The organism is Streptomyces sp. NPDC090108 (assembly GCF_044747185.1).
GTDB lineage: Bacteria > Actinomycetota > Actinomycetes > Streptomycetales > Streptomycetaceae > Streptomyces.
Genome location: NZ_JBIVDQ010000004.1, coordinates 603,985 through 660,825, shown reverse-complemented (window position 1 = coordinate 660,825; position 56,841 = coordinate 603,985). Strand labels below are relative to the sequence as shown.

Sequence of the window (56,841 nt, the reverse complement as noted above, 5' to 3'; positions counted from 1 at the left end):
GTCGGTGCCGAAGTGCCGGATCGCCCAGTCCTTGACGGGGGCGGGCGTCATGTCGATGGCCGCCCCGCCCACCGCGACGACCGGGCCGGCCTGCGGACGGACCGCCGCCGCCACCGGTTCGGCCACCGCCAGCGACGCGAAACCGGCCAGCGCACCGCTCAGCGCACCGCACGCGACGCGCGGCAGGCTCCGGTACGGCCGCGGGTCCTTCTCTTCTTCCCTCACGGGGAGAATCCGGTTCTGCGGCCGCACCGGATGGGTGAAGTCCCCCGATCAGGTGAAAAGTGACGCAGCGCCAATCCGGCGCGCGTTCAGCGACGGATTACGGGGTTGCCGGTCGGCCTCCACGCCGGTTCCGGGTGCAGTGGAGACCGGACGCATCACGGGGTTGCCGGTCGGCCTCGACGCCGGTTCCGGGTGCAGTGGAGACCGGAATGGGGACCGGACCCGGCACGAGCACGAGCACGAGCACGGGGACGGGAGCAGGGCGCGGGGCATGGGGCATGGGGCGGAGGCCAGGCGGTCCCGGCGTCCGTCAGCGCTCGGCGATCCGGTGGACCGTCCAGCCGTCGGGGGCGGGGCGGCCGTGCCAGGCGGCGAACAGCATGCCGCTCGCCGGGAACAGCGGCGCCGGCGGCTCCTCAGGGCCGACCCAGCGCCATTCGCCGAAGACGTCCGGCTCCGTGACGACGGCCTCCACGGTCCCGTCCGGGCCCTGTGGACGCACCCGGGCGACCACGCACGCGGTGACCGCGACGTGCGGCACGTCGGTGCGCAGGGCGACGGCGAAGGCCCGGGGCTCGCACACCCGCCCCGCGGCGATGCCGGTCTCCTCCTCGACCTCCCGCAGGGCGGCCTGTACGAAGGTCTCCCCCGGCTCCACGTGGCCACCGGGCAGACACCAGGTCGGCGGCTCGCCCCGTTTGATCCGGTGGCCGATCAGGATCCTGCCGTCGGGAGCGAACAGCAGGGCCCCGACACCGACGACGGCTGTCACCCCGTCACCTCCGCTCTCCCCCACCCGGCACGGGCCGGCGCCACCGGTGCCGGGAAGGCCAGGACCGTGCGGTGGCCGCCGGCGGACGCGGCGACGATACCCGCGACGGCCGGCACCCGGCACCGGCTTCCCGGAACAGGACCCCGCACCCTGGACCTTCCGGGACGAAGTGCGTGAAGTGGCTGGTGCCACGGGTGCGTGAGATGGTGAAGCCGCGTGTCCCGGGGAGCCCGAGGACACGCATGCCCCCGTAACGCCGAGCGTCTGCCCGTCCATGGCGAGGAGCGACCGCATGCGAAAGCTGATCGAAGACGTCATCGACGACATCGGGAAGACGTCCTCACTCGACGGCGTGTGCGGCAAGACCGCCGGGCTGGTGTCGCGCGCGACGAGCGGTGACCTCGTCAAGAACGCGCTGTCGGGCACCTGGTTCGGACATCCTCTGCACCCCGCGCTCTCCGATCTGCCCATCGGCGCCTGGGTGATGGCCAGCGCCGTGGACGTGACGATGGGCAGGTCCGGGGCCGGGGCGGCGCGCCGTCTCGTCGCTCTCGGGCTGCTCTCGGCGGTGCCGACCGCGTGGTCGGGATGGTCCGACTGGGCCGACACCTACGGCCCCACGCAGCGGGTCGGCTACGTGCACGCCGTGGGCAACGCCACCGGCGCGGCCCTGCAGGCGGCGTCCTGGGTGGCGCGTGCGCGAGGACGGCGGGGCGCCGGCATGGCGCTCAGCGGGCTGGGACTCGGCATCACGGCCTGCGCCGCCTATCTCGGCGGCCACCTGTCGTTCGTGAAGGGTGTCGGGGTCAACCACACCGCGTTCGAGGAACCCGCCACGGAGTGGACGGACGTCGAGTCGCTGTCGGTCCTCGGCGAGAACGAGCTGCGCCGGGTCACGGTGAAGGGTGTGCCCGTGGTGCTCGTACGGCACGACGGAGAGGTGTACGCGCTCTCGGCGACCTGCACGCACGCGGGCGGCCCGCTGGACGAGGGCAAGGTCCTGCCGAACGGCTGCGTCCAGTGCCCGTGGCACGGCAGTGAGTTCCGGCTGTCCGACGGCGAGGCGGTGCGCGGGCCGGCCTCGGTCGACGAGCCGCGCTGGGACGTGAAGATCGACAGCGGCCGGGTCCTCGTACGCGCCGCGGCCTCCTGACCCGCACCGCACCGACACCCGGCCCGGACGGGCCGCCGTACCCGCGTGTGCCGGTCCGTCAGCCGAGCTGCCGGGCGAAGGCCTCGTACGCCGGCTCGTCGAAGAGCACGAACCGCACCTCTTCGACGGCGGTCGGGGTGGTGCGTACCGTCTCCACCGCGATGCGGGCCGCGTCGTCCATCGGCCACCGGTAGACGCCGGTGGAGACGGCCGGGAACGCGACCGTGCGGGCGCCCAGTTCGTCGGCGACGCGGAGCGACTCCCGGTAGCAGGAGGCGAGCAGCTCGGGATCGCCCCCTGAGGCCTGGTACACCGGCCCGACGGTGTGGATCACCCAGCGGGCGTCCAGGTCGCCGGCCGTGGTCGCGACGGCCTGACCGGTGGGCAGGCCCTTGCCGTACCGGGAGGCGCGCAGGGCGCGGCACTCCGCGAGGACGGCGGGACCGCCGCGCCGGTGGATCGCGCCGTCGACGCCTCCGCCGCCCAGCAGGGAGGAGTTGGCCGCGTTCACGATGGCGTCGGCGCTCTCGCGGGTGATGTCGCCCTGGACGAGGGTGATGGTGGTCATGCCTGCCTCAGTCTCCGCCAGACGGCCCTGGCCGCGTTGTGTCCGGACATCCCGTGCACACCGGGTCCCGGCGGGGTGGCGGAGGAGCACAGGAACACCGCCGGGTGCGGGGTGCGGTACGGGTGCAGGGACAGTCTGGGGCGCAGCAGCAGCTGGAGCCCGGAGGCGGCGCCGCAGGCGATGTCGCCGCCGACGTAGTTGGCGTTGCCGGCGGCCATCTCGGGCGGTCCGGCCGTGGCACGGGCCAGGACCCGGTCCCGGAAGCCGGGCGCGAAACGCTCCAGCTGACGCTCGACGGCATCGGTGAGGTCACCCGTCCAGCCGTTGGGGACGTGACCGTAGGCCCAGAAGACGTGCTTGCCCTCCGGGGCACGGGTGGGATCGGTCACGCTGGGCTGCACGGTGATCAGGAACGGCTTCTCCGGGGCGCGGTTCTCCCGGGACGCCTCGCGCAGGGCCCGGCCGATCTCCGCGCGGCTCGCGCCGATCTGCACGGTGCCGGCGACGCGCGCCTCGGGCGCCGTCCACGGGACGGGACCGTCCAGCGCGTAGTCGATCTTGAAGACGCCGGGGCCGTACCGGTAGCGGTCGTAGTGGGCGCCGAAGCCGGCGATGCGGGCGAGCGCGGTGGGCGAGGTGTCGAAGACGTAGGCGCGCGCGGGCGGCAGATCGTCCAGGCGCTTGATCTCGTAGTCGGTGTGCACGGCGCCGCCGAGGTCCACAAGGTGGGCGGCGAGCGCGTCGGAGATCGCCTGGGAGCCGCCCTTGGCCACCGGCCAGCCGCGGGCGTGCGCGGCGAGGGCGAAGACCAGGCCGACGGCTCCGGTGGCGAGGCCGCCGAGCGGGGCCATCACATGGGCGACCAGGCCGGAGAAGAGGGCCTTGAACCGCTCGTCGTGGAAGCGGCTCATCAGCGCGGTGGAGGGCGGCAGCCCGGCCAGGCCGAAGCGGGCGAGGGTGACCGGGTCGCGCGGCAGCGCGGTCGACGGCAGGGACATGAAGTCCCGGACGAGGGTGTCCCACCGGGGCAGGAACGGGGCGACCAGTCTGCGGTAGGTGCCCGCGTCGCGCGGGCCGAAGGAGGCGGCCGTCTCCGCGACGGAACGGGCCAGCACGGCCGCGCTGCCGTCCGGGAACGGGTGCGCCATCGGCAGCTCGGCGTGCAGCCACTCCAGGCCGTAGCGGTCCAGGGGCAGGTCGCGGAACGCGGGCGAGTTGATCCCGAGGGGGTGCGCGGCGGAGCACGGGTCGTGCCGGAAGCCCGGCAGCGTCAGCTCCTCGGTGCGGGCCCCGCCGCCGACGGTGGGGCGCGCCTCGAACAGAGCCACGGAGAAGCCGCGGCGGGCCAGTTCGACGGCGGCGGTCAGACCGTTCGGTCCCGCACCCACCACGACCGCGTCGAGCATCGTCGGCACCTTCGGACCCCCTCGTCAGCCGGTGGCAACCCGGCTTCAGGATAGGCCCGGGGGCCGTCGGCGACCGGGCCGGGTGTCCGGGCGACGCCCTCCGCACCGCCCGGCGGGACGGCGGGTACGGACAGAACGGACGGCCCGCACCCGGACCGCGTGCCCGGACCCCGCACCCCGACCGCGTGCCGGGACCCCGGACTCCGCGCCCCGACCGCGTGCCGGACCCCGGACTCCGCGCCCGGACCGCGTGCCCCGGCTACGCGCCGGTGCGCAGCAGTTCCGTGACGCGGCGGGCGGTGGCGGCGTCGCGGGCGGCGGTGAAGGGCAGCGCGTTGCCGCCGGTCACGCGGAACGGCTCACCGGACGTGGTGAGGTGGGTGCCGCCCGCCTCCTCGACCAGCAGCAGGCCCGCCGCGTGGTCCCAGGCCGCTTCCCAGTTGAAGGCGACGGCGTCCAACTCGCCCCTGGCGATGGCGAGATACTCCAGGCCGGCCGCTCCGCAGGGGCGCGGGGCCACTCCGTCGGTCCACAGCGGGCGCAGCGCGCGCTTCTGCTCGTCGGTGGTGAAGTCCGGGTGGGAGGTGGCCACTCGGAGGTCCTGGCCGGGCGCGGGCACGCCGGCGAACAGCCGCTCGCCGTCCAGGAAGGCACCCTGTCCGCGTACGGCGGTGGCGAGCTGGTCGCGGGCGGGGGCGTAGGTCCAGGAGGCGAGGACGGTACCCCGGTGGGCGAGGGCGACGAGCGTGCCGAAACCGTCGTCGCCGTGCACGAACTGCCGTGTGCCGTCCACCGGGTCGACGATCCAGACCGGGGCGTCGCCCTGGAGCGCCTCGTACATCGCCGGGTTGGCGTGCACGGCCTCCTCGCCCACGACGACCGAACCGGGCAGCAGGGCGCCGAGGGTCGCGGTGAGCTGGCGCTCGGCGAGGCGGTCGGCGTCCGTCACCAGGTCGTGGGGTCCGCTCTTCTCGTCCACCTCGTGCTCGGCGAGCCTGCGGAAGCGGGGCAGGATCTCGGTCGCGGCCGCCTTGCGGATCGCTTCCTCCACATCGCCGGAGTGACGGGCGAGGAACTCTCCCCCGAGGACTTCGTCCAGGGGGGACCTCCAGGTTTCCGTGTCGTCGATCATGCCTCCATGAGACCACGCCGCTGTGACAAAGCCCCCCGGGAAAATGGCCGGAGGGTGGAATCCGCGGGAAGAACGGGTGCCGGAGCCGGTGCCCCGGCCGAGCCCCGGCGCACCTCCCGTCCCGCCCGTCCCTCAGCGCCTCCCAGCGGCCCTCACCGCCCCACCGCGTACCCCTGCATCCCGCGCGGGTTGGCCGCGGCGGACAGCACGCCGGTGCGGGGGTCACGGGCCACCGCGCAGAGGCGGCCCTCGGACCAGGCGGGGCCGACGGTGACGTCGTGGCCGCGGCGGCGCAGCCCCTCGACGACGGCGTCCGGCATGCCGCTCTCCACCGTGACACTGCCGGGGCGGCGGCCGCGCGGGTAGAACGAGCTGGGAAAGCTGTCGTTGTGCCAGTTCGGCGCGTCGACGGCCCCCTGGAGGTCGAGGCCGCCGCGGACGGGTGCGCGCAGGACCGCGGCCAGGAAGAAGTGCAGCTGCCACTGGTCCTGCTGGTCGCCGCCGGGGGTGCCGAACGCCAGCACCGGCACCCCGTCGCGCAGCGCGAGCGACGGGGTGAGGGTGGTACGGGGGCGGCGGCCGGGGGTGAGGGAGTTCGGCAGGCCCTCCGCGAGCCACGTCATCTGGAGCCGGGTGCCGAGCGGGAAGCCGAGTCCGGGCACGACGGGGTTGGACTGGAGCCAGCCGCCGCTGGGCGTGGCCGCGATCATGTTGCCCCAGCGGTCGACGACGTCGAGGTGGCAGGTGTCGCCGCGGGTGGTGCCGTCGGGGGCCACCGCGGGTTCGCCGGGCGCCCGCGCGACCGTGGGCTCGCCCGCGCCCATCGGATCGAACCCGGCACCGGCGCCCGTGTCCACGCACGCGTGGGCCTGCTCGGGAAGGAGCGGGATCCGGCCGCCGGGGCTGCCGGGGCGCAGCTCGTACGAGGCCTTGTCGCCGACGAGTTCGCGCCGCCCGGCGTTGTAGGCCTCCGACAGCAGCTCGGGCAGCGGTACTTCGGCGGCGTCGCCGTACCAGGCCTCGCGGTCGGCCATGGCGAGCTTGCAGCCCTCGATCAGCAGGTGGACGTACTCGGGCGAGCCGTAGGCGGGCAGTTCGGGCGGGAGCAGGGCCAGTTGCTGGAGGAAGGCGGGACCCTGGCTCCAGGGGCCGGCCTTGCACAGCGTCCAGCCGTTCCAGTCGTACGTCGCCGGTGTCTCGTACGAGGCCGACCAGCCCGCCAGGTCGGCCTCGGTGAGCGTGCCGGTGTGGCGTTCGCCGCTGGTGTCCATGGTGGGCCGGCGGGACTGCCGCAGCAGGGCCTCGGCGATGAAGCCGGAACGCCACACCTCGCGGGCGGCGTCGATGCGTGCCTCGCGGTCGCCCGCGCCGGCGGTCTCGGCGAGGAGCCGCTTCCAGGTGGCGGCGAGCGCGGGGTTGCGCAGCAGTTCCCCGGGCCGGGGTGCCCGGCCGCCCGGCAGGTACACCTCGGCCGAGGAGGTCCACTCCGTCTCGAACAGCGCCCGCACGCTCTCCACGGTCGTGCCCACGTTCTCCACGGGGGCGTGCCCGTGTTCGGCGTAGCCGATGGCGTACTTCAGGACGTCGTCGAGGGAGCGGGTGCCATGGTCGCGCAGGAGCAGCAGCCACGCGTCGAAGGCGCCGGGCACGGCGGCCGCGAGCGGTCCGGTGCCGGGGACGAGGTCCAGCCCGAGGCCGCGGTAGTGCGCGACGGTGGCACCGGCCGGGGCGACGCCCTGCCCGCACAGCACGCGCACCTCGCCGCGGGCCGGGGCGAGCAGGATCGGCACCTCGCCCGCGGGCCCGTTGAGATGCGGCTCGACGACGTGCAGGACGAACGCGCCCGCCACGGCCGCGTCGAAGGCGTTGCCGCCGGTCTCCAGGACCGCCATAGCGGACTGGGAGGCCAGCCAGTGCGTGGAGGACACCATGCCGAAGGTGCCTTGGAGGGTGGGTCGGGTCGTGAACACAGGCCTCTCACCTCGCTGTTTACGTGTATCGGGTCGGATGACGGGCGTTCGGGACGGGGCCTGGGCTGAATCTGGGGAGTGTGCGCCGGCGGTCCCCTTCCCCGCTCCCCGGGGAGGCTATAGGTCGCCCCGCGCCCCTTCTTCCGACCGACTCCCCTGCCGTCTCTCGCCGACGCGGAGCGGGTGGCGGGTACAAGGAGATGAGTCACCCGGCCGGAGGTCGTGCCGCAGGATCCACTGGGGCGGATGGACGAGTCCTTCGCCGTTCCGTCACACTCGCCAAGCGGCCGGGGCACTCGTCGCCCGCCATCACCCGTCGACCGCTGTCCCGACTTCGTGCCGGAGCCGCGGAGGGTACGGGCTTCGTGTGCGGTTGCGCACGCGGACACGGCACGCGGCGCTCAGGCGCCATGCGGGTACCGGCTCAGGCGTCGTGCGGGTACCAGCGCAACTCGACGGTGTTGCCGTCGGGGTCGCGCACGTAGAGCGAGGTCGCGGTGCCCCGGGCGCCGAAGCGCTCGCCGGGACCGTCCAGCACGGTGAACACACCGGAATCGATGACCTGCTGCCAGTCGAGCGGCTCGACGACCAGGCAGATGTGGTCGACGTTGGAGCCCTCGGGCCCCGGCTCGCCGGTCCCCTTGATCAGGTCGATGAGGGTGGTGGGGCTCACCCGTACGGACGGGAAGGGCACCTGGCCCGCCCGCCACTCCTGTACCCGTACCGGCTCCAGCCCGAGCGGCCCGGTGTAGAAGGCGAGCGAGCGTTCGATGTCGGCGACGTTGAGGACGAGATGGTCGAAAGCGATCACGCGCATGGGTGGCTCCTTGAGGTGGGACCGCAGGCGGCAGGAGGGCGGGGTGACGGCTGTTCACCGGCTGCCGCCGCTTCAGCATCGCCGGGGCACCGTCCATGGGTCCAACACATGCTTGTCATCCGATCCATCGCATTCAAGGATGGATCGATGGATCTCCAGCAGATGCGTTACGTCCTCGCGGTGGCGGACACGGCGAACTTCACCCGCGCCGCCGAACGGTGCCATGTCGTCCAGTCGGCGCTCAGCCATCAGGTGGCCCGGCTGGAGAAGGAACTGGGAGCCCGTCTCTTCGAGCGGACCAGTCGCCGGGTACGGCTGACCAAGGCCGGTGAGGCGTTCATGCCCGCCGCCCGACAGGCACTGGAAGCGGCGGAACGGGCGCGAGCGGAGGTGGCGGCGGCCACCGGGGAGATACGGGGCAGGCTGACCGTCGGCTCGATCCCCACGGTGGCGGCCGTCGATCTTCCGGCCGTGCTCCGCGATTTCCATTCCAGCTATCCCCAGGTGCAGATCGTTCTGCGGGCCGGCTCCAGCGAACGGCTCGTGGAACAGGTACGCGACGGCGAGCTGGACGCGGCCTTCCTCGGGGTGCAGCCGGGATACCGGCCGCAGGGCGTCCGCAACCGGGAATTCGCCGAGAGTCCGCACGTCGCTGTCCTCGCCCTGGGGCACCACCTGGCCGACGAGGACGAGGTGGACCTGCGCCTCCTCGCCGGAGAGGTGTTCGTGGACTTCGCCGAAGGGAGCGCCGCACGCGCCCAGTCGGACCAGGCGTTCGCGTCGGCCGGCCTGCGACGGGACGTGGCCTTCGAGGTGTCCGGCGTCGAACTCATGGTCCGTATGGTCCGCAACGGACTGGGCATCGCGCTGCTGCCCGCGTCGTTCGACGCCGAGTTGCACGGCCTGCGGCGCGTGCCGATCAGCAACGGCCCCGTACGGGTGGAGCATCTGGTCTGGAGCCGCTCCACCCCGTCCCCGGCAGCCTCGGCCTTTCTCGGCCTGCTGGGTGTCGGAACAGCCGCCTGACACAAGCGTCTCCGCGCCACCGCAGGCCGCCGCTCGGGGCCGTACGGCCGACGCACTCGGCATGGAGACACCCTGGAGGTTCAGAGACGTGTGACCAGCCCCCGTACACCCAGCGCAGCCAGTCCCGACAGGGCCAGTGGCGCAGCGGAGACAAGCGCGGCAGGACGGTGTGGTTCGAACTCCCGCTCCCCGCAGCCAAGACGGGCCTGAACCGACCGGCAGAGGCCTTGCTCAGCCTCTTCTGGCGCTCGCACCGGTCGGAATACATACGCGCGGGCGCCGGTTGCAGCGGGACATGCACCCTCCTCAGGAGCGTCCCAGCGGCATGCACCCACTGCTTGCCGGGCGTTTCAGCCCTTACCGGTTCGATCCGTCGGCGGTTGTCGACGACCACGCACTCGGGCTGCTGCTGGAGGCCGCGCGGTGGGCGCCGTCGGCGGGCAACTCCCAGCCGTGGGGCTTCTTCACCGCCAGGCCCGGTGAGCCGGAGCACGAGCGGGTGCTCCCTCACCTCGCGCCCAGCTCGGCCCGCTGGGCGACGGACGCGGGGCTGCTCGTCGTCACGCTGACGCGCCGGCACATCGATGACACCGAGATCCTCTACTCCGAGTTCGCGGACTACGACCTCGGCCAGGCCGTCGCCCACCTGACGCTTCAGGCCCAGGCCCTGGGGCTGGCCACGCACCAGTTCCGGGCCTTCGACCTGGAAGGGCTCACCAAGGAACTGGACCCGAACCCGGGCTGGGCGATCGTCTCCATGGTCGCGGTGGGCAAGGCGGTCGGCGGGCCCCGGGAGGACCGCACCCGGCACAGCGTCACGCACGTGCGCTCCGCTCCCTGGTCACCGGCGGTCTGACCCCGACGTCTCGTGACGGTCCGCCGACCCAGGTCGCGGCCGCGTACTCCGTGTCGGAGTAGGCGATCACGAGCACGCCGTCGAGGTCTGCCGTGACCTGTCCACCCGGCGTGCGGCGAGGGTTCTGATGTCCTGCGCCGTCGTTCCCCCGCCGCGCCCGTCTGGCCCCGTCCCCCGTTCCGAATGACATCGCCCTCCCGCCTTCCGCGAAGGCGGGCTCACCTGAGAGCCCCACAGGACGGCATTCTCGAACTACTCGGCAGCCCCACAGATCGCAGACGCTCCACCCGCCGACTCGATTGAGATCGGATCGACAAGACACTCCCCGGCCCCCGCCTCAGGGCCCTCACCCGTCAGTCCCCGAGGAGTCCCGCGCCCCCTCGAAGAGCCGGTCGAGGTGGTACCGCAGCACCGCGACGGCCGATTCCGGCTTCCGCTGGCCCACGAGGATGGCGGTCCCCAGGCCCGCCGACATCGCCAGCAGGCCGATCGCCTCCGCGCGCGGGTCGGCGCCGCGGGCGAGCAGCCCCGCCTCCCGCGCCTGCTCCAGCAGACGGGTCACGGCGTCCTCGGCCGCGTCGGGATTCTCGACGAACGGCTCGGCGGCCAGGGCCCCGTCGGTCACGGACAGGACCGCGTACGAGGTGTAGAGCAGATGGAAGGTGCGGCTCTCCTCGTCGTCCGGGAGGGCGGCGAGCAGCAGCGCCTCCACGGTCGCACGCGGGCCGGGGTCGTCGCCCACGTCCCGGAGACGGGCGCCCACGCGCGCGGTGAAGCGGTCCGTCAGGTGCTTGAGGCCGTAGAAGAGCAGCTTCTCCTTGGTCTGGAAGTAGTACTGCACCAGCCGCAGGGAGACGCCCGCCTCCGCGGCCACGTCCCGCATGCCGACGGCGTGCAGTCCGCGCCGTCCGGCGACCCGGATGAGCGCCTCGGCGATCCCGGCTCGCCGCTCCTCGTGGTCCACGAGCTTCGGCATGGTTCACATCTCCCGCCCGACAGAGGTCAGTCACCGGTCCGAACCGTCCCGGCCTCGTTCATGGTACCGCCGTACCATCATCATGGTACGGTCGTATCACGAAAATCCGAGAGCCCCGGAGGCGCCCCGTGTCCCCGTCCGTGCACCGCACCCGTCCCCGCCGCGACATCGGCCACTACGTCGACGACGCCCTGCGCGACCGGTACTTCGCCGCGTGCGACGCCGTCTACGCCCTGGGCGCGCCCGCCGTCGCGGAGACGGACGTCGAGACGAGCTTCGGCACCACCCACGTCTACCGCTACGGCCAGGGCGACCCGGCCCACGCGTCCCGGACGCCGGTCGTGCTGATCCATGGCTCCGGCGGCTGCTCCGCCCAGTGGTACCCCAACACCCGCGGGCTCGGCGCCGAACGGCCCGTCTACGCCCTCGACACCCCGGGCGACCCCGGGCGCAGCGTGCAGCGCGAGGCGATGTGGCAGCCGGAGCGGGCGGCCCAGTGGCTCGACGAGGCGCTCGCGGGGCTCGGCCTCGACCGCGTCCACCTCGTGGGCTCCTCCTACGGCGGCTGGCTCGTCCTCAACCAGGCGCACCGCCGTCCCGGCCGTGTCGCCTCGGCCACCCTCCTCGACCCGGGCGGCCTGGAGAAGGTGGGCCTGCGCTTCTTCGTCTGGATCTTCGTGAGCCTCTTCGCGACGCTCGCCCCGAAGCCGCTGCGCCCGCGCCTCGCCGCGTGGCTGGAGCAACCGGTCGTCGTGGTGCCCGAGTTGCGCGCATGGGTTCTGGCGGGCGTCCGGGCCTTCCGGATACGCCGCCCGGCGCCGCTGCCGCTGACCGACGACGAACTGCGCACCATCGGCACCCCGCTCTACGCCGCCCTGGGCCGGCGGAGCCTCCTGGTGCACCCCGCGCGGCAGGTGGAACGCGTACCGCGCCTGATCCCCGGCGCCCGCGCCGAGATCATCGCCAACACCGGCCACGGCCCGGCGATCGACCACCCCGACCTGCTCAACGCCAAGATGCTGGACTTCATGCGGGACGTCGACGCCTCCGGCCCGGCAGCACCGCAGACCTGACGACAGGCGCGAGGTCCGGGCCCCACCGCCTGATCGGCAGGACACCCTTTCAAGGGTGTCGCGGAAGGTTGGTTCCGGGTGGGTCTCGGTGAGGATCGACCCTGGGTATTCCCGCTCGCGCGTCGAGGCGCTGTCGCCGAATGCCGGCCGTGTCGATCAATGGCATGGCACGCGAGATGCGCTCCCTGACCGCGTCAAGCCGCAGCGACGCCTGGTGAGCCGCCTCGGACTCCCGGATCTCGGTCGCCCACACGCCATCGGGATCGGTCTCGTCGACCGAGATCACATGGAGCCGGCAACCCGGCATGGTCTCCGACCGGTCGTTCCCGGTCAGGATGTCCCCTAACGCGTCCCGCTCGCCCGGCTCGGCGCCGAGCCGACCGTGGATCGTTTACATGCGCCAAACGCTACAGCCGCACGTTTGTAGGCCGATCGGGCGAATCCTGGCTCTACGGGCAATCCAGGGGCGAGGCCGTGGCGGATCAACGGTGCCTGGCCACACCTGGGCCGGCTCGGCGCTTGCCGCCGAGAGTGACGACGAGAGGAAGACGAGCATGGCTCACCTGACATCCCGCATGGTGCGGAGCACGGCACTGCTGGCTTCGGCCGGCGCGATGGTGTTCGCCGGCGCGACGGTCGCGGCGGCCGACAGCGGCGCAACGGGGGCAGCGGTCGGCTCCCCGGGCGTGCTGTCCGGCAATGTGCTCCAGATCCCCGTGCACGTGCCGATCAACCTCTGCGGCAACACCGTGAACGTGATCGGTGCTCTGAACCCCGCCTTCGGCAACGCCTGCGTGAATGACTGATCAGGTGCTCTGAACCCTGGTTCCGCCTTTGCCGGCAGGGTGTTGTGCGGGCGCTCCGGTCTCGCACGACACCCTGCGCCGAGCGTCAGCCCGAGCAGCCGGGACAGATTTTCACCCGGAGCAGGGATCTGACCAATCCGCTCCGGCCGCAGATACGGATTCCCCCTGCGAGGGAAGACCGGACCAGCCGACGACCCCACCAGGTCGTGCCGGTCGCCGAGTGCACCGAACTGCACCGTCGCTTCCGGCAGCGCGGCACGCGTACAGCGTCTTCCCTCCGTGTTGCTTCTGAACGGCAGCATCATGCTGCAACGTCGGACTGGAGATTTCGATGAACACCCGTACCCGTCGTACCGCCGGTATTCTCGCCGCCGCCGCTGTGCTGCCCCTGGCCCTGAGCGCCTGTTCCGGCAGTGACTCCGGCAAGTCCGGCTCCAAGGACAAGGCATCGGCGTCGGCCACCCGGAGTGGCGGCATGAGCGGCTCTTCGGCGAGCAAGGCGAGCAACATGGACCAGCCGTTCGGCCCGGCCTGTTCCTCCGTGCCGAAGAACGGCGCCGGTTCCTTCGACGGCATGGCCAAGGACCCGGTGGCCACCGCCGCCTCCAACAACCCGGCCCTGTCCACGCTGGTGACCGCGGTGAAGAAGGCCGGTCTGGTCGACACCCTCAACAACGCCCAGAACATCACCGTGTTCGCGCCGACCAACGACGCGTTCGCCAAGCTCCCGAAGGCCACCCTCGACAAGGTCCTCAACGACAAGGCCCAGCTGACGAAGATCCTCACCTACCACGTCGTCGGCCAGAAGCTGACGCCCAAGGACCTGGAGAACGGGACCTTCCCCACCCTGGAGAAGTCCAAGCTCATGACCTCGGGCATGGGCGAGTCCTACACGGTGAACAACTCCTCGGAGGTGGTCTGCGGCAACGTGAAGACGTCCAACGCCAACGTCTACATCGTCGACTCCGTCCTCATGCCCAAGAGCTGACCCAGCAGCCGCCGGCCCACGTGCCCGCCGAGACGCCAGGAGAGTTGCGCGTCACGGCGGGCGGCACCCCTTGCAGCGCCTGCCGGCCACCGCGCTGGAGAACGGCAGCCCTATGGACGACAAGTCTTCCCCGACCACGCCCCCGGACAATGCCTTCGTCCCCGTCCCCGGCTGCTGGATCTGCGACCTGCTGGCATCAGTCGCCCGCGAGGCGTGGTGCGGTGAACATGGCCTGACGCCCCGCGACTGGCTCTCCGTCACCGCCAGCGGCATGCTGCACCACATGACAGCCCACGCGGGTCACTGAACGCACAGGTGCTGCGTGAGAAACCGGTCGCGACGAGCGCGTCGAATCCCCACCGAGCCGGCGGCGGCCCTCATGGGATTGCCCCCCGGGGCCACTCCTCGGCACCTCGAAGCTACAGGCGAGCGGCCCTCTGCCTGGACCCTCCCAGCCTCTCGCCGTGGGGAGCGGCTGGGGAGTCTCTCATCACCAAGGGCGAGACCCTGGGGAGAGGCCAGCGACCCGACCCGGGAGTCTCTATGCCGAAGGTGCCTTGGAGCGTGGGCCGAGTCGTGAACTGCATCTCTCACCTCGATGTCGGCAGGCGCCCGTCGTCCCCTCCATCCAACATCACACGGCCCGCGGGGAGATCACGGAGAACGGCATCGTTCCCCGCGACCGCCGCCACGAGTACGCTCCGCGCTGTGCCTCTGCTCACGACGGACACGCTCCGGTGTGCCGCCTCCTCCCTGGTGCCGGACATGGACGCGCTGACCGGCGCGGTCGCGTCGTCGATCACGGCGGAACTGCCGGAGCTCGTCCGGGACGCGCGGACCGAGGAGTTCTTCCGGAGCACGGTGCTCGACAACGTGGTGACGGCACTGCGGGTGCTGAGCACCGGCCGTGACGACGAGGAGTTCGAAGCGCCCCCGGTGACACTGGAGTTCGCCCGGCGGCTCGCGCAACAGGGTGTCCCGATCACGGTCCTGCTGCGCGCCTACCGCATCGGCCAGGCGGTCTTCCAGCAGCGGGTCATCGCCCGGATAGCCGCCGGGGACGTCACCGCGGAACAGGTCGCGGGCGCGACCATGGCGCTGGCCTCGCTCGTCTTCTCCTTCATCGACCGGGTCTCCGAACAGGTCGTCGCCGCGTACGTGCGGGAGCGCGACACCTGGATGCGGCACCACAACACCCTGCGGCTGGCCCGGGTCCAGGCCCTCCTCGACGGCAGGAGCTCCGGCACGGACGAACTCGACGCCGTACTCGGGTTCTCCTCTTCGCGGCCGATGGCGGGCGTGGTCGTGTGGTGCGGCCGGGAGACCGCCGAGGCGGACCGGCCGGGCCGGCTGGAGAAGCATCTGGACCGGCTGGCGGCCCTGTCGGGAGCGGTCCCGCGCCCGGTCCTGTCCGTCGCCCCCGACAGCTCGACGCTGTGGGCGTGGATCCCGTGCACACGGGCCGGCCTCGCCGCCGTGACCGCGCACCCGCCCGAAGCGCCGGGGGACGTACGGGCGGCCGTGGGGGAACCGGCCTCGGGGCTCGACGGGTTCCGCGTCAGCCACCGGCAGGCGTGCCAGGCGCAGACGATCGCCCTCGCCGCCGGTCCCGGTCACACCCGTCCCTTCCTGACGTCGTCGCAGCTCGGCCCGCTCGCGCTGGTGGCGGCGGAGGTGCGGGACCTGCGCGCGTGGGTGGGTACGGTGCTCGGCGGGCTCGCCGACGACGACGAGAACTGCGCCCGCATGCGGGAGACCGTCTGGTCGTACCTGTCCAGCGGCAGCAGTCTGAACGCGGCGGCGGCCGAACTGCACCTGCACAAGAACACCATCCAGTACCGGATCCGGAAGGCGGAGGAGACGCGCGGCCGGCCGTTCTCCGAGGGCCGGGTCGACGTGGAGGTCGCCCTTCTGGCCTGCCGGCTGCTCGGAGACACGGTCCTGCGCCCGGTGCCACCGGCACCGCCCCGGCGCTGAACGGCGCGGCCCGAGGCCGCAGTTCCGACAGCACCGGGAGCGGCCCGTTGTGCCGTGGACCAGTCGCGCGGGGGAGCGTCCGTTCCACGGACCGATGACCGCGCGCGGGTGGCGGCGAAGACTTGCGGTCGCGGGTGGGCAGAGCCCGCTCATCCAGGCCTTCTTCGCGACGACGCCCCCGGAGGACCGCATGCCCGACGCCGAACACGCCTCAGGTGTCTCGGACACCCCTCGCCTCCGCGGACCCGTCCCGGAGCGGGGACCGGCGTCGTGAGGAAAGCGGGACTGGTGGTCGTGGGCGCGTCGCTCGCGGGGCTGCGGGCCGTGGAGGCCGCGCGGGCGAGCGGCTACGCGGGACCGGTCACGCTGATCGGGGCCGAGCCGCATCCGCCGTACGACCGGCCGCCGTTGTCGAAGGCGTTCCTCCAGGGCGGGGAGGGGGACGAGTACGGGGACGGGGACGCCCCCGCCGTTCCCACGCTCGCGGGCGCGTCCGCGCTCGCCGCGCTGGGCGTCGACGTCCGGCTCGGCGAACCGGCCACCGGTCTGTGCCTGGAGGCGCGCGAGGTCGTGGCCGGCGGCCGCGCCGTGCCCTTCGACTCCCTGGTCGTCGCCACCGGCTGCACGCCGGTCACGCTGTCGGACATCGGCGTCGCCCTGGACGACGCGGGCGGCCCGGTCGACGTGGGCGGCGCGGGCGTCCCTGACGACACGGCCGGCCCGGTCGGCGGGGCCGGCGGGATCGGCGGGATCGGCCATGTCCCCGCGGTCGGCCCGGTCGGAGCCCGGGGTGCCGCTCGTATGGATGGCGTGCACACCCTGCGGACCGTAGAGGACGCCCGCGCGGTACGGCGTCATGTGCTCGCCGGAGCCCGGACCGTGCTGGTCGGCGGCGGCTTCGTCGGCGCCGAGGTCGCCACCGCTCTCCGCGCGCGGGGCGCGGTGGTGACGATCGTCGAGGCGGCCGACGTGCCCCTCGTGCGGGCCGCGGGACCGGTCGTCGCGCCCCTGCTCGCGGACCTGCACGCCCGTGCCGGGGTCGACCTGCGCCTCGGTGTGTCGGTCCGGCGGGTGAGCCGGGGCCCGGACGGCAAGCGGGTCGTGCTGTCCGACGGTTCGGTGCTCGACGCGGACCTCGTGCTCGCCGGCGTCGGGGCCCGGCCGGCCACCGGGTGGCTGGCGGACTCCGGGCTGCCCGTGGGCGACGGCGTCCTCTGCGACGAGACGCTCCGCGCGGCGCCGGGCGTCCACGCCGCCGGGGACGTGGCCCGCTGGCACAACCCGCTGTTCGGTACGGCGATGCGGCTGGAGAACCGCACGGCGGCCGCCGAGCTGGGCACCGCCGCGGGACGCAACGCGGTCGGCCCGGCTGCCGCGGTGCCGGTGGTGCCCTACTTCTGGTCGGACTGGTACGGCTCGCCCATCCGGATGGCGGGCGTCGCGGCGGCCGACGAGGTCAGGGTCACCGGCGCCCCGGAGAGCGGCTCGTGGACGGCCCTGTACCGGTCGGGCGACCGCGTCGCCGGAGCCCTCACCGTGGGCCTGTCCCGCCAGGTCATGAAGTACCGGGCCATGATCGCGCGTCGCGCGCCCTGGGAGACCGCGTGCGCGTTCGCCGGAGCCGCCCGCACGGCCCGGCACCTCTGACGGCTCCCCCCTGCTCCGACGGCTCCCCCACCCAGATCCACCGGTCCCGCTGCCCAGGAGGCGCGTCATGAAGACCTATCCGCTCGCCACCCCGATCGACGGGAAGGAGGTCTGGTACGACCGGAAGCGCCATCTGTGGCTCCTCGGCCTGGTCGTCCCGTCGCTGCCCTTCCTCGCCGGCCTGCTCCGGACGCTCACGGGACACGATCTGTTCCTCTGGCTCGGACCCGTCGTGCTGCTCACCGTCGTACCGCTGATCGACCTGGTCGCCGGGAACGACCCGGGCAACCCGCCCGACTCGGTCATCGAGGCCCTTGAGGAGGACCGCTACTACCGCTGGGTGACGTACCTGTATCTGCCGCTGCAGTACGGCGGTTTCGTGTGGGGCATGTGGTTCGTCGCGGCCGGCGGCGTCTCCGCCGGAGGGCGGGCCGGCATGGCGCTCACGCTCGGCACGGTGTCCGGCGTCGCCATCAACACCGCGCACGAACTGGGGCACAAGCGCGACGAACTGGAGCGGTGGCTCGGCAAGATCGCCCTCGCCCAGTGCTTCTACGGCCACTTCTACATCGAGCACAACCGCGGCCACCACGTCCGGGTCGCGACGCCCGAGGACCCGGCGTCCAGCCGCATGGGAGAGAGCTTCTACCGCTTCTGGCCGCGCACGGTGTACGGCTCGCTGCGCAGCGCCTGGCGGGTCGAGCGCAGGCGCTACGCGCGACGGGACACGCACCCGTTCCGGCCCGGCAACGACGTCCTCAACGCGTGGCTGATGTCGGCCGTCCTGTGGGGCGCGCTGATCGCGTGGCTGGGTGTGGGGATCGTGCCCCTGCTGGTGCTCCAGGCGGTGTTCGGGTTCTCGCTGCTGGAGGTCGTCAACTACATGGAGCACTACGGGATGCTGCGGCAGAAGGTCACGCACGGCAGCAAGCAGCGCTACGAGCGGGTCACTCCCTCGCACTCCTGGAACTCCAACAACATCGCCACCAACGTGCTGCTCTACCACCTCCAGCGGCACAGCGACCACCACGCCAACCCGACCCGGCGCTTCCAGACCCTGCGGGACTTCGCGGAGAGCCCGGTGCTGCCGACCGGGTACACGGGGATGATGGTCGTGGCGCTGTTCCCGCCGCTGTTCCGGCGGCTCATGGATCCGCGCGTGGTGGCCCACTTCGACGGCGACGTCCGCCGCGCCAACGTCCGGCCCGGCAAGCTGGAGAAGCTGCTCGCGAGGTATCCCGTGCCGTCGCGGGCGCCCGCCGTCGTCGACGGTGTCGACCGCTCGGCCCGTACCTTCGCCGACGGTGTCGAGGCCGCCCGCTGCCCGGGCTGCGGCCACACCTACGTCGTCGCGGAGGGCAACGAGCTGGAGGGATTCGCCGCCGGCACGCCGTGGTCCCGTGTCCCCGACGACTGGACCTGCCCGGACTGCGGCGTCCGCGAGAAGGTCGACTTCGTCCCCCTGACCCGAGAGGCACTCTGACATGCGCGTGATCGCCGATCTCCACCGCTGCGAGGGCCTCGGTATGTGCGAGGCCATGGCCGACCGCTACTTCGAGGTCGGGGACGACGACGTGGTGCGCGTGCTCGACGAACGGCCGGGGGACGACGACCGGCAGCTCGTCGACGCCGCGGTGAAGTCCTGCCCGGTCTCGGCTCTGCGCCTGGAGAATTGAGCCCGGAGACCGGGGCGGGGTACGGAGACCGGGGCACGCCCCGAAGCCCGGAGGCGGGGCACGCGGGGGGGCGGACGGCCCGCGGACAAGGCGGGCACACCGGACGGCGGGAGCCGGGCCCGCGTGACCGTACGGGCACGCTGCGAGTTTTCCCTTCCGCCTCACAGTCAGTCATGTGAGACTGTCGTCCGCGTCCACCCCGCGGATCCCCCCGTCCGCACCCCCTCCCCCACGAGAAGTGAGCCGTGCGTTCCCTTCCTCTGCCGCTCGCCCTGTCCGCGCGTCTCTCGCCGGTCGTCGTGCTCGCCTGTGTGGGCTGGACGATGGCCGGGGACCCGGCCCCGCCGGCCGACGCCGCTCACCAGTCGGCCGGACAGAACCCGGCCGGATCCTCCGGCGCCTCGTCCTCGGACTCCGCCGGCTCCCCGGGCTCCTCCGGCTCCGGGGACGCCTCGTCGGCGCCCGCGACGAAGACGTACGCCTCCGCTCCCGCCCCGTGCACCGGGGTGCCGGTGGCGAGTGTCAAGTCCCTGGTGCCCGGGGCGAAGACGGCGGGCAAGGAGATCCCGTCGACCGACCCGTCCCTGCGCCGGACCTGTTCCTGGAACGCCCTGGACGGCTACAACTACCGCTGGCTGGACGTCTCGTACGAGATCTCCGCCTCGGACCAGGCGGCGACGAAGCAGTTCCAGCAGCGTGTCGGCGAGAAGAGCGGCGGCGGCGCGGTCCCGGGGATCGGCGACTCGGGCTACTCCGTCGTGAACCTCACCACGGAGGACAAGCAGCAGACCCGTGAGGGTGTGGTGATGGCCCGCGTCTCCAACGCCCTGGTGGTGGTCACCTACAGCGGCAGCGACTTCGAGTCCAAGAAGGCCCCGGCCACGGACGAGATCAACAAGGGTGCCATCAAGGCCGCGAAGGCCGCGGTGGCCGCCCTCCAGAACTCCAAGTCCGGCTGATCCGCACCGCGTCGGGCCACCGCCCCCGTCTCTCTCCTCCCCCTCCCCCTCACCGCCTCGCCCGGCACCCCGACCCCACGACCAGGCATCTTCACGGGAACAAATCTTCGATCAAGGCGCCTGGGGCGGTCTTACCATGGGCCGAGCACAAATGATCTACACATGAGGGGGACTCATGACCGGGACCATCGCGGTGTACGCGCATCCACCGCGGTTCCGCCGGGGCGGGGTGTTCGCGGTGGCGGTCGACGGGGTGACGGCCGGCCATGTCAGGCAGGGCGAGGCGGCGCGGTTCCCGGTGACACCCGGCACGCACACGGTCCGGATCCTCGCGAAGGACCGCACCCGCTCCAACACGGTGACCGTCGACGTCGTCGAGGGCCGGGACTTCCTGGTCACGACCCGGAGCACCGGGCTGATCGCCGGCTTTCTGATCCCGCTCGTCCTGGGCTTCTCGTTCCCCTACGCCTACACGCTCGGCGCCCTCCTTCTCCTCGGCGCGGCGTGCTGGGCCGTCCCCGGCCTGCTCTTCCGCGTGCGGGCCGAAGGCGTCCACGAGCGGCGGACCGCGCGGTCGGACACCGGAACCGGGACGCCGGCCGGCAACGACGCGCCTGCCGGAAACGGCCTGTGGTGGGAGTCGGACCCGGTCCTCGCCAAACGTATCCGCGACCGATCCGGCTCCTGACATCCCCGCCGCTCCGCGGGGCTCGCCGCCGGCCTCAGCCGCCGGACCGCCGCGTCCGCGGTAGCGCCGCCCCCACGATGGGAAGTGTCAGCCCGGCGAAGAGGAGAAGCACCGCGAGGCCGCTGAGGACCGGACTCAGCTTCTCCTCGACGGAAAGGGGCCACGGGCTGCCGAGGAGGCGGCACAGGACGTAGGAGCCCTTGGACACGGCGTACGCGACGCCCAGCGCCGCGGCCAGGCCCGACAACGCGAAGCCCGCGCCGCTCCAGGGGTGGGCACCCCGGTCGCGCCGGGCGGTCCGCGTACACAGGACGGCGAGCTCGGCACAGGTGAGCAGCACGTACGCGAGGTAGACGAGCAGGTAGACGGCGATCCGGGTGTCCCCGGAGCAGGCGGTGGTGAACTCGATGCCGGGGCGGTCGGCCGAGAGGAACAGCGTCACCAGGAGCGCGAGTTCCACCCCGGCGGCGCCCGCCCGCACACGGATGCCGGCACGTGGGTGCACGGGCCGGTGAGCGAGATCGACCATCGCGATCTGGAGCGCCGCGCACCAGAGGACGGCGCACACATGAGCCACCAGCTTGCCCACGTTGGAGACACCGGTGAGGCTTTCGGCCGCATTCGCGACCACGGGGACGGCGAACAGGACCCCCAGCGTGCAGACTCCGAACGCGACGGCGATGGACCAGTTCGACACCCGCGGGTCTCTCAGGGCCCTTCCGGTGCGCAGAGCGGTGACGAGCACGCCCGCCGCCGCGCAGGTCCCGAAGACTATGCCGTCCAAGTCCAGCCCCTCCCCCGAGGAGGCCGCGCGCCCGGCGGCCTCACGTTCGCGTGGCCGCCGTTCCGGCACGCACGGCCCCTGGAGCCCGCGCGTAGCGGCACGGGCGCCAGGCGGAGATCATCGCACCGCAGCCCCCTGCTCCGCGATCTTCGCGTAGGGATCGAAGGACGCGCGAGGCGCGTGCACGACCTGCTGTGCACGCGCCTCGGGTGGCGGTCGGTCGGGGTGGGGGTCAGGCGTCCTCGTCGTGTCCTTGGCCGAGGCTGAGCAGGGTGTAGAGGAGGACGGCGGAGGCCAGGCCCACCGCCCAGCCGTAGTCGGCGAGCGGCTTGAGGAACGGGATCACGCCGTCGGCGGGGAACGGGCCCTGCTTCACTCCGCCGACGACCGTCGAGTACGAGCCGCCGACGGCCAGGACACCGCCGACCACGAACGCCGCCACCGCGCGCAGGTTCCAGCCGCCGGTGTACCAGTACCGGCCGTCGGAGCGGTACAGCTCACCGAGGGCCAGCCGGGTGCCGCGCACGATCCAGTAGTCGGCGACGAGGATGCCGGCCACCGTGCCGAGCAGGCCGCCGACGAACCCGAGCCACGTGAAGATGTACACGTGCGGGTTGGCGATCAGCTTCCACGGCATGATCAGGATCCCGACCACGCCGGTGATCAGCGCCCCGGTGCGGAAACTGACCAGCTTGGGCAGCAGGTTGGACAGGTCGTAGGCCGGGGAGACGACGTTGGCGGCGATGTTCACCGACAGGGTCGCCACCATCACGATCAGCAGGGCGAACAGCGCGCCGACGGTGTTGCTCATCTTCGCGCTGAGCGCGATCGGGTCCCAGACCGGCACCCCGTAGACGGCCTGTGAGCCGGACGTGACCAGCACGGACAGAACGGCGAAGAGCGTCATCGTGGTCGGCAGGCCGAGGGCCTGGCCCCACAGCTGGGCGCGCTGACTGCCGCCGAAGCGGGTGAAGTCGGGGATGTTCAGCGACAGCGTGGACCAGAAGCCGATCATGCCCATGAGCGAGGGGAAGAAGACCTTCGCGAAGTCGCTGCCCCAGCCCAGACGCGACGGCTGGTCCAGCAGCGGGCCGAAGCCGCCCGCCTTGGCGGCCATGAAGCCGAGCAGCACCAGCGCGCCGACGATCACCAGCGGTGCCGCCCAGTTCTCGACCCGGCGCAGGGTCTCCATGCCGCGGGTGATGATGGCCACCTCGACCAGCCAGAACACCAGGAACGACAGCCACTGGGTCCATGGAGTGCCCGCTGTCGAACCGGCGTTCAGCCAGTCGTCGCCGAACAGTTTGCCCGCCAGCAGGAAGATGCCCTCGCCGCCGATCCAGGTCTGGATGCCGAACCAGCAGCAGGCCACCGCGGCCCGGACCATCGCGGGCAGGTTCGCGCCGCGCACCCCGAACGAGGCCCGTGCGAACACCGGGAACGGGATCCCGTACTTGGTTCCCGCGTGACCGCTGAGCAGCATCGGACCGAGCACGATGACGTTCGCCAGCGCGATCGTCAGCACCGCCTGCTTCCAGTCCATGCCCAGCGCGACCAGCCCCGAGGCCAGCGTCCACGAAGGGATGCAGTGCGCCATCCCGACCCAGAGGGCCAGGTAGTTGTACGTTCCCCAGGTCCGGCGCTCGATCGCGACCGGGACCAGGTCCGCGTTGGCGAAACGCGAGTCGTCCAGCACCGCCGGATCGGTCAGGGCGACCCGGCCGTCCGGGTACACCTGCTGTGCCACGGCCGGCTCGGCCAGGGTTCTCTCACTGGAGGACAACGGAGACCACCTCGTATCTCGGAGATCCGTGCAGGGACATGAACCCGGGGCGCCGTGGAGTGATCCAGGAGAGCGCCCCGGCCCCCTTCCCGGCGGGCGGGAAGGGGGACGGTCGACCGGTGGGGCGGGCGGCCCGGTGAGGCGGCGCGGACCGGTGGGGCGCGGTCGGCCGGGGGCGGAGTGAGCCGGTGGGGCGGAGTGAGCCGGTGGGGCGGGGTCGGCCGATGAGGGGCGGGTCGGCCGGTGAGGGGGGGGTCAGCCGTTGACGGCCGGGATGACCTTCGAGCCGTAGGCGTCGATGGTGGCCTCCTGGGCGTCGTGCATGTCGTAGACGGCGAACTGGTCGACGCCCAGCGCGCGCAGGGCGTTCAGCTTCTCGATGTGCTTCTCGGCCGGGCCGATCAGGCAGAACCGGTCCACGATCTCGTCGGGCACGAACTGGGTGTCGGGATTGCCGCTGCGCCCGTGGTGGGCGTAGTCGTAGCCCTCACGGGACCTGATGTACTCGGTGAGTTCCTCGGGGACCCGGCCGGAGTGCTCGCCGTACTTGGCGACCAGGTCGGCGACGTGGTTGCCGACCATGCCGCCGAACCAGCGGCACTGCTCGCGGGCGTGGGCGAGGGCCTCGGGCGAGTCGTCCTCGGTGACATAGGCCGGGGCGGCCACGCAGACGGTCACCTCGTCCGGATCGCGGCCGGCGGCGACGGCGGCCTCCTTGACGGCCTTCACCATGTACTCGGTCAGATAGAGGTCGGCGAGCTGGAGGATGAACCCGTCGGCCTCCTCGCCGGTCATCTTCAGCGCCTTCGGCCCGTACGCGGCCATCCAGACGGGCAGTTCGGCGCCCTCCGCGACCCACGGGAACCGGATCTTCGTGCCGCCGAGGTCGGCCTCGTCGCCCCGGCCGAGCGCGCGGATCACCTTCATCGCCTCGCTGATCCGGGCCAGGGTGTTGGGCTTGCGGCCGGCGACGCGCATCGCCGAGTCGCCGCGGCCGATGCCGCACACCGTGCGGTTGCCGTACATGTCGTTCAGGGTGGCGAAGGTGGAGGCGGTGACCTCCCAGGTGCGGGTGCCCGGGTTGGTGACCATCGGGCCGACCTTCAGCCGGTCGGTGTGCGCCAGGATCTGGCTGTAGATGACGAACGGCTCCTGCCACAGCACGGCCGAGTCGAAGGTCCAGCCGTAGGTGAAGCCGTTGCGCTCGGCCCGCTTCATCAGGCTGATGACACGGGAGGCGGGCGGATCGGTCTGCAGGACGAGTCCGAAGTCCATGGGCGCGGCTCCTAGTTGAGGTACTGACAGGTGGAGCGCGGGGTGAAGACGCCGTGCCCGGCGCGGCCGGTGTACTCCCGCTCGGTGATGACGGGCTCGCCCCGCGACAGCACGGTCTCGACGCGGCCGGTGGTGCGCCGGCCCTCGTAGGCCGAGTAGTCGACGTTCATGTGGTGGGTCTCGGCGGAGATGATCTGCTCGGCGTGCGGGTCGTAGATGACGACGTCGGCGTCGGCACCGGGGGCGATGGTGCCCTTCTTCGGGTAGAGGCCGAACATCCGGGCCGGGGAGGCGCAGGCGATCTCGATCCAGCGGCGCCGGGAGATGTGCCCGTCGACGACGGCCTGGTGGAGCAGGTCCATGCGGTTCTCCACGCCCGGCAGCCCGTTGGGGATCTTGGAGAAGTCGCCGCGGCCCAGTTCCTTCTGGCCGGTGAAGCAGAAGGGGCAGTGGTCGGTGGAGACGACCTGGAGGTCGTTGGTGCGCAGGCCCCGCCACAGGGCGGCCTGGTGCTCCCTGGGCCGCAGCGGGGTGCTGCACACGTACTTGGCGCCCTCGAAGTCCGGCTCGGCCAGGTTGTCGGTGGACAGGAACAGGTACTGCGGGCAGGTCTCGCCGAAGACGGGCAGGCCCTCGTCGCGGGCCCGCGCCAGCTCGGCCACGGCCTCCTGGGCGGAGACGTGCACGACGTAGAGCGGGGCGCCGGCGACCTGGGCGAGCTTGATGGCGCGGTGGGTGGCCTCGGCCTCCAGCAGCGCCTTGCGGACCTCGCCGTGGAAGCGGGGGTCGGTCTCGCCGCGGGCGAGGGCCTGTTCGACGAGCACGTCGATGGCGATGCCGTTCTCGGCGTGCATCATGATCAGTCCGCCGTTCTCGGCGGAGCGCTGCATGGCGCGCAGGATCTGGCCGTCGTCGGAGTAGAAGACCCCCGGGTAGGCCATGAACTGCTTGAAGGAGGTGACCCCTTCCTCCACGAGCAGGTCCATCTCCTTGAGCGTCTCCTCGTTCACGTCGGAGACGATCATGTGGAAGCCGTAGTCGATCGCGCAGTTGCCGTCGGCCTTGGCGTGCCAGGTGTCCAGGCCCTCGCGCAGGGTGTGGCCGACGCTCTGGACGGCGAAGTCGATGATCGTGGTCGTACCGCCCCAGGCGGCCGCCCGGGTGCCGGTCTCGAAGGTGTCGGAGGCGAAGGTGCCGCCGAAGGGCAGCTCCATGTGGGTGTGGGCGTCGACGCCGCCCGGGATGACGTACTTCCCGGTGGCGTCGATGACCCGCTCGGCGGTGAACGCCTCGGCGGCGGGTGTGCCGGAGGCGGCGAGGGCGGCGATGCGGCCGTCCTCGATCAGGACGTCGGCGTGGATCTCGTCGGACGCGGTGATCACCAGTCCGCCGCGGATGACGGTACGGCTGCTCATGTGCCCTCTCCTGCCAGGGTGGACGGTACGGGTCAGGGTGCGGTCAGCGGCTCGTAGGTGCCCGGCTCGCGGTCGCGGTAGAACTGCCAGCGGTCGCGCACCTCGCGGAGCTTGGCCATGTCCAGGTCGCGGACGACGAGTTCGGTCTCCTTGTCGCTCGCCACCTCACCGACGAACTGGGCCTCGGGGTCCACGAAGTAGGTGGTGCCGTAGAAGTCGTTGTCGCCGAGGTCCTCCACGCCGACCCGGTTGATGGCGCCGACGAAGTACTCGTTGGCGACGGCCGCGGCGGGCTGCTCCAGCTGCCACAGGTAGCGGGACAGGCCGCGCGAGGTGGCCGAGGGGTTGAAGACGATCTCGGCGCCGGCCAGGCCCAGCGCCCGCCAGCCCTCGGGGAAGTGGCGGTCGTAGCAGATGTAGACGCCGATCTTCCCGACGGCCGTGTCGAAGACGGGCCAGCCGCTGTTGCCCGGGCGGAAGTAGAACTTCTCCCAGAAGCCCTGGACCTGGGGGATGTGGGTCTTGCGGTACTTGCCCAGGTAGGAGCCGTCCGCGTCGATGACGGCGGCGGTGTTGTAGAGGACGCCCGGCTGCTCCTCCTCGTACATGGGCAGCACGAGGACGATGCCCAGTTCCCGGGCGAGAGCCTGGAAGCGCTGGACGGTCGGGCCCTCCGGGATCTGCTCGGCGTACTCGTAGAAGGCCTTGTCCTGGACCTGGCAGAAGTAGGGGCCGTAGAACAGCTCCTGGAAGCACAGGACCTGGGCGCCCTGGGCGGCGGCGTCACGGACCGCCTGCTCATGGACCTGGATCATGGATTCCTTGTCGCCGGTCCAGGCTGTCTGGAACAGGGCGGCACGGATCACTCGGCTCATCGGATCCTCCGGCGGGTCGGTGTGCGGGGGCCGGCTCCGGAGGCCGTGAACGGCTCCTCCGGTGCCCTCTCCTGGAGCCTAGGAAGGCCGGAGGACCGCGCTGAGTGGCAGCGTGTCACGTCTGCGGGCGCCCGGCGTGCCACCGTGTCACGTGTCCGCGGAACCATGTTTCACCGCCGTTCTCCGGGGAGTTCCTGTGTGTCAGCGCTGTTGCGCGTCGTGCGCGAGCAGGGCGATGTGCACCGAGGCCGCCTGCTCGAAGTCGTCGAGGTCGATGCCGAGCCGGGTCTGTATCGCCTCCAGGCGGCGGTAGAGCGCCGGCCGGGAGACATGGTGGAGCTGGGCGGTACGGGACTTGTTGCGGCCGGTGGCGAGGTAGGTGCGCAGCACGTTCAGCAGCTCCGGGTCCCCCTCGCACAACAGGCCGTCCAGCTCCCGCTCGGCGAAGGACTGCACCTGCGGGTCGTCCCTGAGTAGCCGGATCAGGCCGCGCAGATGGACGTCCCGCAGCCGTACGACGGCGGGCAGGTCGACGGCGGCGGAGCCGGTCACGGCGTCGGCGACGTGCCGGGCCTCGCGCAGCCCCGCGGGCACCCCGTCCCAGTCGGTGCACGCGTCCGCGGCGGCCACCAGCGCCGAGGACCCGCCGGTCTCGGTGCGCAGGCGGGCCGCGAAGTGCGCGGTGAGCGCCTCGGCGTGCTGGTCCCGGGCGAGGCTGAGCAGGACCGCGGTGGCCCCGTCGGCCAGTTCGGCGACGAGTCCGGACATCCCCAGCACGCGCAGGACACGGTCCAGGCCTCCGGGGTCGCCGCCCGGCACGACGAGCGGCACGAACGTGCGCCGGTTGACCGGGAGTCCGGCCGCGCGGGCCCTCGGCAGCAGCTGCCGGGCGGGTACGACCCCGGAGACGAGGTCGGTCAGCAGGCTCTGCGCGGACTGTTCCTCCCAACTGCGCGCGTGGTCCCCGCCGAGCATGCGGTGCAGGACCAGGGCCTCGGCCGCGCGGTCGGCGAGCAGCCGTCCGGTGGCCGCGTCACCGCGGTATCCGCACAGCAGCAGGCGGCCCCAGAGCTCCCCGCGCCCGCCCAGTTCGGCACGGATCCAGCCGTCGCCCTCGCCGCCTCCCCCGGCGCCCGACAGGCCCGGGTGGTGCCCCCATGCCTGCCGGGCGATCCGCTCCCAGTCGCGCAGCACGTCGTCCACCGCGGACCGCTCCCCCGCCGTGGCGAGGACCCGGTGGGCGAGGTTGGTGACGACGACCGGACAGCCGCTGTGCTGGGCGATCCAGTCGAGCAGCGCCTGCAATGGCGCTCCGGCGGTGATCAGCCCGGTGAGGCCGGTGCGGACCGCCTCCGACAGACTCACGGCCGCGAACTTGCTCCGGACCAGGCGGGACTGGACCTCCTCGGTGAGCTCCGCGAAGGGGAACGGCCGGTGCAGGACGACCAGGGGCAGCCCGCACCGCTCGGCCGCCCGGCGCATCACCTCGGGCGGCGCGGGGAAGGCCCGCCCGAGTCCGAGGACGACGGCGGCGGCCTCCGCGTGGTGCAGGGACCGGATGTACTCGGCCTGCTTGGCCTCGTCGCCGGCGAGCAGCACACCGGTGGTGAGCACCATCTCGCCGCCGCTGAGCATCACCCCGACGTCGGCCGCCTCGGCGACGTGCACCCAGCGCACGGGCCGGTCGAGCTGCCCGGCCCCGGCCACCACCTCGGGCTCGCCGGCGAGCACCCGCTCCAGGGTCAGCACCTGCCGGACGGAGAGAGCGGCGTCCGGGGACCGCGGGCCCGGTTGCCGGGGGACGGAAGCGAAGACCATGGCCGTATCCCTTGCTCGGATGGTGCTGGGGCCCCGCGCCGCCGGTGCGGGGCGCGGGGCTGTTTCGCTGTACGGCTCACGGCCGCTGCCGCGTACGACTCGCTGCCGCGGTGCGACCGCTGCCGCCGTACGACCGGCTGCCGCCGTGCGACCCGCCGCGGCGGTACGACCGCTGCCGCCGTGCGACTCGCCGTGTCGTGAGTGCCGGCGGGTACGACGGTCTCGGGGGCGGGCGACGGCGGGACGCGGCCCGGCCCTCCCCGCGAGGCCTCGGAGCGTGCGCCGCAGGGTGCTCACACGTGCTCCGCGGGGTACGGGCGAAGCCTCGGCGGGGAGGGCGCGGCGCATGCTCCGCGGGGCGCTAGTACGCGCTCCTCAGCGCGCGTTCGAGGATCGCGGCGCCCTCCTCGGCCTCGGCGACGGTCAGGGACAGCGGCGGGGCGATACGCAGGGCGCTGCTGTCGTGGCCGCCGCCCTTGCCGATCAGCAGGCCGCCGTCGCGGGCCGCCTCCAGGACGGTGGCGGCCGCCCGCGGATCGGCCTCGTCGGTGCCGGGCCGTACCAGTTCGATCCCGATCATCAGGCCGCGGCCGCGGACCTCCCGCACCCCGGGGAGCCGGGCGGCCGCCGCGCGCAGCCGTTCGATGAGCAGGCCGCCGACGCGCCGGGCGTTGCCCTGGAGGTCGTGCTCCAGGAGATAGGTGAGGTTGGCGAGTCCGGCGGCCATGGTGATCTGGGTGCCGCCGAAGGTCGAGATGCTGTTGGCGTCCAGGCAGTTCATGATCTCGGAGCGGGCGATCACCCCGCCGATGGACATGCCGTTTCCGATGCCCTTGGCGAAGGTGACGATGTCCGGCGGCCCGTTGCGCCCGTGTGCCTGCCAGCCCCAGAAGTGGTCGCCGGTGCGCCCCCAGCCGGTCTGGACCTCGTCGGCGATCCACAGGATGCCCTGTTCGTCCAGCACTTCACGGAACGCCGCGTACAGCCCGTCGGGCGGCGAGGTGAAGCCGCCGACGCCCTGGACGGGTTCGGCGATCAACGCGGCGGGCGGGCGGGTCTGGCCGAGCAGGTCCCTGAGATCCGCGACGCAGGCGTCGGTGAAGGCGCGGTCGTCGAGTTCGGCGAACGGGCCCCGGTGGCGGACGCCGCCGTGGACGTAGAGGGTCTGGAGCGGGGACAGCGAGGTCGGGGACCAGCTGCGGTTCCCGGTGATGCCGACCGCGCTGAAGGACCGGCCGTGATAGCTGTTGCGCATGGCCAGGAGGGTGTTGCTGCGCCGGTGGGTGGTGGCGAGCAGCAGGGCGGTGTCGTTGGCCTCGGTGCCGGAGGTGGTGAAGAAGACCCTGGCGTCCGGGATGCCGCTCAACTGGGCGATCCGCTCGGCGAGATCGACCATGGGGCGGTTGAGGTAGAGGGTCGAGGAGTGGATGATCCGGGCGGCCTGCTCGCTGACCGCCTTGGTCACCTCGGGCAGGGCGTGCGCGGTCATGGTGGTGAGGATGCCGCCGAAGAAGTCCAGGTAGCGGTTGCCCTCGGAGTCCCAGACGTGGCGGCCCTCGCCGTGGGCGATCTCCATCGGCCGGTCGTAGTAGAGGGCGAGCCAGTCGGGCATGACCTTGCGGTGGCGGTCGTAGAGGTCGTTCACGGCTGCACCAGCCCTTCGTAGGCGTCGGGGCGGCGGTCGCGGTAGAACGCCCACTGCTGCCGCACTTCCTCGATGAGGTCGAAGTCCAGGTCGCGGACGAGGAGTTCCTCGGCCTTGTCGTCGGCGACGTCACCGACGAACCGGCCGCGGGGGTCCACGAAGTACGAGGTGCCGTAGAAGTCGTTGTCGCCGTACTCCTCCTGGCCCACCCGGTTGATGGCGGCGACGAAGTACTCGTTGGCGACGGCCGCGGCGGGCTGTTCCAGCTGCCAGAGGTGGGCGGACAGGCCGCGGTGGGTGGCGGACGGGTTGTACACCAACTGGGCTCCGTTGAGTCCCAGTTGCCGCCAGCCTTCCGGGAAGTGCCGGTCGTAGCAGATGTAGACGCCTACCTTGCCGACGGCCGTGTCGAAGACGGGCCAGCCGAGGTTGCCGGGTTTGAAGTAGTACTTCTCCCAGAAGCCCTTGACCTGCGGGATGTGATGCTTGCGGTACTTGCCGAGGTAGGTGCCGTCGGCGTCGATGACGGCCGCGGTGTTGTAGTAGAAGCCGGACCCCTCGATCTCGAAGACCGGGGCGACGATCACCATGCCGGTCTCCCGCGCCAGCTCCCGCATGCGCCGCACGGTCGGCCCGTCGGGCACCGGCTCGGCCCAGCGGTAGTGCTCCGGTTCCTGGACCTGGCAGAAATAGGGAGCGTTGAAGACTTCCTGGAATCCGATGATCCTCGCGCCCCGGCGTGCGGCCTCGCGGGCGTGCTCCTCGTGTTTCGCGATCATGGACTCGGTGTCGCCGGTCCAGGTGGCCTGAACCAGTGCGGCACGTACGACGTTGGCCATGAGCTGCTCCTTCGACGCGACGTCCGAGCCTCCACGGCCATGGAAACGGGCCCGTAGAGGGACGAAATTAAGCCTCTCGGGAGCCCTTGCCAAGACCATCGTCGTGAACCCGCTGAGTCGATCGCGTTTCGCACCCCAGTGGGTGAGTGGGCACGGGAGCCGGCCGGGGCGGCGGACGCGGCGGAACGGCGGCGGGCGCGGGGAACGACGGCGGACTCGTCGGAACGGCAGCGAACGCGCGGCTCAGACCGGCACGAGCGCGCAGCGGGCGACCAGCTCGTCCAGGGACAGCCCCAGCACGCCCGCGAGGGCGGCGACGGTGAAGAGGGCCGGAGTCGGCGCCCGGCCCGTCTCGATCTTGCGGAGGGTCTCGGCCGAGACGCCCGCCTCGGCGGCGACCTCGGCCATGCTCCGGCCGCCGCGCGCCTCGCGCAGCAGCAGCCCGAGCCGCTCGCCGCGTTCGCGCTCTTCGGGGGTGAGGGGGGTGCGCACCATGGCGCCCATTCTAATACCGCCTCCCCGTCTCGACCCCATTATTATACCGGTATAGTAATTGGCATGGTGGAACTGAAGACGGATCTCTCGATCGACGCGATGCATGCGGCCGGCCAGGTCGTCGGGCGGGCCCTGGCGGCCGTACGGGAGGCCGCGCACGTCGGCGTCTCCCTGCTGGAGCTGGACGAGGTGGCACGGGAGGTGCTGCGCGAGGCCGGGGCGACCTCACCCTTCCTCGGCTACCGGCCCTCCTTCGCGCCGACCCCGTTCCCGGCCGTCATCTGCGCCTCGGTCAACGACGCGATCGTGCACGGCATCCCGGACGGCTACCGGCTGCGCGACGGCGACCTGCTCTCCGTCGACTGCGGGGCCGTGCTGGACGGCTGGGCCGGCGACTCGGCGGTCAGCTTCACGGTCGGCCGCCCGCGCCCGGAGGACCTGCGCCTGATCGACACGGCCGAGCGGGCGCTGGCGGCGGGCATCGCGGCGGCGGTCGTCGGCAACCGGATCGGGGACATCGCGCACGCCGTCGGCCGGGTCTGCCGCACGGCCGGTTACGGCATCCCGTCGGGATTCGGCGGGCACGGCGTGGGGCGCCGCATGCACGAGGACCCCGAGGTGCCCAACGAGGGCCGGCCGGGGCGGGGCCTGCCGCTGCGCCACGGCATGGTGCTGGCGATCGAGCCGATGCTGATCGGGAGCGGGGCGGACGGGTACTACGAGGCGCCGGACGGCTGGACGCTGCGTACCGGTGACGGGTCCAGGGCGGCGCACGTGGAGCACACGGTGGCGATCACGGAGGCCGGGCCGAGAATCCTGACGGGCTGATCGACGCCCTCGTCTCCCACCCACCCGCCCGTCTCGGCCCGCCGAGGAGTTCCCGCCACGGGGCTCCGCCCCGGCCCCCGGCCTCCTGCCAGCGCTGCGGCCCGACGCGGTGAGCGCGCTGAGCAGTGAGCACGCCTCGGCGAGAGGCCCGATGCGGCAAAGAGACGCGGCGCTTCGGCGGAAAGCCCGCACGGGGGTGCGGAGACTGGGCGAGCGGCCGGACTCGGGGAGGGGCGGGACTGCCCGATGCGAGGGGCGACGGGGGCGCGCCGCCCCAGGCGGGAGGCCGGACTCGGGGAAGCACGGGACCGCCCCACGCGAAGGGCGACAGGGACGCGGCGCCCAGGCGGAAGACCGGGCGCGGAGAGCCGCGGGACCGCCCCACGCGAGGGGCGACGGGGCGCGGGGCGACGCAGGGTTCCGGTGGAGGCCCGACCCGGGGAGGCGCGGGGCGACGCAGGGTTCCGGTGGAGCCCTGACCCGGGGAGAAGCGGGGACACCCCGCCACGAGGAGGCCGACGCGCGGCCCCGAGCGGCATCGGCGCTCCAGCGCCCGCCCCGCGCCTCGCCCCGCGCGCCTCCACGCGCCTCCACGCGCCCCGCCGGGCAGCCGCCGGGCGTCCTGCCGGCCGCCCCGCCGGCCGCCACGGCGGCCGGACCCGGTGGCGGGAGCGCCCCGCGTTCGGCCCGGGCCGGGGGCCCGGTGGGCGGACATGCCTCCGTCCGTAGTTCATGCCATCGTGGCAAGTGCAGCCAAACCCCCGCGAAACCGGCGGGGCCGCCTCTCGCCTGCGAAGGACGGAACCGATGACCAGCGGCTACCTCGGCCCGGAGGGCGGCGACCCCTTCGGAGAGTTCTTCTCACGCTCCTTCGGCGGCGCCGGCGGCCCGGGCGGGCAGCCCGGCGGCGGGCCCCGGCACATCGACATAGGCAGGCTTCTCAGCCAGCCCGCCCGCGAGCTGGTCAGAGGGGCCGCGCAGTACGCCGCCGAGCACGGCAGCCGCGACCTGGACACCCAGCACCTGCTGCGCGCCGCCCTGTCCGCCGAGCCCACCAGAAGCCTGCTGAGCCGGTCCGGCGCGGACCCCGACTCGCTCGCCACGGAGATCGACCACCGTGCGGGCCCCGTCCAGCACCCGCCGGGCGAGACGCCGCCGCCGACCTCGCTGTCGCTCACCCCCGCGGTCAAGCGGGCCCTGCTGGACGCGCACGACATGGCACGGTCCAGCGGCGCGGGATACATCGGCCCCGAGCACGTGCTGAGCGCGCTGGCGATGAACCCGGACTCCGCGGCGGGCCACATCCTGCACGCCGCCCGCTTCTCCGGGCGCCCCGCGCAGCCCGAGACCCCGGAGGCCACCGGGACCCAGGCGCGCCAGGACCGGCCGCGCCCCACCACCACACCGACGCTCGACAAGTACAGCCGTGACCTGACCGAGCTGGCCCGGCAGGGCCGCATCGACCCCGTCATCGGCCGGGACACCGAGATCGAGCAGACCATCGAGGTGCTGTCCCGGCGCGGCAAGAACAACCCCGTGCTGATCGGTGAGGCGGGCGTCGGCAAGACGGCCGTCGTGGAGGGCCTCGCGCAGCGCATCGCGGACGGCGACGTGCCGGACGGGCTGGCCGGGCGCAGGGTCGTGGCCCTGGACCTGACGGCGGTCGTCGCGGGCACCCGCTACCGGGGCGACTTCGAGGAGCGGCTGAACAACATCGTGGAGGAGATCCGCGCGCACTCCGACCGGCTGGTCGTCTTCATCGACGAACTGCACACCGTCGTCGGAGCCGGGCAGGGCGGAGAGGGCGGCACCCTGGACGCCGGCAACATCCTCAAGCCGGCCCTCGCGCGCGGCGAGCTGCACATCGTGGGCGCGACGACGCTGGGCGAGTTCCGGCGGATCGAGAAGGACGCGGCGCTGGCCCGCCGCTTCCAGCCGGTCATGGTGCCGGAGCCGACCCCCGAGGACGCGATCGAGATCCTGCGCGGCCTGCGCGACCGCTACGAGGCCCACCACCAGGTGCGCTACACGGACGCGGCGCTGGTCGCCGCCGTGGAGCTGTCCGACCGCTATCTCACCGACCGCCGGCTGCCGGACAAGGCGATCGACCTGATCGACCAGGCCGGCGCGCGGGTGCGGCTGGGCGCGCGGACGAAGGGCACGGACGTGCGCACGATGGAGCGCGACATGGAGGCGCTCGTCCGGGACAAGGACCAGGCGGTCGCGGACGAGCAGTACGAGCAGGCGACCCAGCTGCGGGACCGGATCGTCGAGCTGAAGCAGCGGATCACCGACGCGACCGACGACGGTCAGGCCGACGAGGGACAGAACCTGGAGGTCACGGCGGAGGCCATCGCCGAGGTGGTGTCGCGTCAGACCGGTGTGCCGGTCAGCCGGCTGACCCAGGAGGAGAAGGAGCGGCTGCTGGGTCTGGAGGAGCATCTGCGGCAGCGGGTGGTCGGCCAGGACGAGGCGGTGAACGTGGTGGCGGACGCCGTACTGCGCTCCCGTGCCGGTCTCGCGAGCCCGTCGCGGCCGATCGGCAGCTTCCTCTTCCTCGGCCCCACCGGCGTCGGCAAGACCGAGCTGGCCCGCGCGCTCGCGGAGGACCTGTTCGGCAGCGAGGACCGCATGGTGCGCCTGGACATGAGCGAGTACCAGGAGCGGCACACCGTCTCCCGGCTGGTCGGGGCCCCGCCCGGGTACGTCGGGCACGAGGAGGCGGGGCAGCTCACCGAGGTGGTGCGCAGGAACCCGTACTCGCTGCTGCTGCTCGACGAGGTGGAGAAGGCGCACCCGGACGTCTTCAACATCCTGCTCCAGGTGCTGGACGACGGCCGCCTCACCGACTCCCAGGGGCGCACGGTGGACTTCACCAACACGGTCATCGTGATGACCAGCAACCTGGGTTCCGAGGTGATCACCCGGCGCGGTGCCGGGATCGGCTTCGGGCCGGGCGGCGCGGAGGCGGACGAGGAGGCGCGGCGGGAGCGGATCCTGCGGCCGCTGCGGGAGCACTTCCGGCCGGAGTTCCTCAACCGGATCGACGAGATCGTGGTCTTCCGGCAGCTCACCGGTGAGCAACTGCGCCGCATCACCGACCTGTTGCTGGAGGACACCCGTCGGCTGACGGCCGGCCAGGGCATCACGGTCGACTTCACCGACGCGGCCGTGGACTGGATCGCCGAGCGCGGCTACCAGCCCGAGTACGGCGCCCGGCCGCTGCGCCGCACCATCCAGCGCGAGGTCGACAAGCAGCTGTCCCGGCTGCTGCTGGACGGCACGATCGCCGAGGGCTCCCGGGTCACCGTGGACGTGGCGGACGGCACGCTGGACTTCCGCACCCCGGACCAGGCCCCGCCCGCCGCCGCCCGCTCCCAGGCCGACGCGGGCTGACACCGCCCGGCCCCGGCGGACCGGTCACGGCGACAGTGACGTGAGGACACCACGCCGGTCGCGCGGCCACGCCCTCGGGCGCCACCGCGCGACCGGCGTGCGCGTGTCACGGCCGGCTGTCACCGCCGGCGTGCGCGCGTCACGACGCCGGACGCACCACCATCGCCGCCCCGCCGCCGCGCCGCGTCTTCTCCGCGGCGGCCAGCCATCTGCCGTCGGGAAGCCGCTGGACGCCGGTCGCGGCGCCGATCTCGGGGTTGAGGGTGAAGCTGTGCCCGAGGGCCTCCAGCCGGGCCCGCGTGGCGCTGTCGTACAGGCCGGGTTCGAGTTCGGTGCGGGCCGCGTTGCGCTGGCTGGCGCGCGGGGCGGCGATGGCGTCGACCAGCGGCAGGTGCCGGTCGAGGAAGCCGGTCAGGGTCTGCAGCACGGTGGTGATGATGGTGGCGCCGCCGGGCGAGCCGACCGCCACGACCGGCCTGTCGTGCCGGTCGAGGACGATGGTCGGGGAGATGGACGAGCGCGGCCGCTTGCCCGGTCCCGGCAGGTTCGGGTCGTGCACGGCCGGGTTGGCGGGGGCGAAGGAGAAGTCGGTCAGCTCGTTGTTGAGCAGGAAGCCCCGGCCCGGCACGGTGATGCCGCTGCCGCCGGTCTGCTCGATGGTGAGCGTGTACGAGACGACGTTGCCCCACTTGTCGGCGACGGTGAGGTGGGTGGTGTTCTCGCCCTCGTACGTCGTCGGGGCCGCCGTGCCGCCCGCGCCGCAGGCGGCGGGGTGGCGCGGGTCGCCGGGGGCGAGCGGGCTGGTGAGGACCGCGTCGTCCTTGATCAGGCAGGCGCGCGAGTCGGCGTACTTCTGCGAGAGGAGCTGCGCGGTCGGCACGTCCTCGAAGGAGGGGTCGCCGACCCAGCGTCCGCGGTCCGCGAAGGCGATGCGGCTCGCCTCGATGAAGTGGTGCAGGTACTGCGTCTCGCTCGCCTTCGCGAGGTCGGTCCGCTCCAGGATGTTGAGGGCCTCGCCGACGGTGGTGCCGCCCGAGGAGGAGGGCGCGATCGAGTACACGCCCAGACCGCGGTACGACGTCTTCGTGGGCCGCTGGAGCTTGGCCCGGTAGGCGGCGAGATCGTGCTCGGACAGCTTGCCGGGGCGGGCGTTCCAGCCGGAGGCGGGGTCCACCGGGGGCTTGTTCACGGTGGCGACGATGTCCCGGCCGAGGTCGCCGTGGTAGATCGCGCCGACCCCTTCGCGCCCGAGCCGCTCGTAGGTGCGGGCGAGGTCGGGGTTCCTGAACCGGGAGCCCGTGACGGGCAGTTGACCGCCCGGGAGGAAGAGGCGCGCGGTGTCGGGGAAGGCCCGGAACCGGGTCTCGTTGGCCCCGGTCTGCGAGCGGAAGGTCTCGTCCACGGTGAAGCCGTCGCGGGCGATCCGCTCCGCGGGCTTCAGGACCGTGCCGAGCCGCTCGCTGCCCCATCGGTTCAGCGCCGTCTGCCAGGTGGCGGGCGTGCCCGGGGTGCCGACGCTCAGGCCGCTGCTGACGGCGTCCGCGAAGGCGAGCGGTTTGCCGTTCTCCAGGAAGAGACCCGCATTCGCGGTGAGCGGCGCCGTCTCGCGTCCGTCGATGGTGTGCACCGTGCGGGACTTGGCGTCGTAGTAGACGAAGTAGCCGCCTCCGCCGATACCGGAGGAGTACGGCTCGGTGACGCCGAGGGCCGCGGCGGTGGCCACGGCCGCATCGACCGCGTTGCCGCCCTTCCTGAGCACCTCGATGCCGGCCGCCGAGGCGTCCGCGTCGACGCTGGCGACCGCGCCGCCGTAGCCGACCGCCACCGGGACCTTCTTGATCGCGCTGTCCGTCGCGGCGGGCGGTGCCGCCGCTCCCACGGACACCAGGGCGGCCGAGACCGCGAGAACCGCCAGTTTCCGCCTGCCAGGACGACCCATGCGAACCTCCCGTCGGAACCGTCCGCGCAGACTATCCAGATTACCGGGGCCCCCGACAGTACGTCTCCGCCGCCCGCCGCACGACCGTCACAGTTCGAACACCGGTGCGTACCCGCGGCCGGGGACCGCTAGCATGCGCGCCCATGAACGACGACGTGCGGAACATCGTCCTGGGGCTCATAGCGGCGGCCATCAGCGCCTCGTGCGGCTGGCTGGCCCGTACCTACCTGTGGCGGCGCAAGCTGCGCCGCAAGCAGGCCTTCTTCGGGCTGCCGGCCAACTCGGAGTCCCTGTTCGTCGTCAACCGCGACTCGGCCACCGCGGACGTGGCCGTGCACCGCTTCGACGTCTTCGCGCTGCTGGAACTGTCCGCGCTCATCAAGGACTGCGGCGCGCACCTGCGGATGGTCACGCAGGACACCGCCCAGCAGGGCTTCGGGGAGCGCACCGAGTTCTGCGTGGGCGGGCCCGCGTCGAACCGGCGGATGCTGGCGCACATGGCGACGATGCTGCCGGGCGTGCGGGTGAACACCGACGCCGAACCCGGTCCGGACCGGGCCGCCTTCCAGGTCGGCGGCGAGCACTACCGGATGGAACCGGGCGTCACGGAGTACGTCCTGCTGGCCCGGCTCTCGGCGGGCCGCCAGACCCGGCCGGTGTTCCTGTTCTGCGGCCAGCGGGCCATCACCAACCAGGCGGCCACCCGGTATCTGGCCCGCAATCACGAACGGCTCGGCCGCAAGCACGGCGCGGGCTCCTTCGTCCTGCTGCTCAAGGTGGTCAACTCCCAGGCGTACGGCCCCGACCTCGTCGAGGTGGTCGCCGACGTGACCCGGGCGGCCCAGACCCCGCTCCCGGCGGAGCCGACGCCGCCCGCGGCAGCTGCGGCACCGGCAGCACCCGCGGCCGCTCCGGAAGCGACGGAGACGCCCGCGGAACAGGGCCGTCGCCCGGCCCCCCGATCCCGCCGGGGCTCGAACACCGGATCCTGACACTCGAACATCAACAGGGCACTTCGAACAGATCCGGAAAACGTGGGAATGGGCCGCGCCAGAGGGAGAAGACGAACATACTGAGACGGAACGAGCGCATGGTTTGAGGGGGAAGTCCACATGCCCTTGTCCGGAACCCAGAAGACACGGCTGTGGCTTGCAGGGGCCAGTTCCCTCGTGGCCGTCGTGGGGCTGCTGTTCGCCACCGACACCATCGGCGGAGACCGCAACGAGTGCAGCAATCACGCCGTCTGCGGGCACGACAACAACACCACCATCGGCGACCGGCAGCCCGGCTCAGGGGACGGCCGGAACGCGGCACAGGAGCGGAAGAAGTGAGAATGCGCGCCGCTCTGGGTGTCGCGACGGCCCTGTGCGCCGGCGTGCTGCTCCAAGGATGCTCCAGCAACGACTGCACGGGTGGCTCGGTGTGCGGCGCGCACAACGCCGTCGACCGGCCCGCCTCTTCCGGCGCGGCCCGGGAACCCGCGGCGGGGGCGGCGGACGGCACGCTGCTGCTCACCACCAAGTGGCCGACCATCAAGTCGTGCGACGGCGCCACGTCCGTGGCGATGTCCTCGGGCGGCAGACCGCTCACGTCCTTCCTCCCCGACCAGCAGGACTTCCGCTCGCGGGTGGCGGCGCCGGACACCAAGGGCGGGGTCTGGGGCAGCGGGCACCTGTACCTGGACCTGAGCACCGGCAGCACGGACACCGTGGTCACCGTCGACGAGGTGCACCTCACCACCCGCGTACCGAAGAAGATCGCCCCACCGTCCTGGGTGGCCATGACCCAGGGCGGCTGCGGCGACGTGAAGGAGCGCGTGTTCGAACTCGACCTGGACAAGCCGCGACTCCTCGACAAGGGAGTCGAGGGCGGGGGGTACACCGACCCCACGGACCCCCCTGTGCGCACGAATCCGCTCGGGTCGGGTTTCACGGTCAGCGCCTCCGACCCCGCGATCATCCGGGTCGACGCACAGGCCTGCCGGGGCAACTACGAGTGGTCCCTGCAGATCGACTACAGCTACCGCGGGAAGAGCCTCCACAAAGTGGCCGGCCCGTTCAGGTCGTTCGGGGCGGGCGGTCCGCACACGGACGTCTACACTCCGAACCCCTCGACGGGAAAGATCGGGGCCCGTGCCACCACCGCGGACAACAGGCCGATCGGCTGCCCCGCGGCCTCGTAGAAGATTGTTACCCGTACGTAACTTACCGACGGGTTACCTGCGGTAAACGTCCCCCACTACCCTCGGCTCACTTTGCACGGGCACAAGCCGAGGAGTGGCTCATGGGACACGCCCGCATCACTTTGCGCACCGCCGCCGTCGGTGTCGTGTCGGCGGCGCTGATCGCCGGCGTGGCGGGCCTCGCTCCCGCCGCCCAGGCCGCCCCTTCCGTCCGCTTCGTGGACATCCCGGGTGACGGCGGCACCGTGCTGAAGGCGAACGTCGTCACACCCGCGGGCGACGACGGCTCACGGAGCTACCCGCTCGTCGTGCTGCCCACGAGCTGGGGCCTGCCGCAGGTGGAGTACCTCGCCCAGGCGCAGAAGCTCGCCGACTCCGGATACGTCGTGCTCACGTACAACGTGCGCGGTTTCTGGCAGTCCGGCGGCCAGATCGAGGTGGCCGGGCCGCCCGACGTGGCGGACGCCTCCAGGGTGATCGACTGGGCCCTCGCGCACACCCCGGCCGACCCCGCCCGGATCGGCATGGCGGGCGTCTCCTACGGGGCGGGCATCTCCCTGCTGGCCGCCGCGCACGACAAGCGGGTCAGGGCCGTGGCCGCGCTGAGCGGCTGGGCGGACCTCATCGGCTCGATCTACTCGGGGCGTACCCAGCACGTCCAGGCGGGCGCCCTGCTGGACGGCGTGGGCACCGTCACCGGCCGGGAGAGCCCCGAAGTCCGCCGTATCTTCGACCGCTTCTACGCCTCCGACCTCGCCGCCGAGCAGGAGATGACGGACTGGGGCCGCGAGCGCTCCGCCGCGACCTATGTCGACCGGCTGAACCGCAACGGCGCCGCCGTCATGCTCGCCGGAGCCTGGGGCGACTCCATCTTCCCGGTGAACCAGGACGCCGACTTCTACGGGAGACTGACGGTCCCCAAGCGGCTGGAACTGCGCCCCGGCGACCACGCGACACCCGAGATCACCGGTCTGTTCGGGCTGCCCAACGACGTGTGGACGGACACCGGACGCTGGTTCGACCACTATCTCAGGGGCGTCGACAACGGCATCGACCGGGAGCAGCCGGTCCAGCTGAAGCCGCGCACCGGGGGCGGCTACGAGACCTACCCGGACTGGAAGTCCCTGGCTTCGGACGACCGGAAGTTCGCGCTCGCCGGCTCCACCACCATCCACGCGAACGTCGACTCGGGCGCCGACGGCGGGACCGTCTTCCTGTCCAGCATCCTGGACCAGGTGGCCCAGCTGCCGCCGATGGCCCTGATACCGCTGCTGCCGCGCCGCTGGGCGGCCGTATGGCAGTCGGAGCGGTACACCACCCCCCAGCGGGTGCGCGGGACCGTCACGCTCCACACCACGCTCACGCCGACCGCGGAGAGCGGCACGTTCATCGCCTATGTGTACGACGTGGGCCCGCTCGGCGTCGGAAAGCTCGTCACGCACGCGCCGTACACCTGGCACGGGCGGGCGCCCGGCGAGCCGTTCGGCGTGGACCTGGACCTGTTCTCCACAGCCTACGACGTCCCCGCCGGGCACCGCCTCGCGGTCGTGGCCGACACAGTCGACCCGCTCTACACCGAGCACAACCCGTCCGGCGCGCAGCTGACCTTCTCCTCGCCGCAGGACGACCCGTCGTACGTGTCGGTCCCCGTGCGCGAGCAGTGATCCCCGGCTGCCGCCGGACGAGCATGGCCCGTGTGAACTGCCGCCCCCTTACGGTCTCGGGGCCGTGGGGGGCTCCCCACCCGGCAGCAGCGCCCCAGGTCCGGCCGTGGCGACCGCCACGGCTTCGGTCTTGGGACTGCGCTGCTCACGGCGGGACACCCAGCCGGCGAACCACGAGAGCAGCATGCACATCCCGATGTAGATCGGCGAGATCACCATCACCACAGGGATGAACGGCAAATCGTAGTCGAGGTTCGAGGCGATGAGTTTCCCGGCATGGAGGAACTCCTCGTAGGTGATGAGATAACCGAGCGAGGTATCCTTCAAGGCCACCACCAGCTGGCTGATGATGGCGGGCAGCATCGCCCGTACCGCCTGCGGAACGAGGACGTACGTCATGACCTGGGTCTTGCGCATGCCGAGCGCGAACGCGGCCTCCCGCTGCCCCCGGTCGACGGAGTTCACGCCGGAGCGGAAGACCTCGGCGAGCACCGAGCCGTTGTAGAGGGCGAGTCCGGCGACGAGCGCGGGCAGCGGCTGCACCTTCAGCGCCACGAAAATGAAGAAGATCATCACCAGGACGGGCATCGCGCGGAAGAACTCCACGAGCAGCGTGGCCAGCCAGCGCACCGGACGGTGGTCCGAGAGCCGTCCGACGGCGAGGACGCAGCCGAGGGCGAGCGAGAGCACGGCCGCCATGGCGAAGGCCTTGAGGGTGTTGCCGAGGCCGCGCAGAAGCAGCTCCTGGACGCCCTTGTACTCGAACGGGCTCCACTTGACCGCGGTGAACTGGTCCGTGGCGAAGAGGAGATACAGGATCCACGCGACGAGGCCGAGCAGGGCGGCCGTGGAGAGCGCCGCGTACAGACGGTGGCGCCTTCTGGTGCCGGGCCCCGGGACGTCGTAGAGCGCGGTCGCTCCGGTCATCGGGTGACTCCCCACTTCCGCTCCAGCAGGTTGAACAGGGCGCTGATGGCGAGCGTGATGATCAGATAGCCGAGGGCGATCCAGACGAACGTCCAGACGATGTTGTAGCCCAGCTCGCTGAGGGTCTTGTAGGTGCCGAGCAGTTCGGTGACGCTGAACGCGCCCGCGATGGCGGAGTTCTTGGCGAGCGCGATGAGTGTGGAGCCGACGGGCGGGATCACCGACCGGAACGCCTGCGGCAGGACGACCACGCCGAGCGTCTGGCGGAAGGTCAGGCCGAGGCTGCGGGCGGCCTCTCCCTGCCCCGTGGGCACGGTGTTGATGCCGGCGCGCAGTGCCTCGCAGATGAACGCCGAGGTGTAGCAGCCGAGGGCGAGCACGGCGAACAGCTCGAAGGGCAGCACGAGTCCGAACCGGGGCAGCCCCAGCACCACCGCGAAGAACAGCAGCGTGAGCGGGGTGTTGCGCAGCACGGTGACCCACACGGTGCCGAAGACGCGCAGCGAGCCGACGGGCGCGACCCGGAAGGACGCCATCACGAAGCCCAGCGCGAGGGCCAGCAGGGAGGCGTAGACGGTCAGTTCGACCGTGCCGAGGAAACCCTGGAGGTAGAGCGGGAAGTTGTCCGTCAGTACGTTCATGCCGTCCTAGCTCAGCTCGCCGGGTAGCGGTCGATCGCGGGCGGCCGGGGGGCCGGGACGCCCGACAGACCGAGCGTCGCGTCGTACGCCTTCTTCCAGTCGCCGTCCTTCTCGCGTGCCGCGAGCGCGTCGTCGAGGGCGAAGCGCAGCGCGTTGTCACCGCGCGGGACACCGATGCCGTACGGCTCCTCGGAGAACGGCCTGCCGACGACCTTCAGCTCGTCCGGGACCTTGGCCGCGTAGCCGATGAGGATGGCGTCGTCGGTGGTGACCGCGTCGACCTGATAGGTCAGCAGGTTGTCGACACAGGCCGAGTAGGTGTCGTAGGAGACGAGGACCGCCTTCGGGTAGTCGGCCTTGATGCGCTGGTACGGCGTGGAGCCGGTGGCCGAGCAGACGCGCTTGCCTGCGAGGTCCTCGGGGCCGTGGATGTCGTTCTCGTCCTTGCGGACCAGCAGGGACTGGCCGGCCATGTAGTAGGGGCCGGCGAAGCCGACGAGCTTCTTGCGGTTGTCGTTGATGGTGTAGGTGCCGACGTAGTAGTCGATCTGGCCGTTCTGCAGGGCGGTCTCGCGGTTGGCGGAGGCGATGGTGCGGAAGCGGATGCGGTCGGGCGGCAGGCCGAGGGAGGCCGACATCATCTTGGCGATCTCGATGTCGAAGCCCGCGTAGGTGCCCCTCGCCGGGTCCTTCTCGCCCAGGTAGGGCTGGTCCTCCTTGACGCCGACCACGAAGTAGCCGCGTTTCGCGGCCCGTCGCCAGGTCGGGGAGTCCGGCAGGCTGAAGCCGCGGTCGACCTGGTAGTGGGGCAGCTTGTCGACGGCCGGGCCCTTGGTCGGCGGGCTGCCCTCCTTGCCGCAGGCCGCGGCGGACAGCAGCGCGAGCAGGGCGAGAAGGGCCCGCAGAACGCGCCGGGCGCACAGGGCATGTGAGGCGCGCGGGACCGGGCGCGGAGCACTCGGAGCGGCGCGCCGGGCGCGCGGGGCGGGGCGCGGGGCGCCGGACGCACGGGTGGTACGGAACACGGGTCGGACTCCCCCGGTCAGTGCTTGAGGATCTTGGAGAGGAAGTCCTTGGCGCGTTCGCTGCGCGGGTTCGTGAAGAACTCCTCGGGGCTGCGGTCCTCGACGATCCGGCCGTCGGCCATGAAGACGACGCGGTTGGCGGCGGAGCGGGCGAATCCCATCTCGTGGGTGACGACGACCATCGTCATGCCCTCCTGGGCGAGCTGCCGCATGACCTCCAGCACCTCGTTGATCATCTCGGGGTCGAGGGCGGAGGTGGGCTCGTCGAAGAGCAGGGCCTTGGGGTCCATGGCGAGGGCGCGCGCGATGGCCACGCGCTGCTGCTGCCCGCCGGAGAGCTGTGCGGGGTACTTGCCTGCGTGGGCCAGCAGGCCGACGCGGTCGAGGAGTTCACGGGAGCGCCGGTCGGCCTCCGCGCGCTTGCGGCCGCGGACCTTGACCTGCGCGAGGGAGACGTTCTCCAGGACCGTCTTGTGGGCGAAGAGGTTGAAGGACTGGAAGACCATGCCGACCTCGGCACGGAGCCGGGCGAGGGCCTTGCCCTCCTCGGGCAGCGGCTGCCCGTCGAGCGTGATCGTCCCGGACTCGATGGTCTCCAGGCGGTTGATCGTCCGGCACAGCGTCGACTTCCCCGACCCGGAGGGGCCGACGACCACGACCACCTCCCCCTTGCCGACGGTCAGATCGATGTCCTGCAGCACATGCAGATCCCCGAAGTGCTTGTTGACGTCCCGCAGCTCGATCAAGGGATCGACGGCCATCCGCAGCCCTACTCACATTCCGCCGTGTCGTGGTCGCCGCAAACTATCCAGACACCGGCGGGGCGGGGGGACGACACGCACCTTCCGGGCATTAACCGTATTTACGCCGCCCGTTGTACGTGGGTGCCCGCCGCGTGTGCCGCCGGGCTCAGGTCTCGGCGACCTCCGCGTACAGCTGCGACAGTTCGGGGACGCCGCTCACGGCCCACTCCCGCCCGTACTCCCCCACTTCGATCTCACGGCCGGAGGAGAGCCGTACGACGGGCTCGCCGTCGCGCCGGATCCGCCAGACGGCGCCGGGCACGGTGCGGACGACGACCGTGCCCAGGTACAGCCCGGCGTCATGGCCCAGCCAGGGCAGCGTCTCCGCGTCGTCGCGCCAGCGCGGGACGAGCTGGTCCAGGGCCTCCAGGGAGGCCGGTGTGTCGTCCAGGCGGACGCCGGCCTGGGCCGCCTGGGCACGGAGGAGTTCGCACTCGGACATCAGAGCGGCGATCGCCCCGGGGTCGGCGGGGAGCTCCCCCGCGCCCGGACGCGCGGACGGACCCCCTCCGTCGCCGTTCTTCTCGTGCCTCGGGCCCAGGAACGGAATGCGCATGGGCCCAGCGTGGCATCAGACGTCGAGGTCGACCACCACCGGCGCGTGGTCGGACGCGCCCTTGCCCTTGCGCTCCTCACGGTCGACGTAGGCGTCCTCGACGGCCTTCGTGAACGGCTCGTTGCCGTACACGAGGTCGATGCGCATGCCGCGGTTCTTGGGGAAGCAGAGCTGACGGTAGTCCCAGTAGGTGTACGGGCGGTCGTACTTCAGCGGGCGCGGGACGACATCGGTGAGGCCCGTGCCGCGCAGGGAGGCGAGGGCGGCGCGCTCGGCGGGCGTGACGTGCGTGGCGCCCTCGAAGGCGGCCACGTCGTAGACGTCGTCGTCCGTCGGCGCCACGTTGTAGTCGCCGAGGACCGCGAACGGGCGGCCGCCCGCCGCGTCGGAGGCGACGGCGGCCTTCAGCGCCTCGAACCACTGCATCTTGTACACGTAGTGCGGGTGCTCCACCTCGCGGCCGTTGGGCACGTACACCGACCAGACGCGGACCGGTCCGCAGGTCGCCGAGACGGCACGCGGCTCGGTCACGCCGTCGTACCCCGGGTCGCCGGGCAGGCCCTTGACGACGTCCTCCAGACCGACGCGGGAGAGCACCGCCACGCCGTTCCACCGGCCGGTGGCGTGGACCGCGGCCTCGTAGCCCAGTTCGCGCAGCGGCTCGAACGGGAACTGGGCCTCGGCGACCTTGGCCTCCTGGAGGCAGAGCACGTCGGTGCCGCTGCTCTCCAGCCAGGCCAGCAGCCGCGGCAGGCGGGCGGTGATCGAGTTCACGTTCCAGGTGGCGATGCGCATGTCCCCCAACCTACCCGGCGGGTGTGACAACGCCCCGGCTCACAGCTCGGCCGACGCCCCGGGGGCGAGCCGCAGGTGCTCGGCGCCGCCGAGGGCGCCGATCTGGTTGTCGTAGATCGGCCGGGCCAGGTCGGTGAGGAGGGCGTCGTGGATGTCGTACGCGCGCTGCGGCCCGACCTCGCGGACGTAGTCGATGACCTCGGAGATCTTGTTCCACGGGGCCATGACCGGCAGCATCAGCATCTCCACCGGCAGGCCGGGGACGGTGAGGGCGTCGCCGGGGTGGAAGACGCGCCCGTCGTCGATCAGGTAACCGACGTTGGTGATGCGCGGGATGTCCGGGTGGATCACCGCGTGCAGCTCGCCGTGGACCTGGACGTCGAAGCCCGCGGCGGTGAAGGTGTCGCCGTGCCCGACGGTGTGCACGCGCCCGGGGAAGGCCGCGGAGATCTTCTCCGCGACCGACCTCAGCGTCCAGATCTCCGCGTCCGGGGAGGCCTCCAGAGCGGCCCGCAGCCGGCCCTCGTCGAAATGGTCGGCGTGCTCGTGCGTGACCAGGACGGCGTCCGCGCCGAGGGCGGCGTCCTCCTCGCTGAAGGCGCCCGGGTCGATGACGAGCGTCCGCCCGTCCTTCTCCAGCCTGACGCAGGCGTGCGACATCTTCGTGAGCTTCATGGAGCCATCCTGCCGTGACGGCCCGGCCGCGGCCGGTACCGGGGCCGGGCGGCGGGCCGGGTTCCGGAGCCGAGTGCCGTAGCCGAGTGCCGGAGCCGGTGCTGGGCGGTGGGTATCGGGACGGGGCCGGGCGGCGGGTGTCGGGGGGGGTCGGGGGGCGGCCGGGCGGCGGCCGGGTGCCGGGCAAAGGCCGGGTGCCGGGCAAAGGCCGGGTGCCGGGCGGCGGTCACCCGGCGGTCCCGCGGCCGGGGCCTGTCACTCGGTCGGGGTGGTCTCCTCGAGGATGACCTGCTGGGCCACCCGGAAGGCGCTGCCGGCCGCCGGGATGCCGCAGTAGACGGCCGTCTGGAGCAGCACTTCCTTGATCTCGTCGGGGGTGAGTCCGTTGCGCAGGGCGGCACGGGTGTGGGAGGCCAGGTCCTCCAGGTGGCCCCCGGCCGCCAGCGCGGTGAGCGTGACACAGCTGCGGGTACGGCGGTCCAGGCCGGGCCGGTCCCAGACCTCGCCCCAGGCGTAGCGGGTGACGAACTCCTCGAAGTCCCCGGAGAAGTCCCCGGCCTGCCCCAGCTCCCGGTCGACGTGGGCGTCGCCCAGCACCTCCCGGCGGAGCTTCAGCCCGGTGTCGTACCGGTCCGGCGATCCGGCCGGCTGCGGCACCGCGGCGGCGGGGGCGATCTCGGCGACCGGGACGGCCTGCGGGGCCGCGGTCACGGCCGGGACGGCCGCGGCGGCCGGCAGAGCCGTCTGACCGGTGTCGTACGGCTGCTGCCAGGCGGTGGAGAAGTGCCGTACGAGGAGGTCGGTGACGGCCGCGGGCTGCTCGACCGGCACCAGGTGGGAGGCGCCGGGGACGACCGCGAGCCGGGCGTCCGGTATCCCGGCGACCAGGGTGCGGGCCTCGGCCGGACCGGTGATCTGGTCCTCGGAGCCGACCAGGACGAGCGTCGGCACGCCGACCCGGCCCAGCTGGGGGCGCACGTCGAACCCGGCCAGGGCCTCGCAGCCGGCGATGTAGCAGCCGGGGTCGGTGGTGCGCACCATCTGCACGGCCCACTCGGTGATCGCGGGCTGGGCGGCGGCGAAACCGCCCGTGAACCAACGGTCGGGCGCGCTCCGGGCGATCGGGTCGAGCCCGTTGGCCCTGACGATCACCCCGCGCTGACGGAACTCGTCGGCGCTGCCGAACCGGGGGGAGGCGGCGACCAGCGCGAGCGAGGCGAGCCGCTCGGGGTGGCGCAGGGCCAGCTCGATACCGATGGCGCCGCCGAGCGCGCAGCCGGCGTATCCGAAGCGCTGCACGCCGAGGCCGTCCAGCGTGGCGAGCAGCCGGGTCGTCAGTTCGCCGACCGAGCCGACCGGGTGGGCGGGGGCACCGCCGTGGCCGGGCAGGTCGAACCGGAAGACCCGCCACTGCTTGACCAGCTCCGGCACCTGACGGTCCCACATGTGCCAGGTGGCCCCGAGGGAAGGGCCGAGGATGAGCACCGGAGCGTCTTCCGGGCCGTCGAAGCGGTATTGGAGGGCAGGGGTCTTCGTCTCACTCACCGCACCACGCTAACCGCCTCCGGAGCGGCGGCGGCTCCGGGCCCCCTGATGCGGGCACGGTAACTCCTGGAATCGCCGGAAAACCCACACACCGTTTTCACCGGAGGAGGGCGGCGGGGGCGCGGACGGGTGCGGAGGGCGCGCGGACGGGTGCGGACGAGGCTCGGACGGATGCGGCGGCGTCCGCGGGAGCCTGACGGCGTGTCCGGGCGGATGTCCGCTGTCCGCTGTCCGCGCGGGCGGGCGAGCGTCCGCGCGGGCGGGCGAGTGTCCGCGTGGACGGATCGACGCTCGCGGGGGCGGGTGGGGGCCCGCGCGGACGGACCGGCGCTCGCGCGGGCGGGCGCCCGCCTCCGCGGACGGGTGCTCACGCGGGCGGGCTGGGGTCCTCCCGGGCGGGCGGGGCCCCGCCCCGTGTCAGAGGTCGCCGGGGAGGGTCGATCCGGTGAGGGCGCCCACCGGGTCGAGGTCGGGCGTGCCCCGGGGCCACCAGTCGTCCTGGCCGGGCTCCGACTCGTAGGCGTACCACAGTCCGTCCCGGCCGAGGCGGAGCTGGAGATGGCCGAGGGGGTGGGTGAGCCGGTTGCGCCAGGGGCGGAAGGCGGGCAGGTCGGCGGCGAGCAGCAGCGGGCGGGCCCGGTCGAAGCGGCCCGCGGGCGGGTCCCACGCCTCCTCCAGGACGTCCAGTCCGAACGATCCGCCCTGCCGCCACGCGGCGACCGCCCGCGCCAGGTCGGCCGTGGTGCGGTCGGTGGCGGCGGCGAGCGTGGCGTACAGGGCGCGGGTGGCCGCGGTCAGGCCGGAACCCGGCCGGGCCGCGGCGAGCCGTACGGCGTCCTGCCACAGGGTCAGTCCGGCGACCGGGTCGACACCCGCGGCGAGCAGCGCGTGCGCGCGTGCGGCGGCTTCGGTCGCGAGCTGGTCCAGCGCGAAGGGGTCGGGGCCGCCGGGCACCGACGGGTACGCGGGCGGCTGTTCGGGGTGCGGGGGCACCGGCAGCGGAGCGGGCAGGGGCGGCAGCCTGCGGGCGGCGTCCAGCGCCTCCGCGGCACGGACGCCGGGCAGGGGCTCCGGCTCCCGTTCACGGGCGGCGCGGGCGGCGCGCGCGGCGCTGCGGCGGGACAGCGCGTCCAGCAGTTCCCGTTCGCCCCGGCCGCGCAGCAGAAGCAGGACGAAGGGGTCGGCGTCGAGCAGACGTGCCGTCTGGTAGCAGAGCGCCGCCGCGTGCTTGCAGGGGCGACCGGCGTCGGGGCAGCTGCAGTGCGGGACGAGGTCTCCGGGGCCGGGCAGCAGGGGCACACCGCAGTCCGCCAGCGACTGCGGGAGCTCCTTGTCGAGCAGGGCCGCGATGTGGCCCGGCCGGTCGGCCGCGGCGTCCAGGAAGCGCTCCCAGTCCGCGTCGTCCAGCGTGCGCAGGCGTACCTGCACCCGGTACGGCCGTGGCCGGCTGCCGCGTACGTACGCCAGCACCTGACCCGGCGTCACGGTGATCGCGTCCACCTTCCCGAGGTCCGCGTATCCGCGTCCGCGGCTCAGCCGTCCCGCGTCCAGCGCCTGTCGTTCCAGCGCGTCGGCCCAGGCGTTGCCCCACCAGGTCCCGGCGAACGCCTCGGCGTCCCGCACCCCGGTCCTGGGCCCGAACGCCGGGAAGGTACGGCGGAGGTCGCCGTCCCGGTGCGGGGTGGCCATGGTGGCGGGGACCTGCGGGGGTGCGGCGGGGGCCGGGCCCGCGGGGCCGAACCGCGGGGCCGGGGCTACGTCCGCGCCGGTGCCGCCCCCGGGGCGGCGCCACGACAGGGGATCGATGCCCTCCAGCGCACGGAGCGGCATCCCCCAGGAACCTGCGGCCGCCTCCGGCCCAACCGATGCCTCGCCCCTCGGAGCGCCGTGCGCGGGGCGGTCGAGAGCGTCGGGGCCGTCGAGTCCATCGGTTTCATCGCGGGCGCCGGTGCGGTTACGGGCGTCGGTGCGGTCGCGGGCGTCGGGGCCGTCGAGTCCATCGGTTTCATCGCGGGCCCCGGTGGGGTTACGGGCGTTGGTGAGGTCGCGGGCGTCGGGGCTGGTGAGGCCGTCGAGAGCGTCGGTGTCGTCGCGGCCGAGGATGCCGTCGCGGGCGTCGGTGCCGGCGGTGCCGGCGGTCCCGGCGGTGTCGTCGTGACCGTCGAGTGCGTCGCGGGCGTCGGTCCCGTCGCGGGCGTCGGTCCCGGCGGTGTCGTCGCCGCCGTCGAGTGCGTCGAGGCCGTCCCTGTGGTCGATGTGGGCGATGCGGGCTATGTCGTCAAAGGCACGCGGCGGTACGGCTGCGGACGCGGCCACCCGCCCAGGTTCCTCTAGGGGAGCCTCCGGCACGGCGGACCCCGGACTGCCGGACGCACCGGCAGAAGCGGCCGAGGCCGACAGTGCCGACGGGGCCGCCGTCGACCCGATCCCCTGCGCGTGCTCGTTGCGCGCGGACTCCTGAAGCCCGGGCTCGCCGAGGCCGGGCTCCCCGAGCCGGGCCTCCCGCGATTCCGGACCGCCAGGGCCACGGGTCGGAGCGTCCGGCAGATCATCCACGCGCCCGTGCTCCTCCGGCGCGGCCCCGGTGAGCCCGGACTCCACGCGGCGCGGCCCGCGGGCCCGCACACCGGCCGAGCCGAGCCCGCGCCGGGCCACGGACCCGCCCCGCTCCCCCGCGTCGGCGCCGTCCGCCGCATCCGCCGCATCCACCGGGAAGCCCGTCCCGGGACCGCGCTCCTGCGAGGAGGGCGCGGGACCGGAGCCGGCCGGGGTCGCGGAAACGGAGCCGTTCCGGGTCACGGAGTCATCGGGAGCGCCGCTCTCGGCCCCCTCCGCGTCGTCGTCGACCCAGGTGGGCATGCGGAAGGCGGTCGCCAGGAACTGGCGCATGTCACGGGCCGTACGGGCGCGGGCGCCGCTCCCGGGCTCGGCTCCGCCCCGGCCGGCGACGGCACGGGGCGGAACCGCGGAGCGCTCCGACCCGGTGGCCGCACGCCGGGAGCGCGGCTGCGCCTCCTCGGCGGCACGTGCGGCGGCGCGTGCCGCCCTCAGCGCCTCACGCGCCACGTCCCCGGGACGCGCCGGAGCGGCGGATCCGGTCCGTCCGTCCCGCTGATCCGCCTCGGCAGGACCGGCGGAGCCCGCAGCCCTGAACGCCGCCCGCGCGGCGTCACCAGGCCTCGTCAGCTCGGGGGAAGTGTCCCCGGCGCTCGCGGAAGCCGACGCATCACCGCTGTCCCCTTCCAGTCCTCCGACAGAGCCGTCGGCGCCGGCGGCTCGCAGCGCGGCCCGCGCGGCGTCACCGGGGCGCGTCACGTCAGGGGCAGCATCCCCGGCGCTTCCGGGGGCGGACGAGTCACGGCTGTCCCTCTCCGGCCCCCCAGCGGAGCCGACGGCGTCCGCAGCCCGCAGCGCGGCCCGCGCGGCGTCACCGGGCCTCGGTGCCGTACCGGCGCGACGGTCGGACGTGGTCCCACCGGCGGCGGGCTCGGACACTCCGTGCGTCCCCGTGCCGCCGGTGGGGCCTGCGACGTCGGCTGCGCGCAAGGCCGCCCGCGCGGCCTCACCCGGCCGCTGATCCACGGCGGTACGACCTGGCACGGTTTCGTCGGAGCTCGGGGCGGCCGACGACGCGGGCGCGTCCGGTTCCGCCACGTCCTGGGCGGGCGCCGCCGGGACGGCAGCCGCGCCGCCGCGGCGGCCTTCCGCGCCGGAGTCCGTGTCACGAGGCGGTCCGGCGGTTCCGGCGCCGAAGCCGGCGTCCCGCAGTGCTCCGGCGATGCCGATCGGGTCGGAGCCGGTGCCCCGGGGCGAGACGGCGGTGCCGCCCGTGTCGGAGGCGGCGACTCGCAGCGGGCCAGCCGGGTCGCTCGGGTCGGCGCCGGCGTCCCTCAGCGGGCCAGCAGGGTCGCTCGGGTCGGAGCCGGCGTCCCTCAGCGGGCCGGCCGGGTCGCTCGGGTCGAAGGTGGTTGCCGGGCCGGGGGGCTGCTCGGAATCAGGGGTGTCCGTGGGGCGGGAGGGCGGGGGCTGCCGGCGGGCAGACGCCTCGCGCTGCGCGCTCGCTCGTTCGCGTGCTTCCCTCAGGGCGCGGCGGGCCGCGTCGCCGGGGCGGTGTTCCGTGGGGGTCACGGGGTCCTCCGCAGGGAGACGAGGTCGGACAGATCGCGGTCGGTGAGCTCGGTGAGGGCCGCTTCGCCGGAGCCGAGGACGGCGTCGGCGAGGGCGCGCTTGGAGGCGAGCATCTCGGCGATGCGGTCCTCGACGGTGCCCTCGGTGATCAGACGGTGGACCTGGACGGGCTGGGTCTGGCCGATGCGGTAGGCGCGGTCGGTGGCCTGTTCCTCGACGGCCGGGTTCCACCAGCGGTCGAAGTGGACGACGTGGCCCGCGCGGGTGAGGTTCAGGCCGGTGCCGGCGGCCTTGAGGGACAGGACCAGCAGCGGGGTCTCCCCGCTCTGGAAGCGGTCCACCATGCGCTCGCGCTCGGCGACGGGGGTGCCGCCGTGGAGGAGCTCCACCGGGACCGCGCGGGCGCCCAGGTGCGCGGTGATGAGGCGCGCCATGCCGACGTACTGGGTGAAGACCAGTGCCGAGCCGTCCTCGGCCAGCACGGTGTCGAGCAGCTCGTCGAGGAGGGCGAGCTTCCCGGAGCGCAGGGCCGTGGCGGTCGTACCGCGCGGGGCGGGCTGCTGCGGATCCTCCTTGAGGTAGAGCGCGGGATGGTCGCAGATCTGCTTCAGGGCGCCGAGCAGCTTGAGGACGAGGCCCCGGCGGGCCATGCCCTGGGCGGTCTCGATGGCCGCCATCGACTCGCGCACGACGGCCTCGTAGAGCGCGGCCTGTTCCCGGGTGAGCGGGACGGGGTGGTCGGTCTCGGTCTTGGGCGGCAGCTCGGGGACGATCCCGGGGTCGGACTTCTTGCGGCGCAGCAGGAAGGGTCGCACGAGGCGGGCGAGCCGGGCCGCCGCCTCCCCGTTGTCGTCGTTCTCGCTGTTCTCGACCGCGCGCGCGTGGCGGGCGCGGAAGGACTTGAGGGGGCCGAGGAGGCCGGGGGTGGTCCAGTCGAGCAGGGCCCACAGTTCGGAGAGGTTGTTCTCCACCGGGGTGCCGGTGAGGGCCACGCGCGCGGGTGCCGGGATGGTGCGCAGTGCCTTGGCGGTCGCGGAGTACGGGTTCTTCACGTGCTGGGCCTCGTCGGCGACGACCATGCCCCAGGGCTGTTCGGCGAGCCGGGCGGCGGCGGAGCGCATCGTGCCGTACGTGGTGAGGACGAAGCCGCCGTCCAGGCCGTCCAGGCTGCGTTCGGGGCCGTGGAAGCGGCGGACGGGGACGCCGGGTGCGAAGCGGGTGATCTCGCGCTGCCAGTTGCCGAGGAGGGAGGCGGGGCAGACCACCAGGGTGGGCGCGGTGCGGGCCCGCTTCAGGTGCAGCGCGATCAGCGTGATCGTCTTGCCGAGGCCCATGTCGTCGGCGAGGCAGCCGCCGAGCCCGAGGGAGGTCATGAGGTCGAGCCAGGCGAGGCCGCGGAGCTGGTAGTCGCGGAGGGTGGCGGCGAGACCGGCGGGCGGTTCGGCGGGGGCGAGACCGGCGGTGAGGCGGTCGCGCAGGGCGGCGAGCGCGCCGGCGGGGACGGCCTCGACGGTCTCCCCGTCGACCTCGGCGGTGCCGGTGAGCGCGACGGACAGCGCGTCGACGGGGTCGAGCAGGCCGAGTTCGCGTTTGCGGGCCTTGCGGACCAGGGCGGGGTCGACCGTCACCCAGCGGTCGCGGAGCCGTACGACCGGCCGGTGGGCCTCGGCGAGGGCGTCCATCTCGCCCTCGGTGAGGGGGTCGCCGCCGAGGGCGAGCTGCCAGCGGAACTGGAGCAGGTCCTGGCTCTCGAAGAACCCGGTGCCGTCGGTCGCCGAGCCGGGGGCGGGGCGGAGGACCGCGGTGGCCGTGAGGTCGCGGGCGAGGTCCTTCGGCCAGTGCACGGCGACCCCGGCGGCGGCGAGCCGGGAGGCGGCCACGCCGAGCAGGTCGACGGCCTCCTCCTCGGACAGGGCGAGGACGTCGGGGACGTCCTGCTCGGCGAGCCGGTCCAGGGGCGGCCAGACGCGGGCGGCGCGCCGGACGGCGAGGGCGGCGTCCACACGGGCGCGTGGTCCGAAGGCGGCGTCGGCCTCCCCGGCCCACAGGGCCGCCGCGTCGGTGACGAGCGTCGGGTCGGCGAGGCTGTGCACCTGCACGATCGCGGCCCCGGCGGAGCGCACGCCCCGGGCCTCCTCCGATGCGCCGGAGTCGAAGACGTCGTGGGCGGACAGGTCCAGGCGCAGCGAGACGCGCACGCCCGCGTCCATGCCGGCGGCCACCTCGGCCGCCCAGTCCTGGGCGTGGGGCAGCCGCTGGGGGGCGCGGGCGGCGAAGGGGCCGCCGGAGGCGTGCGGGGCGGCCGGGGTGCGGGGCAGGGTGTCGGCGACGGCGTCCAGGAAGGAGCGGACCAGGGCTTCCGGCTCAGGCAGCCGGAGCGGGCCGGGTCCGGGCAGGGGGACGGCGTGGCCCTCCGGGGGCAGGGCGGCGGCCACCGCGCGCAGGTGGGCGAGGTCTTCGGGTTCCAGCGGTCCGGCCCGCCAGGCGTCGTGCCCGTCCGGGGTGAGGCCGGGCAGCAGGCGGCCGCGGGCGACGAGCCGCAGGGCGTGCAGCGCGGCGGCGCCCCAGCAGGCGGTGGCGGGGTGGGCGGACGGGTCGCGGCGGGCCCCGGCCAGCGACGGCAGGGCGTCGGCGAGCGGGAGGATCAGCGCGGGCACCTGGCGGCGGCGCGCGGTCGCGCCCTGGCGCCGTACGACGGTCAGCTCGGCGGCTTCGGCGGTGGTGCCGGTGGCGGCGGGGAGGGGGCCCGCGTCGGGGTCCCAGAAGGCGACACGGCCCTCGCGCGGGAGCGGGGCGGGCAGGTACACGCAGGCGAGGCGTGCCGGGAGGGGGCTCCCGGTCCGTCCGGAGCCCGCCATGCGCCCGGCCACCGCGGCCGTGCCGTCGCTCATACGCCCTGCCACCTCCCGCCCGTGCGTCGGATCGGACGTCTTCGACTGTACGGGCGGGGTCTGACAATCGGCTCCGGCGCTGGTCACGGCCGGTCCGGGGAGCGTCCGGGGCCAGTGAAGACCCTCCGGTCCCGCATCAGGCCGCGGACCGGGGAGGCAGGGTCCATGGCCTACGGGACGGTGCGGGAGACGACGTACACCATCGGGTATTTCGGGTCGGACGTGTTCACGACCACGTCCTGGGTGGGCGCCGGGTTCTTCTGCCTGCGGGTGACGCCGGCCCAGGGGCCGGGGCCGCCGAAGTCCCAGCCGGAGACCTTGCGGTCCCGGGGGCCGATGGTGATGTGGTTCTTCACGAGCTGGTCGGAGCGCAGGCCCATGGTGCCGAGGAAGCTGTCCAGGCCGGCGTCGTTGGTGCGGAACTGCACGTACAGGCGGCTGGTCTTCCAGTTGTTGGTCTCGTAGTAGGCGACGCGGTCGGCGGGGTGCGGGACCGTCACCTGGTACAGGCGGCGCTGGACCTTCGAGGGCCAGCCGGAGGTGAGGCCGGTGGCCGAGTACTTGGCTTCCTTGTCCTTGCCGCTGTTGCGGCTCTGGTTGGCGGAGATCACCAGGTAGCCGGCCGGGACACCGATGAGCAGGACGATGATCAGCAGGGTCAGCGCCCTGCGTTTCGCCTTGTGGCGCGGGTCCTCGGGCGGCCGGCGGGGCTCGTCCGGGGGGTCGGCCTGGTGGGGCAGCGACGCGCTCATGCGGTGTCCTGGTCGCGGCGGGACTGCGCGTAGCGCTCGTACCGCTCGTGGCGCTCCACGCGGCGCCGCCGGGCGCGCCGGAAGCGGCGGGCGACCAGCCTGGCGAGGTCGGCCGCGCCGACCATGCCGGCCTCGGGGCCGAGCTGGGCGCGGGTGATGCGGGCTTCGGGGCGGTAGCCGCGGCCGGTGAGGTGGCGCTTGAAGGCGTCCCGGGCGGGGCCGATGAGCAGGTCGTCGGCTGCGCTGACGCCGCCGCCGATGACGAAGCAGGAGGGGTCGAGGGCGGCGGCGAGGTTGGCGATGCCGACGCCGAGCCACTGGCCGATGTCCTGGAGCAGCTCGATGCACATGGCGTCGCCCTCGCGCGCCAGCTCGGTGATCATGGGGCCGGTGATGTCGCCGATGTGGCCCTTGACGTGCTCGATGATGCCGTAGGCGACCGGGGAGTCG

The 56,841-nt window shown here is 73.1% G+C and carries 50 protein-coding genes (2 of these 50 cut by a window edge); 19 read left to right on the top strand and 31 right to left on the bottom strand.

Translation table 11 applies throughout. The annotated features are described in order from the left end of the window. Positions 1-225: the 5' portion of a molybdopterin-dependent oxidoreductase gene (locus ACIPRD_RS17725; protein WP_401564000.1), read on the bottom strand. The gene continues 1,554 nt to the left of window position 1, outside the view; 225 of the gene's 1,779 nt are visible here — the first part of the coding sequence; the start codon lies at positions 223-225; its stop codon lies beyond the left edge, outside the window. Between the two features lie 310 nt (positions 226-535). After that, positions 536-997: an NUDIX hydrolase gene (locus ACIPRD_RS17720; protein WP_401563998.1), complete on the bottom strand. Its 462-nt coding sequence runs from the start codon at positions 995-997 to the stop codon at positions 536-538. Between the two features lie 292 nt (positions 998-1,289). On the opposite strand from ACIPRD_RS17720, the gene ACIPRD_RS17715 reads away from it, so the two are divergent. Beyond that, positions 1,290-2,150 (top strand): Rieske 2Fe-2S domain-containing protein, encoded by an 861-nt coding sequence (locus ACIPRD_RS17715; protein WP_401563995.1) that lies wholly within the window; start codon positions 1,290-1,292, stop codon positions 2,148-2,150. 58 nt (positions 2,151-2,208) lie between these two features. Here ACIPRD_RS17715 and ACIPRD_RS17710 read toward each other — a convergent pair whose 3' ends face one another. The 5 genes from ACIPRD_RS17710 to ACIPRD_RS17690 all read right to left on the bottom strand — a co-directional run bounded on the left by ACIPRD_RS17710 (position 2,209) and on the right by ACIPRD_RS17690 (position 8,043). Beyond that, positions 2,209-2,718 carry an O-acetyl-ADP-ribose deacetylase gene (locus tag ACIPRD_RS17710; protein WP_401563993.1) on the bottom strand — a complete coding sequence of 170 codons (510 nt, stop codon included), beginning with the start codon at positions 2,716-2,718 and terminating at the stop codon, positions 2,209-2,211. Further along, positions 2,715-4,124 (bottom strand): phytoene desaturase family protein, encoded by a 1,410-nt coding sequence (locus ACIPRD_RS17705; RefSeq protein WP_401563990.1) that lies wholly within the window; start codon positions 4,122-4,124, stop codon positions 2,715-2,717. The genes ACIPRD_RS17710 and ACIPRD_RS17705 overlap by 4 nt, the downstream gene beginning before the upstream one ends. A 259-nt stretch (positions 4,125-4,383) precedes the next feature. Then, entirely contained in the window at positions 4,384-5,256 is an 873-nt protein-coding gene (locus ACIPRD_RS17700) for an inositol monophosphatase family protein (RefSeq protein ID WP_401563987.1), read from the bottom strand. 152 nt (positions 5,257-5,408) lie between these two features. Continuing rightward, positions 5,409-7,226 (bottom strand): gamma-glutamyltransferase family protein, encoded by a 1,818-nt coding sequence (locus ACIPRD_RS17695; protein WP_401563984.1) that lies wholly within the window; start codon positions 7,224-7,226, stop codon positions 5,409-5,411. Between the two features lie 424 nt (positions 7,227-7,650). Next, a complete protein-coding gene (locus ACIPRD_RS17690) occupies positions 7,651-8,043 on the bottom strand; it encodes a VOC family protein (RefSeq protein WP_356399491.1) in 393 nt (130 codons plus the stop codon). Between the two features lie 147 nt (positions 8,044-8,190). On the opposite strand from ACIPRD_RS17690, the gene ACIPRD_RS17685 reads away from it, so the two are divergent. Both ACIPRD_RS17685 and ACIPRD_RS17680 read left to right on the top strand, forming a co-directional pair. Continuing rightward, positions 8,191-9,069, top strand: coding sequence for a LysR family transcriptional regulator (locus ACIPRD_RS17685; protein WP_356399493.1), 879 nt, complete (start codon positions 8,191-8,193; stop codon positions 9,067-9,069). Between the two features lie 295 nt (positions 9,070-9,364). Further along, the gene (locus tag ACIPRD_RS17680; RefSeq protein ID WP_401563981.1) at positions 9,365-9,925 is read left to right on the top strand and encodes a nitroreductase family protein; all 561 of its coding nucleotides are present in this window, start codon (positions 9,365-9,367) and stop codon (positions 9,923-9,925) included. Between the two features lie 346 nt (positions 9,926-10,271). Here ACIPRD_RS17680 and ACIPRD_RS17675 read toward each other — a convergent pair whose 3' ends face one another. Beyond that, positions 10,272-10,901: a TetR/AcrR family transcriptional regulator gene (locus tag ACIPRD_RS17675; RefSeq protein ID WP_401563978.1), complete on the bottom strand. Its 630-nt coding sequence runs from the start codon at positions 10,899-10,901 to the stop codon at positions 10,272-10,274. A 128-nt stretch (positions 10,902-11,029) separates the two neighbouring features. Between ACIPRD_RS17675 and ACIPRD_RS17670 the strand changes: the two genes are divergently transcribed. Next, positions 11,030-11,974 carry an alpha/beta fold hydrolase gene (locus tag ACIPRD_RS17670; RefSeq protein ID WP_401563976.1) on the top strand — a complete coding sequence of 315 codons (945 nt, stop codon included), beginning with the start codon at positions 11,030-11,032 and terminating at the stop codon, positions 11,972-11,974. A gap of 49 nt (positions 11,975-12,023) precedes the next feature. Here ACIPRD_RS17670 and ACIPRD_RS17665 read toward each other — a convergent pair whose 3' ends face one another. Further along, positions 12,024-12,362, bottom strand: coding sequence for an antibiotic biosynthesis monooxygenase family protein (locus ACIPRD_RS17665; RefSeq protein WP_401564212.1), 339 nt, complete (start codon positions 12,360-12,362; stop codon positions 12,024-12,026). Positions 12,363-12,549: 187 nt separating this feature from the next. Here ACIPRD_RS17665 and ACIPRD_RS17660 point away from each other — a divergent pair, with 187 nt between their 5' ends. The 9 genes from ACIPRD_RS17660 to ACIPRD_RS17620 all read left to right on the top strand — a co-directional run bounded on the left by ACIPRD_RS17660 (position 12,550) and on the right by ACIPRD_RS17620 (position 20,715). Continuing rightward, complete coding sequence (locus tag ACIPRD_RS17660; protein ID WP_401564209.1) at positions 12,550-12,780, top strand: chaplin; 231 nt, start codon at positions 12,550-12,552, stop codon at positions 12,778-12,780. Positions 12,781-13,111: 331 nt separating this feature from the next. Beyond that, a complete protein-coding gene (locus ACIPRD_RS17655; protein WP_401563973.1) occupies positions 13,112-13,768 on the top strand; it encodes a fasciclin domain-containing protein in 657 nt (218 codons plus the stop codon). A 70-nt stretch (positions 13,769-13,838) separates the two neighbouring features. Beyond that, the gene (locus ACIPRD_RS17650) at positions 13,839-14,075 is read left to right on the top strand and encodes a hypothetical protein (RefSeq protein WP_401563970.1); all 237 of its coding nucleotides are present in this window, start codon (positions 13,839-13,841) and stop codon (positions 14,073-14,075) included. A 401-nt stretch (positions 14,076-14,476) separates the two neighbouring features. Further along, a complete protein-coding gene (locus ACIPRD_RS17645) occupies positions 14,477-15,745 on the top strand; it encodes a PucR family transcriptional regulator (protein WP_401563968.1) in 1,269 nt (422 codons plus the stop codon). 270 nt (positions 15,746-16,015) lie between these two features. Next, positions 16,016-17,392 carry an NAD(P)/FAD-dependent oxidoreductase gene (locus ACIPRD_RS17640; RefSeq protein WP_401563965.1) on the top strand — a complete coding sequence of 459 codons (1,377 nt, stop codon included), beginning with the start codon at positions 16,016-16,018 and terminating at the stop codon, positions 17,390-17,392. A gap of 67 nt (positions 17,393-17,459) precedes the next feature. Continuing rightward, entirely contained in the window at positions 17,460-18,875 is a 1,416-nt protein-coding gene (locus ACIPRD_RS17635; protein WP_401563962.1) for a fatty acid desaturase, read from the top strand. Position 18,876: 1 nt separating this feature from the next. Continuing rightward, the gene (locus tag ACIPRD_RS17630) at positions 18,877-19,068 is read left to right on the top strand and encodes a ferredoxin (RefSeq protein WP_356399509.1); all 192 of its coding nucleotides are present in this window, start codon (positions 18,877-18,879) and stop codon (positions 19,066-19,068) included. A gap of 245 nt (positions 19,069-19,313) precedes the next feature. Further along, on the top strand, positions 19,314-20,027 hold the full coding sequence (locus ACIPRD_RS17625; protein WP_401563959.1) for a hypothetical protein: 714 nt from the start codon (positions 19,314-19,316) through the stop codon (positions 20,025-20,027). 175 nt (positions 20,028-20,202) lie between these two features. Beyond that, positions 20,203-20,715, top strand: coding sequence for a hypothetical protein (locus ACIPRD_RS17620; RefSeq protein WP_401563956.1), 513 nt, complete (start codon positions 20,203-20,205; stop codon positions 20,713-20,715). A gap of 34 nt (positions 20,716-20,749) precedes the next feature. Here ACIPRD_RS17620 and ACIPRD_RS17615 read toward each other — a convergent pair whose 3' ends face one another. From ACIPRD_RS17615 to ACIPRD_RS17575, 9 genes are all read right to left on the bottom strand, one after another. Continuing rightward, positions 20,750-21,499, bottom strand: coding sequence for a hypothetical protein (locus ACIPRD_RS17615; RefSeq protein WP_401563954.1), 750 nt, complete (start codon positions 21,497-21,499; stop codon positions 20,750-20,752). A 232-nt stretch (positions 21,500-21,731) separates the two neighbouring features. Next, positions 21,732-23,246 carry an NCS1 family nucleobase:cation symporter-1 gene (locus ACIPRD_RS17610; protein ID WP_401564206.1) on the bottom strand — a complete coding sequence of 505 codons (1,515 nt, stop codon included), beginning with the start codon at positions 23,244-23,246 and terminating at the stop codon, positions 21,732-21,734. 291 nt (positions 23,247-23,537) lie between these two features. Further along, positions 23,538-24,557 carry a TIGR03842 family LLM class F420-dependent oxidoreductase gene (locus ACIPRD_RS17605; RefSeq protein ID WP_356399514.1) on the bottom strand — a complete coding sequence of 340 codons (1,020 nt, stop codon included), beginning with the start codon at positions 24,555-24,557 and terminating at the stop codon, positions 23,538-23,540. A gap of 11 nt (positions 24,558-24,568) precedes the next feature. Beyond that, positions 24,569-25,972, bottom strand: coding sequence for a dihydropyrimidinase (gene hydA, locus ACIPRD_RS17600; protein ID WP_356399516.1), 1,404 nt, complete (start codon positions 25,970-25,972; stop codon positions 24,569-24,571). Between the two features lie 32 nt (positions 25,973-26,004). Beyond that, complete coding sequence (locus ACIPRD_RS17595; RefSeq protein ID WP_401563951.1) at positions 26,005-26,847, bottom strand: nitrilase-related carbon-nitrogen hydrolase; 843 nt, start codon at positions 26,845-26,847, stop codon at positions 26,005-26,007. Positions 26,848-27,048: 201 nt separating this feature from the next. Beyond that, the gene (locus ACIPRD_RS17590) at positions 27,049-28,665 is read right to left on the bottom strand and encodes a PucR family transcriptional regulator (RefSeq protein WP_401563949.1); all 1,617 of its coding nucleotides are present in this window, start codon (positions 28,663-28,665) and stop codon (positions 27,049-27,051) included. Positions 28,666-29,026: 361 nt separating this feature from the next. Next, on the bottom strand, positions 29,027-30,277 hold the full coding sequence (locus tag ACIPRD_RS17585; RefSeq protein ID WP_401564203.1) for an aspartate aminotransferase family protein: 1,251 nt from the start codon (positions 30,275-30,277) through the stop codon (positions 29,027-29,029). A gap of 29 nt (positions 30,278-30,306) precedes the next feature. Beyond that, positions 30,307-31,149, bottom strand: a complete 843-nt coding sequence (locus ACIPRD_RS17580) for a nitrilase-related carbon-nitrogen hydrolase (RefSeq protein ID WP_356399522.1) — start codon at positions 31,147-31,149, stop codon at positions 30,307-30,309. A gap of 243 nt (positions 31,150-31,392) precedes the next feature. Further along, a complete protein-coding gene (locus ACIPRD_RS17575) occupies positions 31,393-31,644 on the bottom strand; it encodes a helix-turn-helix transcriptional regulator (protein ID WP_356399524.1) in 252 nt (83 codons plus the stop codon). Between the two features lie 63 nt (positions 31,645-31,707). Between ACIPRD_RS17575 and map the strand changes: the two genes are divergently transcribed. Continuing rightward, positions 31,708-32,472, top strand: coding sequence for a type I methionyl aminopeptidase (gene map / locus ACIPRD_RS17570; RefSeq protein ID WP_401563946.1), 765 nt, complete (start codon positions 31,708-31,710; stop codon positions 32,470-32,472). 807 nt (positions 32,473-33,279) lie between these two features. After that, positions 33,280-35,868: an ATP-dependent Clp protease ATP-binding subunit gene (locus tag ACIPRD_RS17565; protein ID WP_401563944.1), complete on the top strand. Its 2,589-nt coding sequence runs from the start codon at positions 33,280-33,282 to the stop codon at positions 35,866-35,868. 139 nt (positions 35,869-36,007) lie between these two features. On the opposite strand, the gene ggt is transcribed toward ACIPRD_RS17565, so the two are convergent. Continuing rightward, on the bottom strand, positions 36,008-37,807 hold the full coding sequence (gene ggt, locus ACIPRD_RS17560) for a gamma-glutamyltransferase (protein WP_401563941.1): 1,800 nt from the start codon (positions 37,805-37,807) through the stop codon (positions 36,008-36,010). A gap of 143 nt (positions 37,808-37,950) precedes the next feature. Here ggt and ACIPRD_RS17555 point away from each other — a divergent pair, with 143 nt between their 5' ends. The 4 genes from ACIPRD_RS17555 (at position 37,951) to ACIPRD_RS17540 (ending at position 41,653) form a co-directional block, all read left to right on the top strand. After that, positions 37,951-38,799 (top strand): hypothetical protein, encoded by an 849-nt coding sequence (locus tag ACIPRD_RS17555; protein ID WP_401563938.1) that lies wholly within the window; start codon positions 37,951-37,953, stop codon positions 38,797-38,799. 120 nt (positions 38,800-38,919) lie between these two features. After that, positions 38,920-39,138, top strand: a complete 219-nt coding sequence (locus tag ACIPRD_RS17550) for a hypothetical protein (RefSeq protein ID WP_356399534.1) — start codon at positions 38,920-38,922, stop codon at positions 39,136-39,138. A gap of 2 nt (positions 39,139-39,140) precedes the next feature. Further along, complete coding sequence (locus ACIPRD_RS17545; protein WP_401563936.1) at positions 39,141-39,989, top strand: hypothetical protein; 849 nt, start codon at positions 39,141-39,143, stop codon at positions 39,987-39,989. Positions 39,990-40,090: 101 nt separating this feature from the next. Beyond that, the gene (locus tag ACIPRD_RS17540) at positions 40,091-41,653 is read left to right on the top strand and encodes an alpha/beta fold hydrolase (protein WP_401563934.1); all 1,563 of its coding nucleotides are present in this window, start codon (positions 40,091-40,093) and stop codon (positions 41,651-41,653) included. A gap of 48 nt (positions 41,654-41,701) precedes the next feature. Here the strand turns inward: ACIPRD_RS17540 and ACIPRD_RS17535 are convergent, their stop codons facing one another. From ACIPRD_RS17535 to ACIPRD_RS17480, 12 genes are all read right to left on the bottom strand, one after another. Next, positions 41,702-42,580 (bottom strand): amino acid ABC transporter permease, encoded by an 879-nt coding sequence (locus ACIPRD_RS17535; RefSeq protein ID WP_356399540.1) that lies wholly within the window; start codon positions 42,578-42,580, stop codon positions 41,702-41,704. Continuing rightward, complete coding sequence (locus ACIPRD_RS17530) at positions 42,577-43,221, bottom strand: amino acid ABC transporter permease (protein WP_356399542.1); 645 nt, start codon at positions 43,219-43,221, stop codon at positions 42,577-42,579. Before ACIPRD_RS17530 ends, ACIPRD_RS17535 begins: the two co-directional genes overlap by 4 nt. A gap of 11 nt (positions 43,222-43,232) precedes the next feature. Next, on the bottom strand, positions 43,233-44,144 hold the full coding sequence (locus ACIPRD_RS17525; protein ID WP_401564201.1) for a glutamate ABC transporter substrate-binding protein: 912 nt from the start codon (positions 44,142-44,144) through the stop codon (positions 43,233-43,235). 119 nt (positions 44,145-44,263) lie between these two features. Continuing rightward, positions 44,264-45,007, bottom strand: coding sequence for an amino acid ABC transporter ATP-binding protein (locus ACIPRD_RS17520; protein WP_356399544.1), 744 nt, complete (start codon positions 45,005-45,007; stop codon positions 44,264-44,266). A gap of 148 nt (positions 45,008-45,155) precedes the next feature. Further along, positions 45,156-45,605: a DUF6278 family protein gene (locus tag ACIPRD_RS17515; RefSeq protein WP_401563932.1), complete on the bottom strand. Its 450-nt coding sequence runs from the start codon at positions 45,603-45,605 to the stop codon at positions 45,156-45,158. 15 nt (positions 45,606-45,620) lie between these two features. Beyond that, positions 45,621-46,400: an exodeoxyribonuclease III gene (locus ACIPRD_RS17510; protein WP_356399548.1), complete on the bottom strand. Its 780-nt coding sequence runs from the start codon at positions 46,398-46,400 to the stop codon at positions 45,621-45,623. 39 nt (positions 46,401-46,439) lie between these two features. After that, positions 46,440-47,075, bottom strand: a complete 636-nt coding sequence (locus ACIPRD_RS17505; protein WP_401563929.1) for an MBL fold metallo-hydrolase — start codon at positions 47,073-47,075, stop codon at positions 46,440-46,442. A 255-nt stretch (positions 47,076-47,330) separates the two neighbouring features. Then, positions 47,331-48,620, bottom strand: a complete 1,290-nt coding sequence (locus tag ACIPRD_RS17500) for an alpha/beta fold hydrolase (protein ID WP_356399552.1) — start codon at positions 48,618-48,620, stop codon at positions 47,331-47,333. 417 nt (positions 48,621-49,037) lie between these two features. Then, entirely contained in the window at positions 49,038-51,509 is a 2,472-nt protein-coding gene (locus ACIPRD_RS17495) for an SWIM zinc finger family protein (protein ID WP_401563925.1), read from the bottom strand. A gap of 1,235 nt (positions 51,510-52,744) precedes the next feature. Then, positions 52,745-55,639, bottom strand: a complete 2,895-nt coding sequence (locus tag ACIPRD_RS17490; protein ID WP_401563922.1) for a DEAD/DEAH box helicase — start codon at positions 55,637-55,639, stop codon at positions 52,745-52,747. A gap of 170 nt (positions 55,640-55,809) precedes the next feature. Continuing rightward, on the bottom strand, positions 55,810-56,391 hold the full coding sequence (locus ACIPRD_RS17485; protein WP_401563920.1) for a sugar kinase: 582 nt from the start codon (positions 56,389-56,391) through the stop codon (positions 55,810-55,812). Then, on the bottom strand, positions 56,388-56,841 hold the final stretch of the coding sequence (locus ACIPRD_RS17480) for an ROK family glucokinase (protein WP_356399559.1). 692 nt of this gene lie beyond the right edge of the window; 454 of the gene's 1,146 nt are visible here — the last part of the coding sequence; its start codon lies beyond the right edge, outside the window — the gene reads right to left on this strand; the stop codon is at positions 56,388-56,390. Before ACIPRD_RS17480 ends, ACIPRD_RS17485 begins: the two co-directional genes overlap by 4 nt.

Bases quoted from the DNA above. Each gene is read 5' to 3' on its own strand.
- ACIPRD_RS17715 (WP_401563995.1), top strand. From the start codon at position 1,290: ATGCGAAAGCTGATCGAAGACGTCATCGACGACATCGGGAAGACGTCC.
- ACIPRD_RS17710 (WP_401563993.1), bottom strand. From the start codon at position 2,718: ATGACCACCATCACCCTCGTCCAGGGCGACATCACCCGCGAGAGCGCC.
- ACIPRD_RS17705 (WP_401563990.1), bottom strand. From the start codon at position 4,124: ATGCTCGACGCGGTCGTGGTGGGTGCGGGACCGAACGGTCTGACCGCC.
- ACIPRD_RS17700 (WP_401563987.1), bottom strand. From the start codon at position 5,256: ATGATCGACGACACGGAAACCTGGAGGTCCCCCCTGGACGAAGTCCTC.
- ACIPRD_RS17690 (WP_356399491.1), bottom strand. From the start codon at position 8,043: ATGCGCGTGATCGCTTTCGACCATCTCGTCCTCAACGTCGCCGACATC.
- ACIPRD_RS17685 (WP_356399493.1), top strand. From the start codon at position 8,191: ATGGATCTCCAGCAGATGCGTTACGTCCTCGCGGTGGCGGACACGGCG.
- ACIPRD_RS17680 (WP_401563981.1), top strand. From the start codon at position 9,365: ATGCACCCTCCTCAGGAGCGTCCCAGCGGCATGCACCCACTGCTTGCC.
- ACIPRD_RS17675 (WP_401563978.1), bottom strand. From the start codon at position 10,901: ATGCCGAAGCTCGTGGACCACGAGGAGCGGCGAGCCGGGATCGCCGAG.
- ACIPRD_RS17660 (WP_401564209.1), top strand. From the start codon at position 12,550: ATGGTGCGGAGCACGGCACTGCTGGCTTCGGCCGGCGCGATGGTGTTC.
- ACIPRD_RS17655 (WP_401563973.1), top strand. From the start codon at position 13,112: ATGAACACCCGTACCCGTCGTACCGCCGGTATTCTCGCCGCCGCCGCT.
- ACIPRD_RS17635 (WP_401563962.1), top strand. From the start codon at position 17,460: ATGAAGACCTATCCGCTCGCCACCCCGATCGACGGGAAGGAGGTCTGG.
- ACIPRD_RS17630 (WP_356399509.1), top strand. From the start codon at position 18,877: ATGCGCGTGATCGCCGATCTCCACCGCTGCGAGGGCCTCGGTATGTGC.
- ACIPRD_RS17620 (WP_401563956.1), top strand. From the start codon at position 20,203: ATGACCGGGACCATCGCGGTGTACGCGCATCCACCGCGGTTCCGCCGG.
- ACIPRD_RS17605 (WP_356399514.1), bottom strand. From the start codon at position 24,557: ATGGACTTCGGACTCGTCCTGCAGACCGATCCGCCCGCCTCCCGTGTC.
- hydA (WP_356399516.1), bottom strand. From the start codon at position 25,972: ATGAGCAGCCGTACCGTCATCCGCGGCGGACTGGTGATCACCGCGTCC.
- ACIPRD_RS17595 (WP_401563951.1), bottom strand. From the start codon at position 26,847: ATGAGCCGAGTGATCCGTGCCGCCCTGTTCCAGACAGCCTGGACCGGC.
- ACIPRD_RS17590 (WP_401563949.1), bottom strand. From the start codon at position 28,665: ATGGTCTTCGCTTCCGTCCCCCGGCAACCGGGCCCGCGGTCCCCGGAC.
- ACIPRD_RS17585 (WP_401564203.1), bottom strand. From the start codon at position 30,277: ATGCCCGACTGGCTCGCCCTCTACTACGACCGGCCGATGGAGATCGCC.
- ACIPRD_RS17580 (WP_356399522.1), bottom strand. From the start codon at position 31,149: ATGGCCAACGTCGTACGTGCCGCACTGGTTCAGGCCACCTGGACCGGC.
- ACIPRD_RS17575 (WP_356399524.1), bottom strand. From the start codon at position 31,644: ATGGTGCGCACCCCCCTCACCCCCGAAGAGCGCGAACGCGGCGAGCGG.
- map (WP_401563946.1), top strand. From the start codon at position 31,708: ATGGTGGAACTGAAGACGGATCTCTCGATCGACGCGATGCATGCGGCC.
- ACIPRD_RS17565 (WP_401563944.1), top strand. From the start codon at position 33,280: ATGACCAGCGGCTACCTCGGCCCGGAGGGCGGCGACCCCTTCGGAGAG.
- ggt (WP_401563941.1), bottom strand. From the start codon at position 37,807: ATGGGTCGTCCTGGCAGGCGGAAACTGGCGGTTCTCGCGGTCTCGGCC.
- ACIPRD_RS17555 (WP_401563938.1), top strand. From the start codon at position 37,951: ATGAACGACGACGTGCGGAACATCGTCCTGGGGCTCATAGCGGCGGCC.
- ACIPRD_RS17550 (WP_356399534.1), top strand. From the start codon at position 38,920: ATGCCCTTGTCCGGAACCCAGAAGACACGGCTGTGGCTTGCAGGGGCC.
- ACIPRD_RS17545 (WP_401563936.1), top strand. From the start codon at position 39,141: ATGCGCGCCGCTCTGGGTGTCGCGACGGCCCTGTGCGCCGGCGTGCTG.
- ACIPRD_RS17540 (WP_401563934.1), top strand. From the start codon at position 40,091: ATGGGACACGCCCGCATCACTTTGCGCACCGCCGCCGTCGGTGTCGTG.
- ACIPRD_RS17535 (WP_356399540.1), bottom strand. From the start codon at position 42,580: ATGACCGGAGCGACCGCGCTCTACGACGTCCCGGGGCCCGGCACCAGA.
- ACIPRD_RS17530 (WP_356399542.1), bottom strand. From the start codon at position 43,221: ATGAACGTACTGACGGACAACTTCCCGCTCTACCTCCAGGGTTTCCTC.
- ACIPRD_RS17520 (WP_356399544.1), bottom strand. From the start codon at position 45,007: ATGGCCGTCGATCCCTTGATCGAGCTGCGGGACGTCAACAAGCACTTC.
- ACIPRD_RS17515 (WP_401563932.1), bottom strand. From the start codon at position 45,605: ATGCGCATTCCGTTCCTGGGCCCGAGGCACGAGAAGAACGGCGACGGA.
- ACIPRD_RS17510 (WP_356399548.1), bottom strand. From the start codon at position 46,400: ATGCGCATCGCCACCTGGAACGTGAACTCGATCACCGCCCGCCTGCCG.
- ACIPRD_RS17505 (WP_401563929.1), bottom strand. From the start codon at position 47,075: ATGAAGCTCACGAAGATGTCGCACGCCTGCGTCAGGCTGGAGAAGGAC.
- ACIPRD_RS17495 (WP_401563925.1), bottom strand. From the start codon at position 51,509: ATGCGCCAGTTCCTGGCGACCGCCTTCCGCATGCCCACCTGGGTCGAC.
- ACIPRD_RS17490 (WP_401563922.1), bottom strand. From the start codon at position 55,639: ATGAGCGACGGCACGGCCGCGGTGGCCGGGCGCATGGCGGGCTCCGGA.
- ACIPRD_RS17485 (WP_401563920.1), bottom strand. From the start codon at position 56,391: ATGAGCGCGTCGCTGCCCCACCAGGCCGACCCCCCGGACGAGCCCCGC.